The 57,671-nt window shown below is 71.1% G+C and carries 45 protein-coding genes and 3 pseudogenes (1 of these 48 running past the window's edge); 28 read left to right on the top strand and 20 right to left on the bottom strand.

The genetic code is table 11. From position 1 onward, the window contains the following. The 3 genes from FREUN1FDRAFT_RS02345 to FREUN1FDRAFT_RS02335 all read left to right on the top strand — a co-directional run. Window positions 1-91 carry the 3' end of a nickel/cobalt transporter gene (locus FREUN1FDRAFT_RS02345; RefSeq protein ID WP_006538330.1) on the top strand. It extends 1,559 nt beyond the left edge of the window, so 91 of the gene's 1,650 nt are visible here — the last part of the coding sequence; its start codon lies beyond the left edge, outside the window; it ends in the stop codon at window positions 89-91. A 91-nt stretch (window positions 92-182) separates the two neighbouring features. Continuing rightward, window positions 183-815, top strand: a complete 633-nt coding sequence (locus tag FREUN1FDRAFT_RS02340) for an RNA polymerase sigma factor (RefSeq protein WP_157474210.1) — start codon at window positions 183-185, stop codon at window positions 813-815. Further along, complete coding sequence (locus FREUN1FDRAFT_RS02335) at window positions 812-2,140, top strand: maleylpyruvate isomerase N-terminal domain-containing protein (protein ID WP_006538328.1); 1,329 nt, start codon at window positions 812-814, stop codon at window positions 2,138-2,140. The genes FREUN1FDRAFT_RS02340 and FREUN1FDRAFT_RS02335 overlap by 4 nt, the downstream gene beginning before the upstream one ends. A 103-nt stretch (window positions 2,141-2,243) precedes the next feature. Here FREUN1FDRAFT_RS02335 and FREUN1FDRAFT_RS02330 read toward each other — a convergent pair whose 3' ends face one another. The 4 genes from FREUN1FDRAFT_RS02330 to FREUN1FDRAFT_RS02315 form a co-directional block, all read right to left on the bottom strand. Continuing rightward, window positions 2,244-3,242: a 2-hydroxyacid dehydrogenase gene (locus FREUN1FDRAFT_RS02330; RefSeq protein WP_006538327.1), complete on the bottom strand. Its 999-nt coding sequence runs from the start codon at window positions 3,240-3,242 to the stop codon at window positions 2,244-2,246. Between the two features lie 191 nt (window positions 3,243-3,433). Further along, on the bottom strand, window positions 3,434-4,645 hold the full coding sequence (locus FREUN1FDRAFT_RS02325) for an amidohydrolase family protein (protein ID WP_006538326.1): 1,212 nt from the start codon (window positions 4,643-4,645) through the stop codon (window positions 3,434-3,436). 328 nt (window positions 4,646-4,973) lie between these two features. After that, complete coding sequence (locus FREUN1FDRAFT_RS02320) at window positions 4,974-5,378, bottom strand: nuclear transport factor 2 family protein (protein ID WP_006538325.1); 405 nt, start codon at window positions 5,376-5,378, stop codon at window positions 4,974-4,976. A gap of 206 nt (window positions 5,379-5,584) precedes the next feature. Beyond that, a complete protein-coding gene (locus FREUN1FDRAFT_RS02315; RefSeq protein WP_006538324.1) occupies window positions 5,585-5,974 on the bottom strand; it encodes an SDR family NAD(P)-dependent oxidoreductase in 390 nt (129 codons plus the stop codon). Between the two features lie 221 nt (window positions 5,975-6,195). On the opposite strand from FREUN1FDRAFT_RS02315, the gene FREUN1FDRAFT_RS02310 reads away from it, so the two are divergent. From FREUN1FDRAFT_RS02310 to FREUN1FDRAFT_RS02290, 5 genes are all read left to right on the top strand, one after another. After that, window positions 6,196-6,852, top strand: coding sequence for a response regulator transcription factor (locus tag FREUN1FDRAFT_RS02310; RefSeq protein ID WP_006538323.1), 657 nt, complete (start codon window positions 6,196-6,198; stop codon window positions 6,850-6,852). Next, window positions 6,849-8,261 carry a HAMP domain-containing sensor histidine kinase gene (locus tag FREUN1FDRAFT_RS39400; protein ID WP_006538322.1) on the top strand — a complete coding sequence of 471 codons (1,413 nt, stop codon included), beginning with the start codon at window positions 6,849-6,851 and terminating at the stop codon, window positions 8,259-8,261. Before FREUN1FDRAFT_RS02310 ends, FREUN1FDRAFT_RS39400 begins: the two co-directional genes overlap by 4 nt. A gap of 174 nt (window positions 8,262-8,435) precedes the next feature. After that, the gene (locus FREUN1FDRAFT_RS02300) at window positions 8,436-10,433 is read left to right on the top strand and encodes a hypothetical protein (protein ID WP_006538321.1); all 1,998 of its coding nucleotides are present in this window, start codon (window positions 8,436-8,438) and stop codon (window positions 10,431-10,433) included. 546 nt (window positions 10,434-10,979) lie between these two features. Then, on the top strand, window positions 10,980-11,783 hold the full coding sequence (locus tag FREUN1FDRAFT_RS02295) for an SGNH/GDSL hydrolase family protein (RefSeq protein ID WP_006538320.1): 804 nt from the start codon (window positions 10,980-10,982) through the stop codon (window positions 11,781-11,783). A 286-nt stretch (window positions 11,784-12,069) separates the two neighbouring features. Next, window positions 12,070-13,869 (top strand): cholesterol oxidase substrate-binding domain-containing protein, encoded by a 1,800-nt coding sequence (locus tag FREUN1FDRAFT_RS02290; protein WP_006538319.1) that lies wholly within the window; start codon window positions 12,070-12,072, stop codon window positions 13,867-13,869. Window positions 13,870-13,944: 75 nt separating this feature from the next. Here FREUN1FDRAFT_RS02290 and FREUN1FDRAFT_RS02285 read toward each other — a convergent pair whose 3' ends face one another. Then, a complete protein-coding gene (locus FREUN1FDRAFT_RS02285) occupies window positions 13,945-14,778 on the bottom strand; it encodes a thioesterase family protein (protein ID WP_006538318.1) in 834 nt (277 codons plus the stop codon). 198 nt (window positions 14,779-14,976) lie between these two features. On the opposite strand from FREUN1FDRAFT_RS02285, the gene FREUN1FDRAFT_RS02280 reads away from it, so the two are divergent. The 5 genes from FREUN1FDRAFT_RS02280 (at window position 14,977) to FREUN1FDRAFT_RS02260 (ending at window position 22,919) form a co-directional block, all read left to right on the top strand. Then, window positions 14,977-15,621: a TetR/AcrR family transcriptional regulator gene (locus FREUN1FDRAFT_RS02280; protein WP_006538317.1), complete on the top strand. Its 645-nt coding sequence runs from the start codon at window positions 14,977-14,979 to the stop codon at window positions 15,619-15,621. A 126-nt stretch (window positions 15,622-15,747) separates the two neighbouring features. Continuing rightward, window positions 15,748-16,770, top strand: a complete 1,023-nt coding sequence (locus FREUN1FDRAFT_RS02275) for an aldo/keto reductase (protein ID WP_006538316.1) — start codon at window positions 15,748-15,750, stop codon at window positions 16,768-16,770. A gap of 843 nt (window positions 16,771-17,613) precedes the next feature. Further along, a complete protein-coding gene (locus FREUN1FDRAFT_RS02270) occupies window positions 17,614-18,897 on the top strand; it encodes an ABC transporter substrate-binding protein (RefSeq protein WP_006538314.1) in 1,284 nt (427 codons plus the stop codon). A 189-nt stretch (window positions 18,898-19,086) separates the two neighbouring features. Further along, on the top strand, window positions 19,087-22,188 hold the full coding sequence (locus FREUN1FDRAFT_RS02265) for a branched-chain amino acid ABC transporter permease/ATP-binding protein (RefSeq protein ID WP_006538313.1): 3,102 nt from the start codon (window positions 19,087-19,089) through the stop codon (window positions 22,186-22,188). Further along, entirely contained in the window at window positions 22,185-22,919 is a 735-nt protein-coding gene (locus FREUN1FDRAFT_RS02260) for an ABC transporter ATP-binding protein (protein ID WP_006538312.1), read from the top strand. Before FREUN1FDRAFT_RS02265 ends, FREUN1FDRAFT_RS02260 begins: the two co-directional genes overlap by 4 nt. A 52-nt stretch (window positions 22,920-22,971) precedes the next feature. Here the strand turns inward: FREUN1FDRAFT_RS02260 and FREUN1FDRAFT_RS02255 are convergent, their stop codons facing one another. The 8 genes and pseudogenes from FREUN1FDRAFT_RS02255 to FREUN1FDRAFT_RS02215 all read right to left on the bottom strand — a co-directional run bounded on the left by FREUN1FDRAFT_RS02255 (window position 22,972) and on the right by FREUN1FDRAFT_RS02215 (window position 30,525). Next, a complete protein-coding gene (locus tag FREUN1FDRAFT_RS02255) occupies window positions 22,972-23,916 on the bottom strand; it encodes a PaaI family thioesterase (protein WP_198144223.1) in 945 nt (314 codons plus the stop codon). 11 nt (window positions 23,917-23,927) lie between these two features. Next, the gene (locus FREUN1FDRAFT_RS02250) at window positions 23,928-24,839 is read right to left on the bottom strand and encodes a MaoC/PaaZ C-terminal domain-containing protein (RefSeq protein ID WP_006538310.1); all 912 of its coding nucleotides are present in this window, start codon (window positions 24,837-24,839) and stop codon (window positions 23,928-23,930) included. Between the two features lie 6 nt (window positions 24,840-24,845). Further along, window positions 24,846-25,712, bottom strand: coding sequence for an LLM class flavin-dependent oxidoreductase (locus FREUN1FDRAFT_RS02245; protein WP_006538309.1), 867 nt, complete (start codon window positions 25,710-25,712; stop codon window positions 24,846-24,848). 115 nt (window positions 25,713-25,827) lie between these two features. Further along, on the bottom strand, window positions 25,828-26,229 hold the full coding sequence (locus FREUN1FDRAFT_RS02240; RefSeq protein WP_006538308.1) for a nuclear transport factor 2 family protein: 402 nt from the start codon (window positions 26,227-26,229) through the stop codon (window positions 25,828-25,830). Beyond that, window positions 26,229-26,645, bottom strand: coding sequence for a nuclear transport factor 2 family protein (locus FREUN1FDRAFT_RS02235; RefSeq protein WP_006538307.1), 417 nt, complete (start codon window positions 26,643-26,645; stop codon window positions 26,229-26,231). Before FREUN1FDRAFT_RS02235 ends, FREUN1FDRAFT_RS02240 begins: the two co-directional genes overlap by 1 nt. 10 nt (window positions 26,646-26,655) lie before the next feature. Then, window positions 26,656-27,881: pseudogene (locus FREUN1FDRAFT_RS02230) on the bottom strand (cytochrome P450). Window positions 27,882-28,033: 152 nt separating this feature from the next. After that, on the bottom strand, window positions 28,034-29,317 hold the full coding sequence (locus FREUN1FDRAFT_RS02220; RefSeq protein ID WP_006538304.1) for an acyl-CoA dehydrogenase family protein: 1,284 nt from the start codon (window positions 29,315-29,317) through the stop codon (window positions 28,034-28,036). Beyond that, the gene (locus tag FREUN1FDRAFT_RS02215; protein WP_006538303.1) at window positions 29,314-30,525 is read right to left on the bottom strand and encodes an acyl-CoA dehydrogenase family protein; all 1,212 of its coding nucleotides are present in this window, start codon (window positions 30,523-30,525) and stop codon (window positions 29,314-29,316) included. Before FREUN1FDRAFT_RS02215 ends, FREUN1FDRAFT_RS02220 begins: the two co-directional genes overlap by 4 nt. A gap of 243 nt (window positions 30,526-30,768) precedes the next feature. Between FREUN1FDRAFT_RS02215 and FREUN1FDRAFT_RS02210 the strand changes: the two genes are divergently transcribed. Further along, a complete protein-coding gene (locus tag FREUN1FDRAFT_RS02210) occupies window positions 30,769-31,983 on the top strand; it encodes a CaiB/BaiF CoA-transferase family protein (protein WP_006538302.1) in 1,215 nt (404 codons plus the stop codon). A gap of 509 nt (window positions 31,984-32,492) precedes the next feature. Here the strand turns inward: FREUN1FDRAFT_RS02210 and FREUN1FDRAFT_RS02205 are convergent. The 3 genes from FREUN1FDRAFT_RS02205 to FREUN1FDRAFT_RS02195 all read right to left on the bottom strand — a co-directional run bounded on the left by FREUN1FDRAFT_RS02205 (window position 32,493) and on the right by FREUN1FDRAFT_RS02195 (window position 35,968). Beyond that, on the bottom strand, window positions 32,493-33,074 hold the full coding sequence (locus tag FREUN1FDRAFT_RS02205; protein WP_006538301.1) for a TetR/AcrR family transcriptional regulator: 582 nt from the start codon (window positions 33,072-33,074) through the stop codon (window positions 32,493-32,495). Between the two features lie 288 nt (window positions 33,075-33,362). Continuing rightward, window positions 33,363-34,778 (bottom strand): aldehyde dehydrogenase family protein, encoded by a 1,416-nt coding sequence (locus FREUN1FDRAFT_RS02200; RefSeq protein ID WP_006538300.1) that lies wholly within the window; start codon window positions 34,776-34,778, stop codon window positions 33,363-33,365. Continuing rightward, window positions 34,778-35,968 carry a hypothetical protein gene (locus FREUN1FDRAFT_RS02195; RefSeq protein WP_006538299.1) on the bottom strand — a complete coding sequence of 397 codons (1,191 nt, stop codon included), beginning with the start codon at window positions 35,966-35,968 and terminating at the stop codon, window positions 34,778-34,780. The genes FREUN1FDRAFT_RS02200 and FREUN1FDRAFT_RS02195 overlap by 1 nt, the downstream gene beginning before the upstream one ends. A gap of 617 nt (window positions 35,969-36,585) precedes the next feature. Here FREUN1FDRAFT_RS02195 and FREUN1FDRAFT_RS02190 point away from each other — a divergent pair. The 6 genes and pseudogenes from FREUN1FDRAFT_RS02190 (at window position 36,586) to FREUN1FDRAFT_RS44885 (ending at window position 41,687) form a co-directional block, all read left to right on the top strand. Beyond that, entirely contained in the window at window positions 36,586-37,839 is a 1,254-nt protein-coding gene (locus FREUN1FDRAFT_RS02190; protein WP_006538298.1) for an acyl-CoA dehydrogenase family protein, read from the top strand. Beyond that, entirely contained in the window at window positions 37,836-38,867 is a 1,032-nt protein-coding gene (locus FREUN1FDRAFT_RS02185) for a phosphotransferase family protein (RefSeq protein WP_006538297.1), read from the top strand. The genes FREUN1FDRAFT_RS02190 and FREUN1FDRAFT_RS02185 overlap by 4 nt, the downstream gene beginning before the upstream one ends. 6 nt (window positions 38,868-38,873) lie before the next feature. Beyond that, window positions 38,874-39,641 carry an SDR family NAD(P)-dependent oxidoreductase gene (locus FREUN1FDRAFT_RS02180; RefSeq protein WP_006538296.1) on the top strand — a complete coding sequence of 256 codons (768 nt, stop codon included), beginning with the start codon at window positions 38,874-38,876 and terminating at the stop codon, window positions 39,639-39,641. A gap of 234 nt (window positions 39,642-39,875) precedes the next feature. Next, on the top strand, window positions 39,876-40,877 hold the full coding sequence (locus FREUN1FDRAFT_RS02175; protein ID WP_006538295.1) for an ATP-binding cassette domain-containing protein: 1,002 nt from the start codon (window positions 39,876-39,878) through the stop codon (window positions 40,875-40,877). A gap of 175 nt (window positions 40,878-41,052) precedes the next feature. Beyond that, window positions 41,053-41,382 (top strand): annotated as a pseudogene (locus FREUN1FDRAFT_RS47870) (hypothetical protein); the annotation flags it as partial. 152 nt (window positions 41,383-41,534) lie between these two features. Then, a complete protein-coding gene (locus tag FREUN1FDRAFT_RS44885) occupies window positions 41,535-41,687 on the top strand; it encodes a hypothetical protein (RefSeq protein ID WP_198144225.1) in 153 nt (50 codons plus the stop codon). Window positions 41,688-41,696: 9 nt separating this feature from the next. On the opposite strand, the gene FREUN1FDRAFT_RS02165 is transcribed toward FREUN1FDRAFT_RS44885, so the two are convergent. Beyond that, the gene (locus tag FREUN1FDRAFT_RS02165; protein ID WP_006538293.1) at window positions 41,697-42,989 is read right to left on the bottom strand and encodes a beta-ketoacyl synthase; all 1,293 of its coding nucleotides are present in this window, start codon (window positions 42,987-42,989) and stop codon (window positions 41,697-41,699) included. A gap of 672 nt (window positions 42,990-43,661) precedes the next feature. Continuing rightward, window positions 43,662-45,011 (bottom strand): ABC transporter substrate-binding protein, encoded by a 1,350-nt coding sequence (locus FREUN1FDRAFT_RS02160; RefSeq protein ID WP_006538292.1) that lies wholly within the window; start codon window positions 45,009-45,011, stop codon window positions 43,662-43,664. A gap of 724 nt (window positions 45,012-45,735) precedes the next feature. Between FREUN1FDRAFT_RS02160 and FREUN1FDRAFT_RS02155 the strand changes: the two genes are divergently transcribed. Beyond that, entirely contained in the window at window positions 45,736-47,382 is a 1,647-nt protein-coding gene (locus FREUN1FDRAFT_RS02155) for an esterase-like activity of phytase family protein (protein WP_006538291.1), read from the top strand. Between the two features lie 161 nt (window positions 47,383-47,543). Here the strand turns inward: FREUN1FDRAFT_RS02155 and FREUN1FDRAFT_RS02150 are convergent, their stop codons facing one another. Then, complete coding sequence (locus FREUN1FDRAFT_RS02150; protein ID WP_006538290.1) at window positions 47,544-49,118, bottom strand: long-chain fatty acid--CoA ligase; 1,575 nt, start codon at window positions 49,116-49,118, stop codon at window positions 47,544-47,546. Window positions 49,119-49,378: 260 nt separating this feature from the next. Between FREUN1FDRAFT_RS02150 and FREUN1FDRAFT_RS02145 the strand changes: the two genes are divergently transcribed. From FREUN1FDRAFT_RS02145 to FREUN1FDRAFT_RS02135, 3 genes are all read left to right on the top strand, one after another. Continuing rightward, the gene (locus FREUN1FDRAFT_RS02145; protein WP_006538289.1) at window positions 49,379-50,191 is read left to right on the top strand and encodes a ferritin-like domain-containing protein; all 813 of its coding nucleotides are present in this window, start codon (window positions 49,379-49,381) and stop codon (window positions 50,189-50,191) included. A gap of 14 nt (window positions 50,192-50,205) precedes the next feature. Beyond that, complete coding sequence (locus FREUN1FDRAFT_RS02140) at window positions 50,206-50,463, top strand: acyl carrier protein (protein WP_006538288.1); 258 nt, start codon at window positions 50,206-50,208, stop codon at window positions 50,461-50,463. A gap of 132 nt (window positions 50,464-50,595) precedes the next feature. Continuing rightward, window positions 50,596-51,594, top strand: coding sequence for a D-isomer specific 2-hydroxyacid dehydrogenase family protein (locus FREUN1FDRAFT_RS02135; protein WP_232295004.1), 999 nt, complete (start codon window positions 50,596-50,598; stop codon window positions 51,592-51,594). A 21-nt stretch (window positions 51,595-51,615) separates the two neighbouring features. On the opposite strand, the gene FREUN1FDRAFT_RS39395 is transcribed toward FREUN1FDRAFT_RS02135, so the two are convergent. Beyond that, on the bottom strand, window positions 51,616-53,526 hold the full coding sequence (locus FREUN1FDRAFT_RS39395) for a serine/threonine-protein kinase (protein ID WP_006538286.1): 1,911 nt from the start codon (window positions 53,524-53,526) through the stop codon (window positions 51,616-51,618). A gap of 228 nt (window positions 53,527-53,754) precedes the next feature. Between FREUN1FDRAFT_RS39395 and FREUN1FDRAFT_RS02125 the strand changes: the two genes are divergently transcribed. The 4 genes and pseudogenes from FREUN1FDRAFT_RS02125 to FREUN1FDRAFT_RS02110 all read left to right on the top strand — a co-directional run. Beyond that, entirely contained in the window at window positions 53,755-54,462 is a 708-nt protein-coding gene (locus FREUN1FDRAFT_RS02125; protein ID WP_006538285.1) for a hypothetical protein, read from the top strand. Between the two features lie 240 nt (window positions 54,463-54,702). Then, complete coding sequence (locus tag FREUN1FDRAFT_RS02120) at window positions 54,703-55,764, top strand: serine/threonine-protein kinase (protein WP_006538284.1); 1,062 nt, start codon at window positions 54,703-54,705, stop codon at window positions 55,762-55,764. Between the two features lie 4 nt (window positions 55,765-55,768). Then, window positions 55,769-57,388, top strand: a complete 1,620-nt coding sequence (locus tag FREUN1FDRAFT_RS02115) for a hypothetical protein (protein ID WP_006538283.1) — start codon at window positions 55,769-55,771, stop codon at window positions 57,386-57,388. Beyond that, window positions 57,381-57,671 (top strand): annotated as a pseudogene (locus tag FREUN1FDRAFT_RS02110) (hypothetical protein); the annotation flags it as partial. The gene FREUN1FDRAFT_RS02115 and the pseudogene FREUN1FDRAFT_RS02110, both read left to right, overlap by 8 nt.

Genomic DNA, 57,671 nt, shown 5'->3' with positions numbered 1-57,671 from the left:
CCTGTACTGGGCGCCGGTGGCGAGCGCGGCGCTGATCGTCGTCGTCGGCGCGACGGTGGCCCTGCGCGCCGGCGTCCAGGTCATCTCGTGAGCAGGCGTCCGGGTCATCTCGTGAGCAGAGGGTACGGCGAGCGACGAGACCGGGCGAGCGGGACCGGATGATGCGGAGTGTGTGCGCTACCATGCCCATCGTGCACAGCCCGGACAGGGCGGCCGACCGGCCGCACAGGGGTTCGGCGCCCACGCCCACTCCCCATCCCGACCGCGACATCGTCGACCTGCACGGTCGGGTCGTCTCCGGTGATCCGGCCGCGCTCGCCGAAGTGCATCAGCGGTATGCCCACTACCTGCTGGCGGTCGCCGTGCGGGTGACCGGTGACGCCGACGCCGCCCGAGACGTCCTGCAGGAGGTGCTGGTCACCTTCTGGCAGCATCCGCTCCGGTTCGATCCAAACCGGGGTGAGCTGCGCACCTGGCTCGCTGTGCTGGCACACCGGCGGGCCGTCGACTGGGTGCGCCGGGAGTCCTCTCGGCGCACCACCGAACGGGTCGCCCGTGGCCTCGTCCAGCACGTCGACGAGGCCGCGCCCGGCGACGACCTGCTCGCTCGCGAGGACTCGGACGCGGTGCGGGCCGCCGTGGCCGCGCTGCCACCGAAACAGCGCGAGGTCGTGGAGCTGGCGTACTACACAGAGCTGACCTACCGTGACATCGCGACCAAACTCGCGATCCCCGAGGGGACCGCGAAGTCGCGGATGCGCGCCGCTCTCGCCACCCTCGCCCGTACCCTCGCCCACCAGGGAGTCGCGCCGTGACGATCGAACCGCCGGTCGCGCGGACGTCCGGCACCTGTGTGGGCGACCTGTTGGGCGCCTACCTGCTGGGCAGCTGCACCCCGGCCGAGGCCGACGCCGTCGAGAAGCACCTCGGCAGCTGCGCGGCCTGCTCCACCGACGCCGCGGCCCTCCTCCCGGGAGCCCCACAGGCCCCGGTACGGCAGGCCCCGGTACGGCAGGCCCCGGTACGGCAGGCCCCGGTGCGACAGACCCCGGCACCGCGGGCCCCGGTGCTACCCGGCACGTCGGAGGGCAACCTCACCCCGCCGGCCGACGGCCCCGGCTCGCTCGCCGCCATCCTCACCGCGGCGCTCGCGGTCCGCCCGGCCGCGCCCGGGGCCCGCCAGGCGGCGCCGGGTGCGCGTATGCCGGGAGCGGCCTCGACAGAGCCAGGGCACCGGCCGGCCCTGGCAGGCGCCGCGGGCGTCCCCTGCTATGGCAACCGGGTCGGCGCGCTGGACCGGCTGCTGATCGAGCTCGAGGCGAAGCACTGGCACCTGCCCGCCGCGTCCGGCTGGTCGGTCCGTGAGCTCGTCCTGCACCTCCACGCCGTCGACGGCCTGCTGCTCGCCGCCCTCATCCCCCCTGGCGCCCGACCCGCCCCCACCGGGGCACCCGACGGCGCCGGTGGCAGGGACGAACACGCGGAGGACGGAAACACGGAGGACGTGGAGGGAGACGCCCTGACCCGGACCGGCGTCGTCCTGGACGCCGCCCGGGACTGGCCGGTCGAGGCAGTGCGGCAACGCTGGTACGAGCAGGCGGAACAGCTCTGCGCAGCCACCGAACGGGCCGAACGGAGCCAGGCACCCCTCACCGTGACGGTGGATGGCTGGACGGCCGCGCCCGGCGATCATCTGACGTCCCGCGCGTTCGAGACGTGGATCCACACGCGGGACATCGCCACGGCTGCGGGAATCACGGTGCCGAACCCCGGCGCGGACGACCTGCACGCGATGGCCGATCTCGCCCTGCGTCTGCTGTCCGTGCCCTGGGCAGCCTCGGCAGCCGCAGCGACCGCGGCCCCGCCGGAAGGGACGCTCACGGTGACGTTGACGGGGCCGGGCGGCGGCACCTGGTCACTCGGGCCGGACGGCGCGCAGGTACACCAGGCCCGGTCCGATCCGCGCGCGGTACCAGCCGATCCGCGCCCGGCCTCGGGCACCCTGACCGTCGAGATCGTCGAGTTCTGCCTGCTCGTCGGCGACCGCAGGCCCGCGAGCGCGATCACCGCCCGGGTCGGGGGCGACGAGCGACTCGCCGCCGGCCTGCTCGCGCTGGCTCCCAGCCTCGCCCGCCCCTGATCCGGGCCGGCTCCCCATCTGGGGCCGCCACCCCGATCTGGGACGCCACCCTGATCCGGGAGGCCTCCGATCCGAGGACCGTTCCCGAACGGGACGGCTCGGGTCAGCCGGCGGCGGTCACCGGGTGTACAGGGCCGGTGCCGCCGGCGAAACCGCTGAGGTTGGCCATCGTCACCTCGGCGATGCGGGTGAGCGCGTCCACGGTGAAGAAGCCCTGATGGCCGGTCACCAGAACGTTCGGAAAGGTGAGCAGCCGTGCGAACACGTCGTCGTCGAACGCTCCGTGCTCGGAGCGATCCTCGAAGAAAAGCGCGCTCTCTTCTTCGTAGACATCGATGCCGAGTGCACCGATCCGGCCCTTCTTGAGGGCGGCGATGACCGCGGCGGTGTCGAGCAGCGCGCCGCGACTGGTGTTGATCACCATGACGCCCTGTTTCGTCCGCGCGAGCGCCGCGGAGTCCAGGAGGTGGTGGGTGTCCTGGGTGAGCGGGCAGTGCAGCGAGATGATGTCCGCGTCGGCCAGCAGCCGGTCGAGGTCGACGTACTCGGCTCCCAGCTCGGCGCAGACCGGGTTCACGCGGATGTCGTGCGCGAGCACGCGGCACCCGAAGCCGGTCATGATGCGGGTGAAGACCGTGCCGATCTCGCCGGTGCCGACCACGCCGACGGTGCGTCCGTGCAGGTCGAAGCCGAGCAGGCCGGTCAGCGCGAAGTTGTATTCCCGGACCCGGTTGTAGGCCCGGCACAGGTGCCGGTTCAGGGCCAGGATGAGCGCGACCGCGTGTTCCGCCACCGCGTGCGGGCTGTAGGCGGGAACCCGCGCGACGGCGACACCGACCTCCCCGGCGTGGGCGAGGTCCACGTTGTCGTAGCCGGCCGACCGCAGCACGACCAGCCGGACCCCGCCCGCGGCCAGCGCGTCGAGCACCGGTGCCGAGACGTCGTCCTCGACGAACACGCAGACCGCGTCGAACCCCCGGGCGAGGCCGGCCGTCCGCGCGGTGAGGCGGTGTTCGAGGAAGTCCAGATCGACGCCCACCGGCCGGGCCGCGCCGAGGAAACGACGGTCGTAGTCCTTGGCCGAGAAAACCGCCACCCGCACCTGGCATCCCGCCTTCGTCCACCCGCCGCCACGGCTTCCTCCGTCCGCAGCGAACCCTAGTCCAGGCGGGTTCGGGACGACTCGACGGCGGTGGCTGCGCGGCGGGTGGCGACCCGGTGACGGGTCGGCGAACGGTCCGTGAGCAGGTCAGTGGGCGGTTGGTGCCGGGTCGGCGGGCGATCCGTGGCGGGTCAGTAGATGAACTGCTTGCCGCCCTTCATCACGAACGGCACCCGGCGCAGCACGTTGATGTCCTCCAGCGGGTTGCCCGCCACGCCGATGATGTCCGCGAGCAGGCCCTCGGCCAGGCGCCCGCGGTCGGTGACGTCGATCAGGTCCGCGCCCACGATCGTCGCCGCCTGGATCGCCTGCAGCGGGGTCATCCCGCGGTCGACCAGGGCGACCAGCTCCAGGGCGTTCTTCCCGTGCGGGATCGCCGGCGCGTCACTGCCGACCGCGATCTTCACCCCGGCCTCGATCGCGTTGCGGATCGAGATCTTGGCCTTCGGGAAGATCAGCGCCGCCTTGGCCTGGATCTCCGGCTCCGAGCTGCGCAGCACCGGCATGTCGTCGATCAGGGCCTGCGTCGCGACGACCCAGGTGCCCTCCTTGACCAGGAGGTTGATCGTGTCGTCGTCGATCATGAAGGCGTGCTCGATGCAGTCGACGCCGCATTCGACCATCTGGCGGACGGCCACCGAGCCGTGGGTGTGCGCCGCGACCCGCAGCCCGCGCCGGTGCGCCTCGTCGGTGATCGCCCGCACCTCCTCGTCGGAGTAGTGCCGGGCGCCGGACGGGCCCGTGTGGGACATCGCCCCGCCGGAACCGCACATCTTGATGACCTCGGCGCCGTGCTTGATCTGGTGGCGGACGGCCTTGCGGACCTCCTCCACCCCGTTCGCCAGGCCCTCCTCGACACTCAGCTGCAGCACGTGCGGGGCGAACTTGCCGAACATCGTCGGGTCGAGGTGGCCGCCGGTCGGCGTAATGGCGTGGCCGGCGGGGACGATGCGCGGGCCGTCGATCCAGCCGACGTCGATCGCGTTCTTCAGCGCGACGTCGAGCAGATAGCCGCCGGTCTTGCAGAACAGGCCCAGGTTGCGAACGGTGGTGAAACCGGCCCGCAGGGTGCGCCGGGCATTCTGGGTGGCCCGCATCATCCGGGTCGGCGGGTCGTCCCGGGTCTGGCTGGTGAGGTGGTGCTCACCGGGCCCGCCCATCAGCAGGTTGAGCTCCATGTCCATCAGACCGGGCAGCAGGGTCAGGTCACCGAGGTCCAGGACCTCGCCCTCCGGCTTGCCGCCGAGGCCGACGATCCGCTCGCCCTCGATCTTCACGATCCCGGGCCGGATGATCTCCCCGGTGTCGACATCGAGCAGGCCAGCGGCCTTGAGCGTCAACATCGCGTCCTCCTCGTCGCAGTGCCTCGTCGTCGCGGTGCTGCCTCGTCGCAGCGCCGTCGCGCCTCGTCGCCGGCCGACCCCGCGGCCGCACCACAGCGCCACCGCCAGCAGAAACCAGGTTCTCAGCTTGAGAGCATCAGATTTTCACACCTTGGCACCGGACGAAAGTCCTACCTCGGCGGGGCGCCCGGCTACCCGGGCAGAAGCGCCGCCCGAGCGCCCCGCCGCCAGCGGTCATCGGGTCACCCGGGCCCGGGCCCGGCCCCGGCCCCGTCACCGGGTCACCGGACCTCCGGGCCTCCGGCGGTACTGCCCGGTCCGCGGCGAGTCAGGGCTTGGTGAAGTCCATCCGCAGGCGGGTCAGCTTCTGCGACCTGATCCGCCAGGCTCCGTCGGCCTTCTCGTACGTCTCGTGGTAGTGCCCGAAGCCGATCAGCTCGGAGCCGTCCGGGAAGCGGATGCGGTCCTCCATCGCCCAGATGCCGGTCGCCGTGGACGGCGCGGTCACCGCGATCTCCGGGGTGTGGCAGTGGTGCACGGTCACGCTCTCCGACAGCGCCGGCCGCAGGAACTCCAGGAACGCGTCGGCACCGGTGATGACTTCACCGCCGGAGTCGGTCGAGTCCAGCACCGCGTCGTCGGTGAACAGCGCGCGGAACTCGTCCCAGCTCTTCGTGTCGAGTAAGCGGCAGTACCGGGCCTTGAGCTGCCTGATCTCCTCGATGTCACTCATGCGGAGCCTCCTTGATCGTCTGACCGGACTGTCTGACCGCCGCGACCCGGCCGGAGCACCCGAGACCGGCCGCGGCCCAGCGCCCGAGCAGAATCCCGCATCGCCGGAACAGGCGCACGGAATCACTCACCCGCGGCCGCGGTGGGAGAGACCACCGCGGCCGCGATCTCCTCGGCATGCGGTTTGGTCTCGTCGCCTGCCTGCGGTCAGACCGCGCTGCGACCACCGTCCGCGTTGAGGATGACGCCGTGCAGAAAACTGGCCTCGTCGCTGGCGATGTAGGCGACGGCGCGCGCGATTTCCGTGGCGTCGGCAACGCGACGCGCCGGAGCCTGAGATGCAAGGCTTTCCAGCGCTCGCACGCCGTACTGTTCCTGCGTTCCTTCGGTGTACGTCGGACCCGGAGCGACAGAGTTGACGCGTACACCGCGGGGTCCGTACTCGGCCGCCCAGCACCTGGTCAGCGCGTTGAGTGCAGCCTTACTGGAGGCATAAACGGACGAGCCAGCGGTGCCGAATCCGGCGACCATCGTCGAGATGTTCACAACCACACCGCTCCCACGCTCCACCATTGCCGGCACCAGAGCGCCAACCATGAACAGGTCCAGCGGTGCCAGGCTGGATCATGTCCTTGACCGGTGGATCCGCTCGCTCCCCGGCCAGCTCCGGCGAGGGGGACTGGCTTGCGCAGGGAACCCGATGGACGACAGCCACGGTCGAGGACTGTAATCCCAACGAGCATCCGTAATCCCAACGAGCATCCGCAGGTCGTGCCATGGATGCTCGTTGGCTGTGGTGAGCGGGTCCGGGAGGGGTTGTGCGGGTACTGCTGGTGGAGGACGACGCGCCGCTCGCCGACGCTGTCGCCCGTGGTCTGCGGCGGGAGCGGTTCGCGGTCGACGTGGTCCATGACGGCGAGGGCGCGCTCGATCGGCTCGGGGTCGTCGACTACGAGATCGTGGTCCTCGACCGCAACCTCCCCGGTCTGCCGGGCGACGCCGTGTGCGAACGGATCGTCGGTGAGCGGCGGCCGGCGCGCATCCTCATGCTGACAGCGTCGGACGACGTCTCCGAGCGGGTCGAAGGCCTCATGCTCGGGGCGGATGACTATCTCCCGAAGCCGTTCGACATGCGGGAGCTGGTGGCACGGATCCGGGCACTCGGCCGACGCGCCCACCGTGCCGCACCACCGGTGCTGCGATGGCGGGACATCACCCTGGACTCCGCCCGGCGAACAGCTCTGCGCGCGGACCGCGACCTGCGGCTGACAAACCGCGAGTTCGCACTTCTCGAGACGCTGATGCTCGCCGACGGCGCCGTGCTCAGCGCGGAACAGCTGATGGAGAGCGTGTGGGACGACCGGCTCGACGCGTTCAGCAACGCGGTTCGCGTCACCGTCCTGACCCTGCGCCGCAAACTCGGGGATCCGCCCGTCATCATGACCATTCCGGCGGCGGGGTACCGCCTCTCATGACGTTCAGAATCCGTATCACCGTCATGATCTCGATCGCGCTGGTCGTCGCCGGCTCCTTCACGCTGGTGGTCAACACGATCGTGCTGAGAAACGTCAGGTATCCGTCGGTGTACTCGTTCAACGGTTCCCTGCTGGAAGAGCTGAACATATCGCGGCCCACAGTGGTCGAGTACATTCGCCAGCATCCGGAGGACCTTTTCGCCTCGCGGTTCGACGAACAGCCCCTCCCGGATGGCCGGACCGTCGGTGAGGTGGGCCGCGCGATCCAGCAGCGCCCGCTCGACGAGGCACTCGCGAGCGCGCGGCGCTGGTCGTTCGTGGGCCTGCTGGTGGTGCTCGTGGGCGCGGTGGGGGCGGCCTGGGCGCTGGCCGGCGGCATCCTTCGGCCGATACGGAAGATGACCGCCCGCGCCCGGTCGGCATCCGCATCCGACCTCGGGGACAGGGTGGCCGCCATCGGTCCGAACGACGAGATCAAGGAGCTGGCCGACACCTTCGACGCCATGCTCGACCGACTCGCGGTCGCGTTCGACGCGCAACGCCGGTTCGCCGCCCAGGTCGCCCATGAGCTGCGCACACCGCTGTCCACCACCCGGACCGAGATCGCGATGCTGCTCGACGGCACGGCCGATCGCGACGTCACCGCCCGGCTGCGGGCCGTCTCCGACGCCGTCGACCGCGGCGAACGGCTCGTGTCACGGCTGCTCGTGCTCTCCCGCACCGACCCGCAGGCGCTGGAGACGTCACGGTTCGCGCTCGACGAGCTGGTCGGCAACGTCCTGGGGCGGGTCGTGGAGGGGCCGGCCTTCTCCCGGCTGCGCCTGGACGTCGACCTGCACAGCGCGGACGTCGAATGCGACCGTGCGCTGCTGGAAAGCCTCGTGCGCAACCTGCTCGACAACAGCGCGCGACACAACCGGCCCGACGGCTGGGTCCGGGTCAGCGTCGGCACAGCGCGTGGCGAACAGTCCACGGACCCTGGCATCGGCGCCGCCGCCCCCGACACTGCCACTGCCACCGGCACCGCCACTGCCACCGGCACCGGCACCGGCACCGGCGGCACCGACTCCGCCGTCGCGTGCCTTCGCATCGCCAACTCGGTCGCCGAACCCGCCCAAGACGCCGAACCCGCCCAAGACGCCGAGCTCACCCAGGCCGCCGAACCCACCCTGGACGGCGGAAGCACCCCGGCTGCCCTACCCGCCGTGGAGCCGGCTGCCCTGCCCGGGCCGGCGGGTACGGGGCTGTCCATCGTCAACGCGGTCCTGCAGGCACACGGCGGAACCATCACCTGGAGCCGCGGCCCCGGCGAGGTGACGGCCCTCGTCCGGCTCCCGTCCGCCACCAGCGCCCGGCCGGCCGCCCTCGCGATGGCCGGCCACGGGGCGAGCGGCGAGCTGGCGAGCTAATGCCCAGCTAACGCGGCGCTCGGTAGGTTTCCGCCGATTCCGTCCAGTAGTCCTGCCCGATCGGCTGGAGGACGGCGGGGGCCGTACCACTCGCGTTGGCGACATCGGAGTCCGTGGGCCGTCCCCGCCGTGATTCCCCGGGTGCGCAGGGCGTTTTCTCCAAGGAGCGCGCCGATGCAGAAAACGATGTCCTTATCACCGGGACCACGAAGGCGATGGTCGCGGTGGTTACCGCTGGGGCTGGCCGCGGTCCTGCTCGCCGTTCCGGCCTGTTCGGACTCGAAGCCGCACGAGCCGGAAAAGCCGGCCGGCACCGAGAACGCGACCGGCGGGATTCCCGCGCCGCCCAGGGCCGAACCGATTTCCGTGCGCGAGCTGCCGCTGCCACCGGTCGCGCCCAGCGATGATCCGGGCGCCTGCACCGCAGCCGTGAACCCGCATCACACGGGCTGCCTCGCCGAACGCGGCGGCTTCCAGTCCGGTGGCTATCTACCGGACGGGAAGAACGTCACCGCCCGGGTCACCTTCGCCGGCGCGCCCGCCGCGCCCGATCCAGCGAGCGTCTACAGCGGCAGCCAGCTGATCATCGTGCGGACGGACGGGAAGACCTTCGCGGGCGGTGACGCCTGGAAATGCCTCACCTGCGGGGTGCCGGCGGCGAACACGGTGAGCACCAACCAGGCGATGGACTACCCGCAGCCGTTCCGCGACGGAAAGCGCGTGCTGTTCGGCACCAACATCCTCGACTGCGGGGACCATCCGCTCGCCGACGAGGGGTGCACCCCGGCCGAGACCCACGTCTACCCGATCCGGTGGGAGAACACCGCGGACGGCTCCGGCAAGGGCGGCAGCCTGCGCGAGCTGCGCATCCACCCGGACGACGTCCACCTCGGGTTCAGCAGCTTCACGATCGGCAACGGCCGGTTCGGCCAGTTCGCCTACCTGGGGCGGCTGGAGTTCGACCCGGCCCCGACGACCGGCACACCGCTGGCACCGCGCTACGACGTCGTCAACGTGACCCGGCTTTTCGACCCGACCGACACGCAGCCGATGTCCGTCGACGCGTCGGACCCCGCCACGCTGGTCTACGACCGCGACGCGCTGTCCGTCGGCGAGCTGCGCGGTTTCAGCGCCGACGGGAAGGAGGTCACCTACATCGGGTATCCCGAGGAGTCGTCCAACATCGACGTGTTCGCCGCCGACCTGACCACGGGCAAGGTCCGCCGGCTGACCTCGAACCCGGAGTACGTCGACCCGATCGACCTCTCCCCCGACGGCAACTGGACTGTCGCGATGGACACCCGCGGCTCCGACCGCCAGATGTTCCTGGCGGCCATGCGGGACGTCCCACCGATCACCGACATGGTCACCACCAGCGCGACCTCGTCGACCCGCAACAACGGGATGCGACGGTTCTTCCAGCCGATCCTCATCGACCGCTACGGCGACCGCGGCGACTACCAGGGCCAGCGGGTCAACGCCGCGGGTGACGGCAGCCCGGGCAGCGTCAACGACCCGAACTGGAACGGCATGGCCGACCCGAGGTGGTCACCTGACGGCACGGCCATCGTCTACTGGCAGGCGTTGGCCACCTCCCCCGCCTGTGGGGGTGCGAACCCGCTGCCGTGCGAGACGTCCACCGCTCAGGGCGGCCGCACGTACCGGATGATGATCGCCGAGCTGACCAGCCGCAAGCCCGCGCCGGCACCGAAGGTGGCGCTGATCTCGGACGACGTCCCGTGGGGCGTGAAGTACGTCCCGGGCAGCGCGATCCCGAGCCGGCCGCACGTTCCGGCGGGCACCTACACCGTCACCGGGGCCAGGGGCGGCTCGGCGAAGGTCGAGGTCACCGAGAGCTCCGACAAGGTCGCGGTCGAGACCGTCGCCGTGACCTACACCGACTTCACCGACGACGGTGTCAGCACCCTCAACGGCACCGAGAAGGTGACGGTGACCGTGCCGGCGCTGACGACGTCGAAGGTCGACTGGTTCTCCGACCTGACCCAGACCGTCCGGGCGAAGGACGGGACCGCGACGACGAACACGAAGAAGAGCAGCCCGGACGGGTTCCACCTGACGATCGACGTCCTGACCAACATCTTCGAGGCGACCGGCACCCTGACCAGCACCATCGACGGCAAGGCCTACCGGCAGCCGATGAACCACACGTAGCGGCGGCCCCACCACGAGGCGCGGCGGGCCTCTCCCCCACACCGTCGCGCCGGTGGGCGGCCGGTACACCACGGCACCGGCGCGCCGCCGGCCGGGTCACCGCCCGCGGCGCGGGCGCGCGCTGGCCCGCGAACGGTGGCCGGCCGGGTGGTGGCCGGGTCCTCCGGCGCCATCGAGGCCTGATTCCCCGGCCACGGGCAGGCCGCGCCCCGTGCCCTGACCGCGGGGTCGATCGAGACGAGGCACGTTCTGGGCCCGACGCCTCGAGATCGAGCCGCCATACTGAACCTGACCGACGGCGACGGCACCGGCCCGGCAGGCGTCGCGCTCGCATACGATCTACCGGGCGAGCCGTCGGTCGGAGCGGGCTGGTCGCGTGCTCCGGAACAGACGGCCGACGGCTCCTCGACGCCGCCACCGCGGGGGCTGACGACAGCCGGTCCGGGGCCATCGGTCTCGCGCTGAGGACCCCTCCCCGCACCCGCACCCGCACGCTGGATTTTCCTTTCGCCAGGCATCAGGCATCACCAGGACGAAGGGAAAGACGTGGAGAACTTCTTTCGTCGTCGTGTGCTCGCGCCCGCCGTCACCACCCTCGTCGCGGCGTTCTCGGGGTCCGTGAGCACCGCTCCCGCGCAGGCCGCGACGCCTGACCGGTACGTGGCCCTCGGGGACTCCTACTCCTCGGGAAGTGGAGCGGGAAGCAGCGATCTCGACGCCGACTGCGCCCGCAGCACCTATTCCTACCCCTATCTCGTCGCCAGTCAGCGGCCCGACACCGAGCTCACCCTCGCCGCGTGCGGCGGGGCGGTCACCTCGGACGTGACTGACTCACAGGTGAACGCCCTCACCCCGGAGACGAAGTACGTCACCATCACCATCGGCGGAAACGACATCGGGTTCGGCGACCTGGTGCGCAGCTGCACGCTTTCCGACTGCACGTCCACGGTCGACACCTCGAACGCACGGATCACCGACGAGCTTCCGGCGAAGCTCGACACCACGTTCGCGGCCATCAGGTCGAAGGCGCCGTCCGCCACCGTCGCCGTGCTCGGATATCCACGGCCGTTCGCGGACCGTACGTGCTCCGCGGCGCCCGGGGTGACCGTTGCGAAGCAGACCGCTCTCAACAACCTGGTGGACAACCTCGACGCAGTCCTGGCGGACCGGGCCCAGGCCGCCGGGTTCGCCTACGGGAACCCGAATCCCGCCTGGGCCGGGCACGATGTATGCGCCAGCACGCCTTTCACCAACGGCCTGATGATTTCGGCCCTCGGCGAGTCCTACCACCCCACCCGTGCGGGCTACGCCAGCGGCTACACCCCGCTGGTCCGTTCCCTCATCGGCTGAGCACAGCCGCAGCGGACCCGTTCCCCAGCCCGGGGCCGGGCATATCCGACAATTGACACCACTCCACATCAAGTCAAGAATTCGGCCGGATCGATCACCGCCGGAACACCGCTGCGGGCAGCCGCCGACTTACCCTCACCCACTACTTCACTCTGGTTTTCTTTGACCACATTCCTTACACTCGGAACACTGGCAACGCGACCATTTCCCAGGGCCAGCAGATATTCGGACGGCGTGTCGGCGCATCGACACGCCTCATTTCGTCCGCATGCAAAGGGAGCCTGCGATGGAATCGCGTCATGTTGCGCACGAGGACCATGAGGACCACGTGGCCGAATTCGGGCCGGCGGCGGAGCCCGCGGCAGCCCCGCGGGCCAGGAAGACGTCTCGCCGGTCGGTGCTCGCCGCCGCGGCGGCCGGTTTCGCGGGTTGGACACCGCTGTCCCGGATCTCCGCCGCCGCCGCGGCGACCCCGACCCCGCCGAACTTCCCCGCCGCGATACCGCTTTACCGGCAGGCCTACGAGAACTGGTCCGGCGAGATCGCCGTCGATGACGTGTGGACCGCGGCACCGGCGTCCCCGGCGGACGTCGTCACGATCGCCAACTGGGCCCATGCCAACGGCTACCGCATCCGCGCCCGGGCCAGCGGCCACAACTGGTCGCCGCTGATCCTGCCCGCCGGCTCGCAGGGAGCCGGTGTCGTCCTCGTGGACACCACCGAGCATCTCACCGCCGTCACCGTCACCGCCGGTTCCCCCGCCACCGTGCGCACCCAGACCGGTGTGACCATGGAAACCCTGCTCACCCGGCTGGAGACCGCCGGCTACGGCCTGACCGCCGCCCCCGCGCCCGGAGATCTGACCGTCGGCGGCGTGCTGGCCATCGGTGGCCATGGCACAGCCATTCCGGCCACCGGCGAGACCCCGGTGCCGGGCACGACCTACGGCTCACTGAGCAATCTGATCGTCTCGTTCACCGCGGTCGTCTGGGATTCGTCGGCGAACGCGTACGCGCTGCGCACCTTCGGCCGCTCCGAGGCGGCGTCGAAGGCGTTCCTCACCCACCTTGGCCGGGCGTTCCTCACCGAGGTCGTGCTGCAGGTCGGCGCCAACCAGCGGTTACGCTGCCAGAGCTGGTTCGATATTCCGTGGACGCAGCTGTTCGCCGCTCCCGGCTCCGGGGCGACGCGGACGTTCGCCGGCTACGTGGAGAGCGCCGGCCGGGTCGAGGCCATCTGGTTCCCGTTCACCGACAATCCGTGGCTCAAGGTCTGGAGCCGCAGCCCGTCCCGGCCGCTGCTTTCCCGCACGGTGAACAGCCCTTACAACTACGGGTTCTCCGACAGTCTGCCGAAGCAGGCCACCGACCTGATCGCACAGATCATCGCCGGAAACGGGTCACTCACGCCGACGTTCGGGCAGACCCAGATCGCGCTCGTCGGCACCGGCCTCATCACGACCGCGACCTATGACATCTGGGGCTGGTCGAAGAACCTGCTGTTGTACGTGCGCCCGACGACGCTGCAGGTCACCGCGAACGGCTACGCCATTCTCACCAACCGCGCGAACATCCAGCGGGTGGTCAACGAGTTCTGCACGTACTACCGGTCCCGGCTCACGGCCTACCAGGATCAGGGGCGTTATCCCATGAACGGCCCGGTCGAGATCCGGGTCACCGGGCTGGACGCCACCGGTGACGTCGGGGTCACCTCGGCCGGTTCACCACAGCTGTCCGCGGTCCGGCCACGGCCGGACCACTCCGACTGGGATGTCGCCGTCTGGCTCGACATTCTCACGGTGCCCGGCACTCCGTACTCACACCAGTTCTTCCGCGAGGTCGAGGCCTGGATCTTCGGCACCTTCAGCGGGAACTACGCCGCCGTGCGCCCCGAATGGTCGAAGGGCTGGGCCTACACCACCACGGCCGCCTGGGCCGACGGCCCGACGATCGGCACGGCCATCCCAAACGCCTACCGCGCCGGCCAGCCCGCCGCCGACAACTGGGACACCGCCCGCACCACGCTCAACTCCTTCGACCCACACCGCATCTTCACCAGCCCCCTGCTCGACGCCCTCCTCCCATAGCGGGAAGGCGCCAGCCGTGCGGTGCGGTGCGGCGCCAGCCGTGCGATCCGGCGTCGGCCGCACGGTGCGGCGTACTCAGCCATGCGGTGCGACGAACAGGGTGTGCAGCGTCTGGCCGAACGTTCCTTTCACGTCTCCGAGCACGGTCGTGGTGGTGCCGCCGCCGGCGTTGTCGACCATGGTTGTCGCGCGCATGCTGATCCACTCGCCCTCGGGCTGGCGCAGCAGGCTGGCGACGAGGTCGACGTTCGTGAACAGGTGGGTGCGGGGGTCGAGCACGGCGCTCACCCCGCTGCCCGCGTCGGCGAGGAGCATCGTCAGCTGGGTCGGGCTGATGGTCTCCCCGGCCACCAGCGGGACCTGCGGACGAGCCCAGACCGTGCACGGGCCGGGTTCGACGACGTGCCCGTCCACGGGGCGCCAGTCCACGGCGGCGATGTAGCCGCGGGCGAGGAACCGGGCGATGTCACTGTCCGGGGTGGCCGAAGGCACAGTCTCGGGTGCCGGCAGGGGCTCGAGCTGGGTGAGGCCGAGATCCGGCACGGTTCCCGGGGCGACCCGTCGCCACCAGGCCTGGGCGCTCGCCCAGGTCCGCTCACCGTCGCCCACCTCGGCCCGCAGCAGCGCCACCTTCCGGCCGGGCCGAACCACGGCCGCCTTGACCTGGACGTCCCCGACGGGGACGGGTGCCAGGAAATCGACCGCGATCCTGGCCAGGTGGCCGCCCACCAGGCCGGCCTCGTCCGCTGCCTGTTCGAGAGCCCGGGTGAGCACGGCGCTGGTCGCCCCGCCGTGCTGTTGCCGCTCCGACCAGGGGCCGTGACTCGTGGGGGTCGCGTGCAGGACCGCCGCGGCGCCGGCGGGCACCGTGCCGACGGGGAGGAAGAAGGCCTGGTCCGACGTGTTCACGGATCACCTCGATAGCCCCGTCCGTCCGGTGACGACGAAGCAGGTTCTAGGACAGTTGTCCTAGAGCTTGTCGAGGACGCTTGTCCTAGTCAAGCTGGAGCGGCGCCGATGCGCCGCGGGGCACATGTGAGAGCCGGCGGATCGTCGGCGTCGACCAGGGCCCAGCCGCACGCTCGCGTACCGGAGAGGACGGAACGGATGGCAGACCGCACGGGGCAGCCGGTCGGCAGCGGCGGCGCACCTCCCGCCGGCCGCCGGGACACCAGGGCGCGGATGGTCGTGGCGGCGGCGGAGCTGTTCCGCGAACGCGGCTACGACGGCACCGGGTGCCGGGATGTCGTGGCCCGCGCCCATGCCGCCCGTGGTGCGATCTACCACCACTTCCCCGGCGGCAAGACCCAGATCGGGGTGGACGCCGCACGCTGGGCTGGCGACCGGGTCGCGCAGCGCATCGAGGCCGCCTGCGCCGACGCCGCGCCCGTCGACGCCGTCCGCGCCGTGCTCGACCTCGCCGAGCAGATCCTGATCGGCGGTGGTGGGCCGGCCGGGTGCCCGGTGGCCGCGGTCGCCCTGAGCGCCGAGGACACCGACGGCACGCTGCGTGCTGTCGCCAACAACGCCTTCGACCGGTGGCGGACGGCGATCGCCGGCTGCCTCACCAGCGATGGTGTGGCCGCCGCACGCGCCGCCCGCTTCGCCGCGATGACCGTGGCGGCGGTCGAGGGCGCGGTCGTGCTCTGCCGGGCCGCCGGCGGCATCGAGCCCTACCGGGACGTGCGCGACGGCATCCTCGATCACCTCGACCACCTGCTCGGCACGGTTACTCCGAACGCCGCCCCCTAGCTCGACGAGATCGCCGAGCGGTGTCGGAGGGCGACCAACACCGATAACCGACATTTCCCGATCGACATGGTGAAATTTTCACCAGAGGGATTGCGCCCTGTTGATCAACGGCGAAAGCTCGTCGACATGGACTACCGAGTACTTGGCCGCACCGGCGTGCGGGTCTCCCCGCTCTGCCTGGGCGCGATGATGTTCGGCGCCTGGGGCAACCAGGACCATGACGACTCCATAAAGATCATCCACCGGGCGCTGGACGCCGGGGTCAACTTCGTCGACACCGCCGACATCTACTCGAACGGCGAGTCGGAGCAGATCGTCGGCAAGGCACTCGCCGGCCGCCGCGACGACGTGGTGCTCGCGACCAAGCTGTTCATGCCGATGGGGCCGGACACCAACCAGCGCGGGCTGTCGCGGCGCTGGATCGTCACCGAGGTGGAGAACAGCCTGCGGCGCCTCGGCACCGACTGGATCGACCTCTACCAGGTGCACCGCCCCGACCCGTCCACCGACATCGACGAGACGCTCAGCGCGCTGACCGACCTGGTCCGTGCCGGCAAGATCCGCTACTTCGGCAGCTCGACATTCCCCGCGCACGAGGTCGTCGAGGCGCAGTGGGTCGCCGAGCGCCGCAACCGCGAGCGGTTCGTCACCGAGCAGCCGCCGTACTCGCTGCTGGTGCGCGGCATCGAGGCCGACCTGCTGCCGGTGGCGCAGCGGTACGGACTCGGGGTGCTGCCGTGGAGCCCGCTCGCCGGCGGCTTCCTCTCCGGGCGCTACACCCGCGACGGCGGTGAGGTCACGAGCACGCGGATAGCGCGGGTGCCGGGCCGGTTCGATCTGTCCGTCCCGGCGAACCAGCGCAAGGTCGAGGCCGCGATCGCCTTCGGGGACCTCGCCGCCGAGGTCGGCATCAGCCTGATCGAGCTGGCGCTGGCGTTCGTGCTGCGCCATCCGGCGGTGACCTCGGCGATCATCGGCCCGCGCACGATGGATCACCTGGAAAGCCAGCTCACGGCTGCCGACATCACCCTGGACACCGCGACCCTGGACCGGATCGACGAGATCGTCCCGCCCGGCGTCAACGTCAACCCGGAGGACGCCGGCTACGTCCCGCCGGCCCTCGCCGACTCCGCGCTGCGCCGCCGCTGACCGTCACCGTCGGCCGTAGTCGCTGACCGTCGCCGTCGACCGGAGTCGCCGACCGACACCGATGTGACCGACACCGAGCGGCGTCGCGGCTGATGAGCGACGCCTGCCGGCATGCAGTGCTCCTGCCGGGGCGGACAGCGGTGGTACCCGCGTCCCCCCGGCAGGACGCGGGCCGTCACTCGCGGCCCGCGTGACACACCCGCACCCCGCATGCCGCACCCGCGTTCCCCGCCCGCACGCCGTACCCGCGCCCCGTGCCCGCACCGGGGCCGCGTGTTCGCCGGACCTCCTCGTGGCACGCGCATCCGCGGATCCGCGCGAACCGCGGCGGCGGCGGATACGGCGGGCAGACCTTGTGCCGGAGCACAAAGGTGCCTCCCTTACGCACCCGAACGCGACCGTGCGTACGCCAAAGATCTGTGCATCCGCCAAAAACAGGAAAGCACTCTCGGGCCGGGAGGTCCGGGCCGCCGGAAGGCCTGAAACCTGTTCCACACCAGGGGCGGGTTCATGGCGCAAAGTCTCGATGTCCGCCCGGCCGGCCATGTCGACACCGCCGGTGCAGATACCATCTCGACCCCCCTGGGCGGGATGTTGCGGGCCGGTGGAGGCGACCGGGACCTCCTGCCGGAGGCACCCTCGGCGAGTTCCAACACCTGGGTATTCGTCGAGAGCGACCGACACGTTGACGCCCACGTCAAAAGTTGGGAGCATGTGCCCACCTTCGCCCCGGACAATGTTCAGTCAATCTGAATGCGGGCTTGTGAGACCGGCCGGTCCCCACAGGTATGTATTTTTCATGCTCCATGGTGCGGCGGTTCCGACGACTTTGAGGAGAGGTATATGCAGCACACGGTGGCCCCCGGCGGCCGGCCGACACAGAGACGGGCGCGGCGGCGGTTGGTGCGGGCGGGCTTAGCCGCCCCCCTGGCCGCGCTCCTGTTCGTCGCCGCCTGCGGCTCGGACGAGGAGACCACGCCCAGCCCGGCGGACGCGAGCGCGGCCGCGGGCGCGCTCGGCCCGGTCGACAAGGCCGCGGGCGAGCCCGTCAAGATCGGCATCGTCTCGGACGGCAAGTCCGCCGGCATCGACAACTCGGTGCAGTTCGCCGTCGCGGACGCCACCGTCAAGTACCTGAACGAGCACCGCGGGGGCATCGGCGGCCGGCCCGTCGAAGTGGTCACCTGTGAGACACAGGCGGACCCGGCGAAGGGCACCGACTGCGGCAACCAGCTGGTCGAGAAGAACGTCGTCGCGGTCGCGGTCGGCGAGTCCGCCGTCGCCGAGGCTGTCTGGAAGCCGTTGTCCGACGCGCACATCCCGACGATGTTCTTCGGTGCCGGCAGCCCGTCGATCCTGTCCGATCCCACGAGCTTCACCGTGGGCGACCCGAACTTCGCAGTGCTGAACCTGCCCATCAGCCTGGCGAAGGACGAGGGCGTCAAGAAGGTCACGACGGTGGTCATCGACGTGCCGGCCGCGCTGCACAGCGCGGAGGAGGTCGCACCCGGCCTGATGAAGAAGGCGGGTCTCGAGTACCAGCTGATCCGCATCGCTCCGGGCACCGCCGACATGACGCCGCAGATGCAGAGCGTCGTGAGCAACAAGTCCGGGCTGGTGTTCATCATCGGCAACGACTCGTTCTGCATCAGCGCGATCAACGGTCTGCGGTCCGTCGGGTACGACGGCAAGGTCAGCGCCATCTCGCAGTGCATCACCGACGCCACCCGCAAGGCGGTGCCGGGAGACGCGCTTGAGGGGATGACCATCGGTGCCTCCGTCCCGGTCGGCGGAGACGATGCGTCCAGCCTTCTCTACAACTCGGTGGTCGAGACCTACGGGAAGGACATCGAGCCCGACTCGTCCGCGGGCCGGGGCATGTTCGTGACGTTCGCCGGCCTTGCGGCGTCCCTCGAGGACATCACCGGTGAGATCACCCCGGCGACGGTCACCGCGGCCATCAAGGCGATGCCGGAGAAGGAGCTGCCGGGCGCCGGCGGACTGAAGTTCCGCTGCGACGGCAAGGCCTACCCGGAGTCCCCGGCCGCCTGTGTGCAGGGTGGGCTGACGACCGAGCTCGACAGCAAGGGTGAGCCGACGGCGTACACGGTGCGAGGGAACTCCTAGATCTCGAACCGATGAGATGATCCAGCAAACGAACCGGCCGTCGAGGAGCCTCCTCGACGGCCGGTTCGGCCGCTCCGTCCGGCGTCGACACGTCGGCGGGGACCGATAACGAGCAAGAAACTCCTCCGCCGAGGGCCTTACCAGCCTGATGGCTCGCAGAACTGATCCGGAAGATGCCGGGAGATCGTGATGGAACATATAGGTTCGCTGCTTCTCGGCCTGGGAAACGGCGGGGTGTACGCGGCGTTGGGCCTGGCCCTCGTGCTCACCTATCGGAGCTCGGGAGTCATCAACTTCGCGACCGGAGCCGTGGCGCTCTACGTCGCCTACTCCTACGCCTACTTACGTGACGGGCAGTTCCTCGTCCTGTTACCGGGCCTGCCCGAGTCGGTCGACATCGGCGGATCCTGGCCACTTGCCCCGGCGGCCGCGCTCTCCCTGCTTCTCGGCGCCCTGCTGGGAGCGATCCTGTATCTGGCGGTCTTCCGGCCGTTGCGTGAGGCACCCCCACTCGCACGGGCGGTGGCCTCCCTCGGCGTCCTGGTCGTCATCCAGTCGACGATGGCGATCCGGCTCGGCACCTCTCCCGTCAGCGTCAGCGCGATCTTCCCCTCGGAGCGATGGGAGTTCGGCGACGCGAAGCTCCTGTCCGACCGCTTCTACCTGGTCGTCGCCGTGGTGGCGCTGACCCTGGTGCTGACCGCGGTCTACCGCTTCACCCGGTTCGGCCTGCTCACCAGGGCGGTGGCGGAGTCCCAGACCGGCGCCTACGTCAGCGGCGTCTCACCGGACCGGATCGCCCTGTTCAACTGGATGATCAGCGGGGTGACCGCCGGTGCCGCCGGCATCCTCATCGCGCCGCTGAGCCCACTGTCCCCGACCACGTACACGCTGTTCGTCGTGCCGGCGCTGGCCGCCGCCGTGGTCGGCGGGTTCAAGAACCTCATCCCGACGGTCGCGGCCGGCATCGTGATCGGCATGCTCCAGGCCGAAGCCCAGTCCCTGGTCTCCAGGGACGTCTCCTGGCTGCCGAAGACCGGCTCGTCCGAGCTCATTCCCCTGATCGTCATCCTGGTCGCCCTGCTGATCACCGGACGGGGCCTGACGGTCCGCGGCGGCCTGCTCCGCCAGCCGCTGGGCCGGGCACCCCGGCCGCGTTCCCTGACGCTGCCGACAGTGTCCGGCACCGCCCTCGGTGTGCTCGGCCTGCTGGTCACCACCGGAACCTGGCGCAGCGCCGTCATCGGCACCTTCATCGCCGCGATCATCGGCCTGTCGCTCGTCGTCGTGACGGGCTACGCCGGCCAGGTCTCTCTCGCCCAGCTGGCGCTCGCCGGCAGCGCCGCGTTCACGCTGAGCGGCCTGACCCAGAGCTGGCACGTCCCGTTCCCGTTCGCGCCGCTGCTCGCCGCCCTCGTGGCCACCGTCCTCGGCGTGGTGATCGGGCTGCCCGCACTGCGGCTCAAAGGCCTGACGCTCGGCATCGTCACCCTCGCACTGGCCTACACGATCGAGGCCGTGTGGTTCCGCAACACCGACATCGTCGACAGCGATGGCGCCCAGGTCACCCAGCCGAAGCTGTTCGGCCTCGACCTCAGCATCGGCACCGGCCACGCCTTCCCACGCCTCCCCTTCGGCCTGCTGTGCCTGGCCGTGCTGGTCGCGGTGGCCTTCGGCGTCGCCAAGCTCCGGACCAGCGCGCTCGGCTCGGCCATGCTCGCCGTCCGCGCCAACGAGCAGTCCGCCGCCGGCATCGGGATCAACGTCGTCGCGGTCAAGGTCGCCAGCTTCGCGATCGCGTCGTTCATCGCCGGCCTCGGCGGCAGCCTGCTGGCCTACCGGCTCAACACCGTCACCTTCGCCTCGTTCACCGCGCTCGGTGGGCTCGCCCTGCTCTCCACCGCCTACCTCGCCGGCGTCACCTCCGTCTACGGCGGCATCCTCGCCGGTGTGATGGCCTCGACCGGCATCACCTTCATCGCGATGGACCGCTGGGTCCACCTCGGTGACTGGTTCCCCGTCATCACCGGTGTCCTCCTGCTCGTCGCCCTCATCGGCCACCCCGAAGGATTCGCCAGCGGCGGGCACGACCTCGCCGACCGGCTGGATCGACTACGCCGCCGCCGCGCCGGCCAGAGCCCCGCGGAGCAGGTCGAGGCGCCGGCAGCGGGCGGAGTGACCGAACCAGCAGAGCCGGCCGAACCGGCGGGGCTGGCCAAGCCCGACGCGGCCGCGGAGGCCGACGGGGCGGAGCCGGCGGCGCAGCCGCTGCCGGCAGGCACGGTGCTCGAGATCGACGGGCTGACCGTCCGCTACGGCGGTGTGACCGCGGTGTCCGAGGTCTCGATGCGGGTGGACGCCGGCCAGATCGTCGGCCTCATCGGGCCGAACGGCGCGGGCAAGACCAGCGTGATCGACGCGACGACCGGTTTCACCCGGGCCGACGGCACCGTCAGGCTCGCCGGCGCCCACGTCGAGGGACTGCCCACGCACAGCCGCGTGCGCCGCGGCCTGGCCCGCACGTTCCAGTCCCTGGAGCTCTACGACGACCTCACCGTCGAGGAGAACGTCAGCGCGGCCCTGTTCGGCGCCAGCGGCGACGAACGCCACCGTGCCCTGGCGTCCGCGCTCGGCCTGGTCGGGCTGGCCGACCGGGCCGGCCGGCACGCCGGCGAGCTGAGCCAGGGCGAACGACAGCTGGTGTCGATCGCGCGGGCGTGTGCCACCGGGCCGAAGGCCCTGCTCCTGGACGAACCCGCCGCCGGGCTGGACACCACCGAGTCGGTCTGGCTCGGTGAACGCATCCGCTCCATCAGCGCCACCGGCGTCGGCGTGATTCTCGTGGACCACGACGTCTCGCTCGTGCTGTCCGTGTGCGACTACATCTACGTCCTCGACTTCGGCAAGGTCATCGCCGAGGGGGACCCGGCGGCGATCCGCGCGAACCGCGCCGTCGCCGACGCCTACCTCGGCTCCGTGCACGACGCTCTGGCGGACGAGCCACCGGCGACGGACGCGGCACCGACCGACCCGGCACCCGCAGCCGACCCGGAACCCGCAGCCGACCTGGCGGCACCGACCGACCCGCCGCCACCGGCGGACCCGGCAACACCAGCCGACCCAGCGACACCGGTGGACGCGGCAACACCAGTGGACGTGACGGCACCCGCCGACCTCGCAACGCCCCAGGACCCGGCGGCACCGGAGATCGCCGAGCCGCTGACGGCGTCCGCGACCGCGGCCACGACCACCTCTGCGACCGTGACGACCTCCTCGGCGGTGACGAAGTGAGCACCCGGCTGGAATGCACCGACCTCAGCGGCGGCCGCGGCAGCGCCACCGCGTTCCGCAACGTCGATCTCACCGTCGAGGCCGGCAACGTGCTGGCTCTGCTCGGACCGAACGGCGCCGGCAAGACCACGCTGTTGCTGACTCTGGCCGGTCTGCTGCCGGCCCAGGGCGGCACCATCAGCGTGGACGGCACCCGGCTGCGCAGCGGCCGGCCTGCCGCCGCGAACGCGGCCGGGGTGGTTCTCGTCCCCGACAACCGCGCCCTGTTCACCACCCTGACCGTCGAGGAGAACATCCGGGTCGCGGCCCGGCGCAACGGCCCGAAGCCGAAGAGCCTTCTCGAGACCTTCCCGGCACTCGAGAAGCGGTGGACCCTGCCCGCGGGTGCGCTCTCCGGCGGTGAGCAGCAGATGCTGGTGATGGCGCGAGCCCTGGTCCAGCAGCCCCGGGTGCTGCTGATCGACGAGCTCAGCATGGGTCTCGCACCCCTGATCGTCGAGGATCTGTTCAAGACCGTCAGCGCTATCGCCGCCGACCACAAGTGCGCGGTGATCCTGGTCGAGCAGCACGTCAACCTGGCCCTCGAGGTCGCCGACAACGCGGCCGTGCTCAACCGCGGCCGCATCGTGCTGCGGGGGGCGGCCGACGAACTGGCTGCCTCCCCCGAGCTCCTGGAAGGCGCCTACCTCGGCATTCTCCAGGAGGAGGTCGCGGGAGCCTCCGCGTCCTGACGCATAGTCGCGGTGTCCGCCGGTGTCCCGGTCCTGCTGACCGGGACACCGGCTACCCGCGAGGTCGTTCTTCGGGCGCCCAGGAAGAGGCGCCGCCGGCCGCGTCCGCGGAGGTCAGCGGGAGGGTGTGGGCGGGCGACGTCCGGGCCGTCGCGACGACCGCGAGCGCGTCGGTGCCGGCGTCACGCACCTCGACGGTGCCGACGTCGCCGCGGACCTCGGCCCGCGCCACCGCCGGGCCGCGGCGCACCGGGCGAAGGTACTGCAGGCTCAGCGAGGTCAGGTACGACCCGGGTGCCGCTGACAGCACCGCCTCCTCGACGGCGAGCGGCAGGATGCCGCCGTTGAGCGTCCCCGAGGCGTTCACGACGTCGTCGGTGAACGGCAGGGACGCCACCCCCACCCCGACCCGCCGGCAGCCAAGCCGCTGTGCGTACGGCTGTGCCAGCTCCCCACTCGTCGTGGCGAACAGGTCGAGGGGGCGCATGCCCGGCGGCATCAGCAGCATCGGGTCCGGCGCGGCCATGAACAGCGCCGTCCCGACGCCCAGTGGGCGGCCGGTGTCGTCGGCGAACTCGATGGCGGTCACGAGCACGGCCCGCCCCGCCTTCACCACCCGGCCGATCGCGTGCACCTTGCTCACCGGCCCGGCTGTGCCCGCCGGCCCCGCTGTGCCCGCCGGCCCCGCTGTGCCCGCCGCGCCCGCCGACCCCTCGGCACGCGCCGGCGGCGGTGAGACCGGCACCGGCTGGAACAGGTGGACGTCAAGCGCGAGCGTCACCGGGACGCGGGGCCCGAGCTCCCGCACCGCCAGCAGGCCCAGCTGGGTGTCGGCCAGCGCGCAGAGCGCACAGATCCGCATCGCGGTGGTGCCGGGCACCGCCAGGTTCGCCACCGCGGGCATGGTCGCCTTCAGAACCGCGCCCTGCTCCTCGATCAGAATCCCGAGGTCCGCCAGTGCCGACGAGCGCGGCGCCGTCGCCTCGGCTCCGGTCACCCCGGGCGCCGTCATGCGCTGGCCGCGGTGAACGTGCACCGGCCGCGCTCGAGGACCGCCGTTCCGTCGGCGGTGGTCCGGAAGGTGGCCGCTCCGCCGTCGGCATCGGGGTCGGGGTCGTCGACCCAGATGTCGATCGTAAGCGCCTGGCCGGGCAGGACCGGCCGGCTGAACCGGCCGTACATGGAACGCAACCGGCTCGGGTCGGAGCCGCAGAGCGTGTGCAGCAGAGCCCGGCAGGTATATCCGTAGGTGCACAGGCCGTGCAGGATGGGCCGATCGTAGCCGCCGTTGGCCGCGAACACCGGATCGGAGTGCAGCGGGTTGCGGTCACCCGAGAGTCGGTAGAGCAGGGCCTGGTTCGGCAGGGTCTGGTAGGTCACCGAGTGATCCGGCGCCCGTCCAGCCGGTACAGGCGGCGCGGGCAGCACAGCCGGTGCGGGCGGTACAGCCGGCGCGGCGGCGGGCGGCCGGGTGTCGAAGCCGCCGGCGCCGCGGATGAAGACCCCGGTGCGGGTGCGCAGGACGGCGGCGCCCGACTCGGGATCACTGGCCGTCGTCTCAGTCACCACGAGGGCGCCGGAGCGCTTGTCGAGGATGTCGACGATCCGGCCGGTGAGCAGCACCCGCCCGTCCGGTCGCAACGGCTGGAACCACTCGATGCGCTGTTCGCCGTGCACGACCATCGCCGGGTCGTGTGGCCCGACCACGCCCAGGTCGAGCGGGCCCTCCGCGGTGAACAGCAGCGCGAAGGTCGGCAGCACCCGCGGCTCGACGCCGGCGGAGTTCTCGGTGGTGAAGGCGAGCTCCTCGCCGGGGTCGGGGTACCCGGCGCCCACCCCGACCGCGTAGAGCATGGTGTCCCTGGCGGACCAGCTCCGTTCCACCGGGCCGGCGACTGTTCCGATCGCGTCCAGGTTCACCGGCGTTCAGCGCAGCTTCGCGATGACGGACTCGCCGAACGCGGCGAGCGTCGCCGGCTGCGCGAAGTCGCAGAACCAGGTGTAGGAGCGGTCGATGCCGCGTTCCGCAAGCGTCCCGAAGTGCTCGACGAGCTGTTCGGCGTCGCCCACGACCACACCGGTCGTGCCGAACCGCCGCCGCGCCAGTTCCGCCACCGCCGCGCGCTGGTCCTCCGACGGGACGAAGGCGATCCGCTCCTGGATCGACACCCGGGCCCGCCCGGCGCGCGGGCGCATCTCGTCGAGCCTGTCGAGGATGCCGATGTGGATGTTCCACCAGTCGGCGTACGCGGCGACGAGCTCCATCGTCTTCGGGCCGGCGCCCCCGATCTGGATCGGGATGCTCCCCAGCGGCGTCGGCGCCTGCCGGGCGCCGCGCAGCTGGAAGAACTCCCCGGTGTAGTCGACAGGTTCACCGGTCCACAGCGCCCGCAGGATCTCCAGCGTCTCGCGCAGCCGCCGCACCCGCAGCCGGCCCTCGGGCAGCGCCAGGCCGTAGGAGACGATCTCGCGGGGAACCGAGCCCGTCCCGAGGCCGAGCTCGTAGCGCCCGCCCGAGAGGTGGTCGAGCGACACGGACTCCTGGGCGAGCAGCGCCGGGTTGCGGAAGACGTCGCACAGCACCAGCGATCCGACGGTCATCCGGGTCGTGTGTGCCGCCAGCCAGGTGTTCGTGACGGAAGCGGAGAACATCGGCTGGTTCTCCGCGAGCGGTGGCGCCATGTGGTCCATCCCGGCGATGCCGTCGAAGCCGGCGGCTTCGGCCGCCTGGGCGCGTTCGACCAGCTGCGCGGGACTTAACCGCATCTGCGGCAGGTACAGGTGGAACTGCACAGGAAACCCCTCTCCGTTGCCCGCCGCCATCCGGTGCCGGGCTGCGGCCACGGACTCGGCGCGGACATCTCACCGCTGCACACTGTGCTCCATGGCCGGTCGCCCGGGCCCGGATTCAGCGCGCCGGCCGGTCGGCGAGGCCTTCCGCGGTGATGAATCGGCATCTGGTGTTCCTGATCCGCCAGCCGTCGGCCGTGCGGACGAGTTCGTCGGTGTACACCGCGCTGCGGGAGACGCCGTCGGTGCGGTCGACGAACAGCAGGTTGCGCCGGGTGCGCGCGGTGTCGGCGCCGTCCATCTCGATGACGGGCGGGCCGCCGAGGTGCAGCCCGCCCGGTGCCGCGCCCATCATCTTGCGCAGCCCCGCGTGGCCGTCGAAGGAACGCCCGTACACCTGGTAGCTGGCGTCCTCGGTGAACAGCGCGACCCAGCCCTCGACGTCGTCGAGGTCGAGGGTCAGGCAGTACCGGGCCAGCAGGTCGCCGATGGCCACCTGGTCCGCCGGGGAGGGAAGCATCAGGGCACCTCCAGGTTGATCACGTCTCGCCGGGCGATGCGCCACTGGCCGTCGAGCCGGCGCAGCTCGTCGTGGTAGCGCCCGGCGAGCCTGAGGACCGGGCCGTCCGCGCCGGTGCGCAGGAAGACGTAGTCCGAGACGCTGCGGGCGGTGTCTCCGTCCGGGCGGACGTCGAGGTTGAACGTCAGGTGTTTGCCGCGCTGGCCGGGTCGCCCCTGGGTGCCCTGGAAGAACGCGAGCAGCTCGGAGCGGCCGTGCGCCGTGCGGTCGCCGTAGGTGAAGACGCCGTCCGGGGTGAACAGGTCGACGAGCCCGGCGAAGTCGCCGTCGTCGCAGCGGTGGCAGTAGCGGGCCAGCACCGACTGGACCGCGAGCACGTCGATACCGGCGGCCATGTTCTCCGCGAATTCGCTCATGTCAGTCCAGTCAGGCCATCTCGTAGCGGATGGGAACACGCTTCGGGCCACCGACGAACAACGCCTCCATGTATTCCGGCGTCCCGGCGAGCTCGATCGAGCGCACCCGCGATCTCAGCTCGGCGTAGAGCGCCTGGCCCTCCAGCCGGGCCAGGTGGGTGCCCAGGCAGTAGTGCGCGCCGAAACCGAAGGCGACGTGCCGGTTCGGGGACCGGCCGACATCGAAGGTGTTCGGGTTGTCGAAGACGTCCTCGTCACGGTTGGCCGAGGGGTAGGAAAGCAGCACCGATTCGCCGGCGGCGATGGGCACACCACGAACCACCGTGTCCTCGGTGGTGGTGCGCATGAACTGCTTGACCGGCGAGACCCAGCGGATGGCCTCGTCGACCGCGGTCGGCACCAGGGACGGGTCCGCGGCCAGGCGCCGCCACTGCTCGGGGCTCTCCAGCATGGCGTGCAGCCCGCCGGCGAGCGCCGCGCTGGTGGTGTCGTGCCCCGCCGTCGCGATCAGGGTGTAGTAGCCGGCGGCTTCCAGCTCGCCGATCTGCACGTCACGGATCATCGCGTTCGCGATGACCGAGCCGAGGTCGTCGGTCGGGTTCTTGCGGCGTTCGGCGATCAGTGCCTGGAAGTAGTTGAAGAAGTCGATCAGCGCGCCCATCTGGGCGTGCTTGTCGCCGTCGCGGGCGAGTTCCTCGTCGTCGGCGCCGAAGAGCTCCTGGGTGAGCTTCAGCATCCGCGGGAAGTCCTCCTCGGGCAGGCCGAGCAGCGACAGGATCACATAAAGCGGATAGTGCGAGGTGACGTCGACGAAGAAGTCGCATTCACCGCCCAGGTCGGCCATGTGGTCGACATAGCGCTTCGCCAGCGCCGCGATGCGGTCGCGCAGCCGGCGGACACCGGCCGGCTTGAACCAGTCCGCGCTCACGTGGCGGTAGACCGTGTGGTCCGGGTCGTCCATCTGGACCAGGGAGCGGATCGGGATGTTCTCCCGATCCGCGTCCTTCGACTTGGGGCCGAGCGCCGGGCGGGGGCGTTCAGCCAGATGTCGGACGCCCGCGAGATGGACATGACGTCCTCGTGCTTGGTGATCGCGTAGAACGGGTGGAACTTCTCGTGCTCGACGAGATGCACCGGCGACTCCCGCCGCAGCAGCGCGGCCGCCGCGTGGAACCGCGCGTCATCCGCGTACGCCCGTGGATCGGTGAAGACACTGGCCGCGGCCGCGATGTCCATGCTGGTCCCTTCGCAATCCTCTACCGGGCCAGCCGACCACGGCAGCACCCCTCGACTCCCGGCCCGCCCGCTCCCGGCTGCGCCTCATCTCGGACATTAACATCGATGTCGAGTTCAACAACAGGGGTGCGGGCGGGTGCGGCCAGCGGCAGTCAGGAGCGGGACGCCGCCCCGCCTCCGGAGGAGGGCGCCGTGCGCACCTCCCGGTACGGCACGTTGCGGTCCAGGGCCAGCTCCCGCGGCATCCCCAGCACCCGCTCGCTGATCACGTTGCGGGCGATCTCCGTGGTCCCGCCGCCGATCGAGCCGATCTGGCGCAGCAGATAGCTCGTCCCCAGCGCGCCGGCCTGCTCGTCGTCGTCGCCGGCCGCCGCCGCGCTCGCGCCGGCCAGCTCGAACCCGATCGTCGCCAGCCGGCTCATCGTGACGCCGTGCATGAGCCGGCCGACCGCGGCGATCTGGTCCGAGGACCTGCCCGTCGCGATGAGGGCGTGCAGGCGTCCGTCGAGCTCGCGCATCGCCGTCCGCAGCATGTGCGCCTCCCCCACCAGCTCGCGCGCCGCCGGGTCGTGCAGGCGCCCGGCCCGCTCGGCGATCTGCAGCAGGCCGGTGCCCGGGTCTCCGAAGGTCTCCACGTCACCGGCGGGCCGAAGCGCGAACGGGGACGAGCTGAACGACCGCTCGTAGAACAGCCAGCGGGTCGCCACCGTCCACCCGTCGTCGACGGCACCGATCCGGGCGCTGTCAGGCACCCGGACGTCGGTCAGGAACTCCTGGCAGAACTCCTTGTTGCCGTCGAGCATCTCGATCCGGGAGACCTCGACGCCCTCCTGGTGGATCGGCAGCATGAACACGGTGAGCCCACGGTGTTTGGGCACATCCCAGTTCGTGCGCGCCAGGCACAGCCCCCAGTCGGACCACCAGGCGCCCGTCGTCCAGATCTTGGAGCCGTTGAGCACCCACTCGTCGCCCTCGCGCACGGCACTCGTCTTCGCCCCGGCGACGTCCGACCCCGCCCCGGGCTCGGACAGGAACTGCATCCACAGCTCCTCGCCGCGCAGGATCGCGGGGAGGTGCCGGCGCTTCTGCTCTTCGGTCCCGAACTCCGCGATCACCGCCGCGCACGGCGTCATGGTCGGGACCTGCAGCCGCGACGGATAGCGGTAGCCGACGAGCTCGGTGTTGAACGCCTCGGCATGCGCGGGGGTGAGCCCCTGGCCGCCGTACTCCTTCGGGAAGCACAGCCCGGCGAAACCGCCGTCGAAGAGCAGCCGCTGCAGGCGACGGTCCTCGGCGACCTCGGCGAGCTCCTCCTCGTCGGGCCGCACGGCGAGCCGCCGGCCGCCGCCCGGCTCGAGGCGCGGCATGTTCTCCCGCAGCCAGGTGCGTGCCCGCAGGCGGAATTCCTCGACCGACTCGATCTCGTCGCTGCTCACGCCGCCGCCTCCCGCGCGCCGTCGCCGGCCTCACCCGTGCCTGACTCGCCCGCGCCGGCATCGCCGCCACGTGCTTCGAGGATGCTGGCGATCCGTAGCCGATGTTCGCGCGGCGTGCCCAGCAGCGCGCTGCCGACGACCGTCCGCCGCAGGTAGAGGTGCAGGTCGTGCTCGAACGTCACACCGATACCACCGTGCAGCTGGACGCAGTCCTGGCAGAGCTCGGGGCCGTAGTGCCCGATGTACGCCTTCGCCACGCTGGCCAGCTCCGCCGCCCGCTCGTCCTCGTCCTGCACGGCGACGGCCGCGGCGTCGGCGAGGGCGTGGCTGGCCTCCAGCCACATCTTCAGGTCGGCGAAGCGGTGCTTCAGCGCCTGGTAGGAGGCCAGTGGCCGGCCGAACGAGTAGCGGTCCGCCGCCCAGGCGACCGTCAGCTCGAACGCCCGGTCCATCGCGCCGACCATCTCGGCGGTCTGGATGACCAGTGCGATCGACAGCTGGCGTTCGACGGCCGCGGCCGCCCCGCCCAGGTCACCGACGAGTGCCGCCGCGGGCAGCCGGACGTCGGAGAACTCCACCCGCGCGAACCGGCGGGTCAGGTCGAGCGTGCGCAGCGGTGTCACCGTCACGCCGGGCGCGTCGGCGGGCACGAGCAGCTGCGCCAGGCCGCCGTCGGCCCCGCGTGCCGTGACCAGGAAGTAGTCCGCCTGGGCGCCGTGCTCCACCGGCGCCTTCACCCCGGAGAGCACCAGGTCGGAGCCGGCGGCCAGCGCCGTCGCGGTGATCTCGCCCAGCCCGTCGTGCGGCACCGGCTCGCCGAAGCACCACGCCGCGACCGCCTCCCCCGCGCAGATCCGCTCGAGCACATCGTCGCCCGCCTCGCCGCCGGTCGCCGACAACGCGCCCGACAGGGCCGAGGCGACGACGTTGGATGTCAGCAGCGGGCCGGGGGCGGCGTGGCGGCCGAACTCGTAGGCGACCAGGGCGAGATCACGCAGCCCCGCGTCACTGACGCTGCCGCCACCGTGCTCCTCGGCGACGAGCAGCGACGTCCAGCCCAGCTCGGCTCCGGTCCGCCAGAAGTCCGGCTCGTAGCCGACGGGGCTGTCGCGCAGCTCGCGCAGCACCTCGGGGGGCACGCTGGCCCGCAGGTACTTCCGGGTCGTGCTGACCAGGAGCTCCTGGTCAGCACTGAGTCCCACTTCCATCCATGCCCTCCGGTGGGTCATCTCTGCGACGGCGAGCCTGCCGGGACCGCGGCCGCGGGGTCGCCCCCTGGCGGCAGCGGCGAACATCGTCCAGAATCGTCGGATCTTGCCAGCCGCGCCACCGTCCGGCTAGGGTCTAAAAATCGATGTCGACGTCAACTTGGACATCGTGAGCATAGACCACATCGTCGGCACAGGACACTTCGCCGGCGCAGGGCGTCCACCGTCGGAGGAAGCACCGCTATGACCGCAGTGATGAAAGGTGTTCGTGTCCTCGAGGTGGCGGAGCACACCTTCGTCCCCGCGGCGTCGGCGCTGCTGGCCGACTGGGGCGCCGAGGTCATCAAGATCGAGCACGTCGAGCGCGGCGACGCGATGCGCGGCCTGGCCTCGACCGGCACCAGCCCCGTCTCCGGCTCGGTCCACGTGCTGCTCGAGCACTCCAACCGGCACAAGAAGAGCCTCGCGCTGGACCTCACCAGCGACGAGGGGCTCGACATCGTCTACCGCCTCGCCGCGACGTGCGACATCTTCCTGACCAACAAGCTGCCCAGGGTGCGGGCGAAGCTGAAGATCGACGTGGAGCACATCCGCGCCCACAACCCGAAAATCATCTACGCCCGCGGGACGGGCCAGGGCGAGCGCGGCGCGGACGCCGACCGCGGCTCGTACGACTTCCTCGCCTTCTGGGCCCGTGCCGGCATCGCCGCCGCCCTGATGAACGCGGGCGACGAACAGATCCGCTTCCCGCCCGCCCCCGGCTTCGGTGACTCGATCGGTGCGATGACCATCGCCGGAGGCCTCATGGGCGCCCTGTTCCACCGGGAGCGCACCGGGGAGGCGACGATCGTCGACGTCTCCCTGCTGGGGGCGGGCATGTGGTCGATGGGCCAGGGCATCGCGCTCGCCGACCAGCTCCAGCGCCCCCTCGGGCAGCCGCCGACCGGCCGCTCCGGCAACCCGCTGGTCGGGACGTACCGGACCGGCGACGACCGGTTCCTGGTCTTCTCCTGCCTGCAGGCCGCCCGCTACTGGCCGGAACTCTGCACGCTGGTGGGCCGCCCCGACCTGGTCACCGACCCCCGTTTCGTCGACCACGCGGCGATCAGCGCGAACACCGACGCGGCCTTCGACATCCTCGGCGAGGTGTTCGCCCAGCGGACGTTGGAGCAGTGGCGCGAGACGCTGCGCGACTTCAGCGGCCAGTGGGCGGTCTCCCAGACCACGCTGGAGATCACGACAGACCCGCAGGCGACCGACAACGGCTACCTGCAGGACGTCCAGACCTCTGCCGGCACGCCGTTCCGGCTGGTGGCGGCCCCGGTGCAGTACGACGAGCAGCCCGCGCCCGCCGGCCGCGCCCCCGACCTGAACGAGCACGGCGACGAGATCCTGCAGAGCCTCGGCCTCGACTGGGACGCGATCCTCAACCTGAAGATCAAGGGCGTCGTGGCGTAGCCATCGGCAGCAACCGCGGTGGCGGCTCGAGGCGACCGTTCGAAGAGTTGAGGATTTCGGTCGTTCCAGAGCCCGTCGCGGAAGCCCGAGCTTCGGGCTTCCGCTACCGCCGCTGCTCCTGAGCAAGAAGTGAGGATTTTGGCTGCTGCAGCAACCGAAATCCTCACTTCTTGCGGATCGCCAAGCGGCTTGCTGCGCGGTTTGCACCTATTGGCGTGAATTGCTGGCGCTGCGCGGTGACGCCGGATCCCCGGCGGGTCGCCGTGCGACGGGTGGCGGGTGGCGGGTGGCGGGTGGCGCGGAGTGGACACGGACCGCCCGGTCAATATCGGGGGCCGGATCCGCCACTTCTCAGGATTTCACTACGCGCTCTCCGGCAGCCATCATCCTCGACTCTTACTCACCAGCAACAAGCAGCCCGAAGCCCGAATCAGCGGCGGCGGCGGTCACAGTGGCGGCTCGAGACGACGGCCAAGGCGACCCGGCCCGCGGAGACAGGCCGCTCGCGGCTACCGCAGGCCGACGATGCGCAGGGCGAACTGGCTGTACTGCCAGACGACGGCGTCCTCCGTCAGCTCACCGTCCTCGCGGTACCACGCGGCGAGGCCCATCCCGAGGTCGAGGATGGCGAACGAGGCCAGCGACGCGGAGCCGACCGTGAAGTGCCCCGCCTGCGCCCCCGCCTCGATCAGCTCCCGGAAGCACCGCTCGTACTCGGCGCGCAGGCCCAGCACACGGTCGCGGTGCGGCTGGACGAGGCTGCGCAGCTCGCGGTTGCCGACGAACGCCTCCTGGCGGTGCCGGGCGTGGTAGCGCACGTGGGCCTCGGTCGCCCGCCGCAGCCGCTCCACCGGGTCGTCGGTGCTGGCGACCGCGGACCGGTGCGCCGCGAGCAGCGCCTCCATGGTTCCCGTCATGATCTCCACCAGCACGTCCTGCTTGGAGGCCACGTGCTTGTAGAGGCTGGGGCCGCGCATGCCCACGGCAGCGCCGAGGTCGGCCATCGTGGTCGCCTCGTAGCCGAGGCGGGTGAACAGGTCGAGGGCGGCGGCGCGGATCTCCGCGGAACGCGGCGAACTGGCCCGGACCACATCTCCCCCGCTAGCTAACAACTGATAGCCGATCTCGGCAGCGACTCAGCCGGATGATACGCGAGTTCCCTGCGGCCAGGATGGAAGTGTCCACTGGCGGGACTAACAGCCGTTAGCGGAACGGCCGATGCGGTGGCCCGGCGACGGATGCGTCCCGGCGAGGCGGGCCGGTTGAGGTGCGCCGGCCGAGGCGGGCCGAAGAGCGGGCCCGGTGGGTACGGCGGAGCGGGCCGGTGGGGGCGACGTCGCGGAGTCCCGCGGCCGCCGGAAACCACCGGCCCGCCTCGCTCACGGACTGCCGACCGCCGGCACGGAGCGGATCATCGCCTTGGTGCGCATGAGGAACTCCCCGAGGTAGCCGTCGTGCGGGATTCCCGGGCGCAGCCACGTCGTGGGATTGTCGCCGAGGTAGAGGTTCGTGATCGAGGGCTCGTTCAGCAGCGCTTCGATGAGCTTCTCCCGCGTCGTCATCGCGGTGAGTACGAGGGAGTCGCGCAGCGGGGCGATGCCGTCCCACTCGTGCCAGGGCCCGACCCAGACGCACGGGAACGGCAGCTCGACGCCCAGCTGCGGGGCCGTGCTCGAGGCGACGAGGTGCACCGCCGGCCGCAGGACCGAGCCACCGGACGGAAGCTCGTCCACGATCGTGGCGCCGCCGAGCAGCGCCCGGGCGTCCCCGGCGACAGTGTGCAGGTAGCGGTCGATCCCGGCGGACACGTCGGTCGGCTGCACGGTCAGGGTCGCGTCGGGGTGCTCCGGTGGCAGGCTGGGGATCAGGCTCAGCCGGTCGGCGAGCGCCCGTGCGAGCGGCTCCGGGTCGCCCTCGACGAGGACGGCGGTGGCGCAGGTGCACGCGGTGCCGCCGAGATGGCTGACGGAACCGGCGATGATGTCGATCTTCTCACGCCAGTCGACGTCGGCGGTGACGAGGATCTTCGAGCGCCCCGGGCCCTGGGTGAGAACGCGCGGGTTCGCCTCGTACTTCGCGACGACGTCCTGCCCGCCGTACACGATCGCCTGGTCGGCCTCCGCGATGATGACGTCCGCGACGGTGTGGTCGGTGGGCAGCAGGGTCAGCGTCGCCGGCGGGATCCCGGCGTCGCGCAGCGCGCTCACCAGCCGGAACGCGGTGAACGGCTCGCGGGTCGACGGCCGCAGCGCGACCTTGTAGCCAAGCGCGAGCGCCTCGGGCCACAGCCCGTGCACCGCCGGGGTGTTACCGGCGGCGTGGACCGCGAAGACCTCGCCGCGGCGCGTCCAGACCGCCGCGCCCGCCGTGGTGGCCGGGTCACGCCAGTCGGCGACCACTCCCCGTGGCATCGCCAGCTCGACCGTGCGGCGCTGGGTCCGCAGGACGTCCGCGACCCAGGCGATGGACGCGCGGACCACACCGAGCGGCACGCCCGACGCCCGCGACACGAGGTGGGCGTAGTCGTCGGGATGGAGCCCCGCCACCGCGGCGCCCTCGAACAGGTCGGCGGCCTTCTCCAGCGCGGCGAACCGCTGGGCGGCCGGTGTGGTCGGGGCGGCGCGCATGGCGCTGATCGCCCGGCGCACGTACAGCGCCGGTACCTGGCTGATCTCGCCGACGGGCTCGCCGGCCAGGGTTGTCAGGGGCCGGCGTTCCCGGGAGCGGAAGGGCTCCGTGCCGGTGGGGCCGAGCGCGTCGATGTACACCGGCTGGCCGGCGGGTACGGCTCCCATCAGTAGACCCCCTCGATGACGGTCCGGCTGCCGAAGGTCGACACAGGGGCCACATCGGACACGGCGCTGCCGAGTGCACCCGGCAGCGGCGCGACGCGGCGCGCCAGGTCGCGTTCGAGGTTGTTGGGGATGAGCGCGTACTTGGTGAGGTGGTTCATCACGACCTGGCCCCGTTCGCCGACCGCGACCTCGGCGCGGGTCTCGGGATCCACGACCTGGAAGGTGATGTAGGGGCTCGGCGGGTCGAACACGGCCGGGGAGTCCAGCTCCGCCGCGCCGTCCCGGACAACCGTGCCGTCCGGGACAACCGCGCCGTCCCGGACAACCGTGCCGTCCGGGCCATTCGTGCCGTCCAGGCCATCCGCGTCCTGCCACGGGCGCTCACGCGACATCCCGAGGACGGTGGTGCTCCCGTACAGGCCCTTGAGCGGGATTCCGGGGAAGATCTCCCGGCGGAAGATGTCCCGCGAGTCGGCGTCCATGTGCGCGCCGCTCCAGCAGATGAACCGGACGTCCTTGCGAATCCGCTCGACCAGCTCCTCGCGGCGGGCGATGCGTTCGAGCAGCGGCGGGGTCGTGACGAGAATGCCGACGGACTGGGTCGTCATGATGTGCGCCGCCTGGTCGACGAGATGCTCGGTGTAGCGCTCGACCTCGTCCATGGCGCCCCGGCCGATGAGCTGCTTGATCCAGCGGGGGTCGAGGTCGACGGTGAACTTCAGGCCGCCCTGGCGGCGGGCCCGCCGCTGCGCGAAGTCGCCGAACATGTGCGGCCCGCTCGGCGCGACCGCCAGCAGGTTCGCCGTTCCGAGGCCGGAGTAGTGGAACTCGTCCCAGCCCAACGCGAACTCGGCCCAGCGCTCGAACATCACGAACCTCTTCGGCGGCCCGGTCGTCCCGCCGCTCTCGAAGACGCCGGCGACGGCCCGGTCCTCGCCGCGCAGGCCGCGCGGGATCAGGTCCTCCACCGCGACCTCGCGGAACTCGTCGACGACGTTCGGGAAGAGGGACAGGTCCGCGTAGGTGCGGACATCGGAGATCGGGTCGAAGTCCAGCGCCCGGGCCCGGCGCAGCCAGAAGGGGCTGCCGGTCTCCTCCCCGAAATGCCAGCGCATCAGGGCCCGGATGTATTCGTCGGGTTCGGCGGCCGCTAATTGTGTCGAGGTGAGGTCGAGAATGGCGGGAAACATTGTTGGCCTCCGCTGCATGCGGTCGTGAACCTCGGCACGACCAATCCTCGCCAGGTTCGAAATCCCCGCCACCCCGGCACCGGAAATCCAATAGCCCGATCACATGAAGCCGTTCACACCCCGGGATCCTTGACAACGGCCGCGGCCCACACCCCCGCCACCGGCCGCGACATCACCGCGATCCGGGCGAATCACCGGGCCGCATTAACGGAAGAAATCCGCCGGGGCGACAACGCGAGATTCCCCAGCGTAACAAGCCGCGACCGGATCCGCGCGCCTCCTGGCGTGACGGCCGGGTCGGCAGGCACGCGAGGGCGCTCGGCGGCGCCAGGCCGGGCTGGGCTGAGCTGGCCAGGCCGGGCGGAGCCGCTCGGCCTCTCGCTAACAGCCAGTAGCCTGATCCGTCTGGCCCACAGTGGTCATCCCACCTCGCAGTTCACATGTCTTGCGACAGGAACAAGATCGCCGCTACGATCCAGCTAATAGCTGTTAGCCAACGCTTCCCGCCGACCAGAACGCGGTGGCGATGGCGACGGCCTGTCTGGCGACCGGCCGACCGGCGGCCGGCCGCCAGACAGGCCTGCCGGGTTACCCACCGACCAGACCCTGGAGGTCCGATGGCTGTCGATCTCGCCCATCCGCCCCACGTCGCCGACCTGGCCCGGCGCACCGCCCAGTTCGTCCGCGAGGTGGTGCTCCCGGCCGAGGAGCGCAACCGTGCCGCGGTGCCGTCGGAGGCCCTGCGGCGGGAGCTGCAGGACGCCGCCCGCGCCGCGGGCGTGTTCGCCCCGCACGTCAGCGCCGAGTACGGCGGCCACGGCCTGGACATGCGCGGCCGGGCCGCGGTGTTCGAGGAGGCCGGCTACTCCCTGCTCGGCCCGCTGGCGCTGAACATCGCCGCCCCCGACGAGGGCAACATGCACCTGCTGGAGGCGGTCGCCACCGAGGCGCAGAAGGAGCGCTACCTGCGGCCGCTGGCCACCGGCGAGATCCGCTCCTGCTTCGCGATGACCGAGCCCGCCCCCGGCGCCGGGTCGGACCCCCGGGCCCTGACCACCCGCGCGGAGCGGATCGACGGCGGCTGGCGCATCCAGGGGCACAAGTGGTTCATCACCGGCGCCGACGGCGCCGGCTTCGCGATCTGCATGGCCCGCACCTCCGGCACGCCCGGGGACGCCGGCGGCGCGACCATGTTCCTCGTCGACGCCGACAACCCGGGCATGAAGATCGTGCGCCACATCGAGACGCTGGACGAGAGCCTGTTCGGCGGGCACGTCGAGATGGTCTTCGAGAACTGCGAGGTGCCCGACGAGGCCGTCCTCGGCGCGGTGGACCAGGGCTTCCAGTACGCCCAGGTCCGGCTCGGCCCGGCCCGGATGACGCACTGCATGCGCTGGCTCGGCATCGCCCGCCACGCCCAGGACCTCGCCGTGCGCCGCTCCGCCGAGCGCGAGCTGTTCGGCTCCCGCCTCGGCGACCTCGGCATGACCCAGCAGGCGATCGCCGACAGCGAGATCGACATCGCCGCGTCCCGCGGCCTCATCCTGCAGGCCTGCTGGGAGCTCGACCAGGGCCGCTCGGCCGGGCAGTCCACCGCGATCGCCAAGACCTTCTGCGCCGAGGCGGTGTGGCGGGTCGTCGACCGCTCCCTGCAGATCTGCGGGGCGCTCGGTGTCTCCGGCGACATCGCGCTGAGCCGGTTCCTGCGGGAGGTACGCCCCTTCCGCATCTACGACGGCCCTTCGGAGACGCACCGCTGGGCGATCGCGCGGCGGACGCTGCGGCGGCACACGGCCGCGCAGGCCGAGGCAGGCGCGCAGGCCACGGCAGCCACCCAGGCCGAGGCGCAGGCTGGGGCGCCGGCCCAGTGAGCACCCCGATCGAAGGCCTGGACCTGCCTGCGCTCGAGCGGTTCTTCGCCGAGCGGGTACCCGGATTCGCAGGCGGGCTCACCGCCACCCTGCTCGCGGGCGGCCGGTCGAACCTGACCTATCTGCTGACGGACGGACAGGGCCGGTGGGTGCTGCGCCGTCCGCCGCTGGGCGGACTCACCCCGTCGGCGCACGACGTGCTGCGCGAGCATCGGGTGGTCGAGGCCCTCTCCGGCAGTGAGGTGCCGGTGGCGCGGGCGATCGCCCACGACTCCGGCGCGGTGATCGGTGCTCCGTTCTCGCTGGTCGAGCATGTGGCCGGCCCGGTCATCCGCACCGAGGAGCAGTTGCACGCGCTGGCGCAGGACGACATCGACCGCTGCGCGCACGCGCTGGTGGACGTCCTGGCCCGGCTGCACGCCCTCGCACCGGAGAAGGTCGGGCTCGGCGACTTCGGCCGCCCGCAGGGCTATGTGGGCCGCCAGATCCGGCGGTGGTACGACCAGTGGCAGCGGGTGCACACCCGGGACCTGCCCGACATCGACGCCCTGCACGCCGGGCTCGCCGCGGCCCAGCCGGCCGAGGGCGACGCGTCGATCGTGCACGGCGACTTCCGCATCGACAACGTGATCCTGGCACCGGAGGACCCCGGGACCATCCGGGCGGTCGTCGACTGGGAGATGTCCACGCTCGGCGACCCGCTCGCCGACCTGGGCGTGCACATCGTCTATTCGGATCCGGCCTTCGCCCACGTGCTGGCCGGGTCGGCGGCGTCGACGAGCCCGCGGCTGCCCGGCACCGAGGCGACCGCGCGCCGGTACGCCGAGACGACCGGCCGTGATCTGAGCGACTTCCCGTTCTATCTTGCGCTGGGCTACTTCAAGGTGGCCGTGATCGCCGAGGGTATCTACGCGCGGTTCCTGGCCGGGGTGACCCGGGGTGACGGCTTCGAGGGCGCCGGTGCGGCCACGGCCCCGCTGGCCGCCGCCGGGCTGCGGGCCCTGAGCGGAAATCTGGAGAGGCGATAGAGAGCGATGAGCGAGATTCTTGATCTGTTCCGGCTGGATGGCCGGGTGGCCGTGGTCACCGGCGCGAGCTCCGGTCTGGGGGCCGGGTTCGCCCGGGCGCTGGCCGAGGCCGGCGCCGACATCGTGCTCGCCGCCCGCCGCGCCGACCGGCTGGAGGTGGTGGCGAAGTCGGTGCGGGAGACCGGCCGGCGGGCGCTCACCGTCGCCACCGACGTGTCCAGCCCCGAGCAGTGCACCGCGCTGGCCGACGCCGCGATGGCCGAGTTCGGCCGGATCGACATCCTGATCAACAACGCCGGCCTCGGTACCGCGGTGCCGGCCCTGCGCGAGCAGCCCGACGAGTTCCGCCGGGTGCTCGACATCAACCTCAACGGCGCCTACTGGGCGGCACAGGCCTGCGCCCGGGTCATGCAGCCGGGGTCGAGCATCGTCAACATCGCGAGTGTTCTCGGCCTGGTCAAGTCGTACGCACCGCAGGCGGCCTACTCGGCGAGCAAGGCCGGGCTGATCGGGCTGACCCGCGACCTGTCCCAGCAGTGGTCGGGCCGCCGCGGCATCCGGGTCAACGCCATCGCCCCCGGCTACTTCGCCAGCGACATGACGGACGAGATCCCCCGGGACCAGCTGATGAGGTTCATCACGAACACGACCCCGCTGGGCCGTCTCGGTGAGCAGCGCGAGCTGGACGCGGCCGTGGTCTTCCTGGCCGGGCCGGGCGCCTCCTACATCACCGGAACGACCCTCGCGGTCGACGGAGGCATGTCCGGCCACTGAGCACGACGCCCCTGGGGAGGGGCACCCGACGATCGCCGCGGCTGCACCCAGCCGCGGCGATCGTCGTTTCTGGACGGGCTTGACCCTCGACGACCGGTACTCTACTTTTTCCCGGACGGGAAAAAGTAGGCATCATCCCGGCGAAGCCTCCGGGCACCACTGTGGCACCGGCCACCAGCATGCCCGACAGACCACCACGACAGTCGCGGACCCACGTCCTTGAAAGGCCGAAGGATGAGCGCACTGCTCGAGATCGAAGACCTCGTCGTCGAGTACCCGGCCGAAGACCATCGCGACGGCCCGGCAGCAGCGGTGCTGCGGGGCGTCTCGATCACGGTCCAGCCAGGCGAATGCCTCGGGATCGTCGGCGGCCACGGAGCTGGCAAGACCACACTCGGCCGCGCCGTGCTCGGGCAGGCCCCGGTCGCCTCCGGCTCCATCCGCTTCAAGGGCCGGGACATCGTGGCGCTCTCGCACCCCCAGCGGCGCCGCCTCGACGAGAAGATCCAGGCGGTGTTCCGGGATGCGCACGGCTCGCTCGACCCCGCCTCCACGGTCGAGGCGGCGCTCACCGAACCGCTTCGTGCCGAGCATGTGCCGGCCGGCGCGGCGGCCCGGCGGGTCCGGGAGCTGCTCAACCAGGTCGGCGTCCCGGCCGGGGCCGGCCAGCGGTTACCCGGCGAGCTCAGCGGCGACCAACGCCAGCGCATCGCGATCGCCCGCGCCCTCACGCTCTCGCCGGAGCTGATCATCTGCGATGACCCGCTCTCGGCCCTCGACCCGCGGGCCGGGCACGCCGTGCTCGAACTGCTCATGGAGGTCCAGGAATCCACCGGGACCGCCTACGTCTTCTTCTCCCCCGATCTCGCCGCGGTGCGCCGCATCTCGCATCGCATCGCCTTCCTGGAGCAGGGGCGGATCACCGACCGCGGCGAGGGCGGCCGTGACATCCCGGCCCCCCGGTTCGGATGCGAGTGGCGGTGGCCCGAGCCCGGGCCCGATCCGGTCCCGATCGCGCCGGCCTCACATCAGGCGGCGCGCTGGCAGCAGTTCCAACAGGCCACGGGACGGCGGCGGCGGCGCGCCGACAGCGGCAGTGCCGGTGGCAGTGCCAGCGACGGCGGCGGCGGCGGAGCCAGTGGCGGCGGCGCCGGTGGGAGCCGGCCAGGCGCGCGGCGGACGAGGCCTCCCCAGAGTCGCCGGCCCGACGGCCGCAGCCGTCGCCGGAGGCCCTAGAGGCCCCCGGCCGCCATACCCACCGAGCACACGGCACCTCGCACCCTCGAACGAACAGCCTGGGAGAATCGTGTCAGCGGACAGCACCAGCTCCGGGCCGCGGAACGTCATCCCGGCCGCCGTGGAGGGGAGCTCCCGGCGCCGTGCCGGTCGACCGGCACGGATCAGCCGGCAGATGGTCGTCGACGCGGCCGCCGCCCTCACCCCCGCGAACGTGACCATCCAGGCCGTCGCCGACCGGCTCGGCGTGGACCGCAAGGCCGTCAGCTACTACGTGTCCGGTCGCGAGGAGCTCCTCGAGCTCATCACCGCCCAGACACTGGCGAACGAGCTCGAGCACCTGGCCCTGCCCACCGAGGACTGGCGTGACGCCGTCCGCGTCTACGCGCGCGGCGTCCGGCGCGTGCTGCTGCGTGAGGCCTCGCTGTCGCTGCTGATCACCCGGCTGCCGGGAGCCGGCGTCCTGATGCCGGCCGAGGCGTTGGTCGACAGTCTCGTCGACGGCGGCTTCGACGAGGCCGATGCCATGGTCGCCCTCAACCTGGTGACCCGGATGGTCTTCTCCAACGCCAAGGACATCCTGGTCACCAGGCACTTCGGGGAACATCCCACGGTCACCGAGGTCCGCCGGGCCCTCGCGGAGCTCCCCCCGAGCAGGTGCCGCGCCTGCGCCGGATCCTGCGCGACGGCGTCCCACAGCCCTTCGAGCTGGAACTGGACTTCATCGTGGCCGGCCTGCAACATCTGCGGGACCGCCACGACCGCCACGACCCGCCGGACCGGCCAGGTCACCGGTCGGGCGGGCGGTGACGCACCCGGTCAGCGGACGAACACCAGGCACACGTCGTGGCCACCGAAGCCGAAGGACGTCGAGAGCACCGCGCCGGGGCGCAGCGGCCTGTTGTCGACGGCGACGACGTCGAGGTGGATCTCGTCGTCCAGCGAGGTGAGGTTGCGGGTGGCCGGGGCGAGGCCGTCCCGCAGTGACAGGACCGCGAACACCGCCTCGACGGCACCGGACGCGCCGAGCAGGTGGCCGGTCATCGACTTCGTCGAGGTCACCGCGACGCCGTCGAGCGCCGGGCCGAGGGCGGCGCGCAGCCCACGGCTCTCGGCCACGTCGCCGGCCGGTGTCGCCGACGCGTGGGCGTTCACGTGGACCACGTCGGCCGGGCCTATCCCGGCGGAGTTCAGGGCATGCCGGATGGCGCGGGCGGCACCGGCTCCGGTCGGGTCGGGGGCGGCGACGTGATGCGCGTCGGAGCTGATACCGGCGCCACCGAGGGTCGCGAGGACCCTGGCTCCCCGCGCGGCGGCGTGTTCGGCGGCCTCGAGCACGAGCACACCCGCGCCCTCGCCGAGCACGAAGCCGTCCCGGGACTTGTCGAACGGCCGTGACGCCGACCCAGGATCGTCGTTACGCCGCGACAGCGCCTGCATCTGGGCGAACCCGGTCAGCGGCAGCGGGTGGACCGCCGCCTCGGTGCCACCGGCGACGACGACGTCCGCCCGGCCGAGCTGGATGAGGTCCAGCGCGTAGGCGATCGCCTCGGCACCGGACGCGCAGGCGCTGACCGGGGCGTGCACACCCGCCCGGGCACCGAGCGCCAGGCCGACCGCGGACGCCGGCCCGTTCGGCATGATCATCGGAACCAGGAACGGGGAGACCCGCCGGTGCCCACGGTCGCGGAAGATGTCGCTCTGGGAGAGCAGGGTGGTGACGCCCCCGACCCCGGAACCGATCACGACCGCGAGCCGCTCCGGCTCGAGCGCCGGATCACCCGCGTCCGCCCAGGCCTCACGGGCCGCGACGACGGCCAGCTGCTGGCCGCGGTCCAGGCTGCGCGCCTCGACCCGGGCAAGGGGAGGCTCGACGGCGACCGGCGCGGCGATCCGGACCGGCAGCTCGCTCGCCCAGGGCGCGGTCAGCGCCCGCACGCCGCTGCGCCCGGCGAGCACCCCCGCCCACGAGTCGGCCACGTCACCGCCGAGCGGCGTCGTCAGCCCGACCCCGGTGACGACCACCTGTCGGCCCCCGCTGCCACGGCGGCGGTTCCCGGTGCCGTCGGATTCGTCGGAGCTCGTCTTTTCCTGCGGGCTGTAGGACGTCATCTCCGGGTTTCCTCCCCGCGTTCCGACCGTTTCGCATCCGGGCATTCCCGCGCGGCGAAAGTCGCGGCGGAACGCCAGCCGATCCGAGCTGTCCGCGTTCGGTCAGGAAATGCCATCCACCGGAAACCAGGCCCGGCCCGGCGGAGACCATCCCACGAATGCGCTGACCGGCCAGAGCCCAGAATAGGATCCGGGCGCCGGTTCCAACCCTCGGCCGGCCTTCTCCCCGCCATCGATTCGATGTTTCGAACGGGCGATCCGACAACAGCGGGTCCACCGGTCAGGCGATCGACCGGTGGACCCGCGCGGTGCTGCGGTGTGACAGGTCAGGAACCGATCTTCCTGCCGTCCTTGCGGCGGACGACGACGGTCGCCGCGCGGGGGCGGCCGGCCGGGTCGAAGTCCGGCCAGTTGCTGACCGCACGCGGGTCCACAGATCATTCTGATCGAAAAACGGTCGGATCGCGCACGTTCGGCTTCCCGGGCGCGGCATGATCCGCGAGGAGAGCCGACCGGGCGCGTACCTGGAGGGCTAACCGCCGCCGGCGACATCGGGAAGTGCTCGACGGCCCAGACGCGGACGGGCTGGCCGGCAACGCTGCCGACCAGCCCGTGGTGCAGGGGAGGAACCGTCTGCGGGAACTACTCCGCGTGGGAACTACTCCGCGGATCTCAGAAGGAGGTCTTCGTCGGGTCGGCCCAGTCGCGGTTCGCGTTGGACCAGCAGACCCAGGGCTTCTCCTTCGTCGCACCGACCATCTGGAACTTCCCGCCCTTGATCTGGACGAAACTCGCGCATTCCTGCTTTGCGCCGTGGGTCGTCGGATCCTTCTGGGTCGCACTCTCGTGCATCCGTGTCCAGTCGATGGGCGCGATCAGGCCGTCGGCGGTGTAATCGGTGATCTTGTTCGTCGCGTCGATCACGCTCTGGCGCGTGAAGGACGGGCCGGCCTTGAGGATTCCCTGGTAGGCGATGTCGGCGTCGATCCAGCCGATCATCGCAACCTCGGAGATCTCCGCGCCGGTCTTCTCCATCCACTTCTTGAAGTCGCCGAGGCCGCTGTCACCGGCGTCCGCCTCGAAGGGGCGGAACTGCACCTGCACGATGTCGCCCTCGAACAGGTCACCGGCCTCCTCCACGAACTTCTGGTCGTAGGAGTTCGGGTGCAGGAGCTTGACGTCCGCGAGGCCCTGGCGCTGCAGTTCCTGCGCGAGAGTCTTCTGACCGTTCAGGTCGAAGCAGGTAATGACCATATCGGCCCCGGCGCGCTTTATCGCCGACACCTCGGGGCCGACTCCGTTCGGCAGGCCGAACGCCAGGCCTTCGTTGTAGTAGACGACTTCCTGCCCGGTGTCCGCCTTGTAGAGCTCGATCGAGTCGCGCACCGACTGGGTGCACCGCTTCGAGCTGTCCGAGACTCCGTAGCCCAGCGCCGCGATCTTCTTCGCGCCGACCAGCGTGGCGGCGTACGGGTAGTAGCGTGCCGTGCAGTCCAGGCAGATGATGCCCGCGTTGCCCCAGATGTCGTCGTGGCCGGCCATGGCCGCCGGCTGGATGGCCCACACATACTGCGGAACACCCGCCTCCGCCAGGTCACCCCATCCCAGGGGAAGCTGGGCGGCGCTGAAGGTGCCGAAGGTGTTGTTGTCGTTGATGATCTTAAGTGCGCCCTGCTTGTTCTGGCCGAGCTGGTCATCGATCTTCTCGGTCAGCGCGAGCTTGCGGTCGTGAACCCCGCCCTCGCTGTTCCGGAAGGCGAAATAGGCCTCGATGCCCTGGGCGTAGCAGTCGTATATGCAGGCGCCGGTCGGGTTGTTGCTCTTGGTGGCAAGCATGGAGAAGTTGATCGCGTCCGCGGTCACCCCGGGCGCGCTGTTCGCGACCACCGCACCGCCGCTACCGCCCTTGTTCTCCGTCGAGTCCGATCCCGACGAATTGGAGCATGCGACGAGCAGGACACCCAGCGCGGCGACCAGTGCCACCAGCCGCCCTAAGTGGAGTTCAAGCCTCTTCACAGGCACGTGGTCAGTCCTTCGGTTCCAGGCGCTCGAAAGCAGTGCGGCCGAGCGCTACCAGCCCATGGATTTGTCACGACGTATACTGCACGACCGGCCCGCGTTTCTGGTTGAGAGGCGACCCGCGCGGCGTTGGGTCGATGCCGCTCAGGCGCATCGACCGGAACCGGACTTCACTCGCCGCAGGCTCCACACCCGAATCCCGACGTTCACGGCGGACAGGCGAGGGACAGCTCCCCTGGTCACGCGTCGGAATCATGCGGGAAATGGATCACAACCTGACCCCGCACGCACCCCCACCAGTCATACAAGTCGACTGCTTTAGGCTATAGACGAATTAGATGAGACGCAAGTAACAACTTAATCATCTAGAGGTACCACGGACTCCCTGCGGCCGCTGGGAAGACCACGAAGATCCTCACCGCGGCACCGGCGCACCGCCACACCGGCCGGCACGGCCGCGCAGCGCAGCGCACCTCCGGGCCGAGGTCACGCCCACACCTCCCCAAGGCCCCACCGAACCGCGCCGGGAACGTATCGGAGCGCCACTGGACCATCACCGCAGACGCACCCGAGCAGATGAATCATCGCAGGTCAGACCCATTGCCGATCATCGACATGTCAGGCGCGGTTTACGGATGGTCCATTTGCGGGATGCCCGGCGTCCATCACGGCGGCAGAAGCTCTACGGCGCGTGCCATCGGGCGCGCGGCCAAAAGGGGGGGAACATATGAATCGACCGAGCCGAACCAGCGTGACCGCTGGCGCACTGGCTGTCGCGCTGCTCGGCGCCGGTGTCGCCGCCGGCGCCGCCCAGGCCAGCGGGGGCGGATCGCGTCCCGACGAAAGGCTGCAGGCTCGTGACGACACCTACAGCGTGTCCGCCGGAAAGACGCTCTCGGTACGTGCCGGGGGCATCCTTCGTAACGACAACGGCGAGCCCGTCACCCTGGTTTCGAACACCACGCCCACGAACGGAACGCTGAGTCTCACCGCGGACGGCTTCTTCAGCTACACGCCGAAGGCCGGCTTCACCGGTACCGACAGCTTCAGCTACACCGTCAGTGACGCGGTCAGCGTCTACCAGACACAGGTCGCCCCGCTCGCCACCATCGGCGGCGTCACCATCTCAGGCGGTGCCTACGGGTCGTCCGTGTACCCCGTGCCCGGCTCCAGGAACGAGTTCTACGGTCTGACCGACCGTGGCCCGAATGTCGACGGCCCGGGCGGTGTGAAGATCGAGCCGATCCCGTCCTTCGCCCCGAAGATCGGGAAGTTCAAGCTCGTCGACGGCAGGGCGGTGCTGGAGAAGACCATCCCTCTGCGCGCCGCCGACGGCACGCCCTACAACGGGCGGGTCAGCACCGAGGCGAGCACCGGCGAGACGATCCTCGACCTGAACGGGAACACGCTCACCGCCGATCCGAACGGCTACGACCCCGAGGGCCTGGTCGCGCTGCGCGACGGCACGTTCTGGATCTCCGACGAGTACGGACCGTACATCACGCACTTCGACCGTGACGGCAAGGCGATCGAGCGTCTCTCCCCCTTCAACGGCGCGCTGCCCGCGGAGCTCGCCAACCGGATGCCGAACCGGGGCATGGAGGGCCTGACCATCACGCCGGACGGCACGACGCTCGTCGGGATGATGCAGTCCGCGCTGGCGCAGAAGGACCTGACGCCGAAGCCGGCGACCGTGACCACCCTGCGGATCGTCACCTACGATCTGCGCACGAAGGCCACCCACGAGTACCTCTACCTGCTGGACGACCCGGTGCGCAACGTCGGCGCGGTCAGTGAGATCACCGCGATCGGCAACTCGAGGTTCCTGGTCACCGAGCGGGACGGAAACTTCGAGCCCGGTGCCGTCAAGAAGATCTTCGCGATCGACCTGTTCGGCGCGACCGACGTCGGCCCGCAGGCGTCGGTGCCGGGCGCGGTGTACACCGCGGCCAAGGGCGGCCTGCTGCTGGGCAGCGCCCAGAAGACCATCGAGGCCACGGTCGGCAGCTCCGACACCGCGACCGCGACGGCGACGCTGGCCGCGGCCGGCATCCGCCCGGTCAGCAAGAAGGTGGACGTGGACGTCGTGGGCCTGGTCAGCACCCTCGACCCGACCGGTGGCTTCTTCGGCCACGACAAGGTCGAGGGCGTCGCGACGACCGACGGCGGACGGACGCTCGTCATCACCAACGACAACGACTTCGGCATCAACGGCGTGACGAACACGGCGGCGCCGTTCCAGCTGAAGGCCAAGATCCTGCCGAACGGCCAGCAGGACGACGGGGCGTTCCTGGTGGTCGACACGACCAGGCTCCCCGCCGGCACCAGCACCGCGACCGTCACCATCACCGTCAGGAACGGCGGCCGGCACTGATCCAGCGGAGGTCAGGCGCCCTGCACCCCGCGCCTGGCCTCCGCTCCCCCTGCTTCCGCTCTCACCCGGTTCCGCTCTCACGCGTCTCACGCGCCTGCGCGCAGGCGTGCGGCGTGCGGCGTGCGGCGTGCGGCGTGCGGCGTGCGTCCCATGCTGATCGTTCAGGAAAGCTCGCGCTTGAGGATCTTGCCGGTGGCGGTCATGGGCAGCGCGTCCACGAACTCCACGACACGCGGGTACTTGTAGGCGGCCATCTGCTCCTTCGCCCACGCGATCAGTTCCTCGGCGGTGACGGTGGCGCTCTTCTCCCGGATGACGACGGCCTTGATCTCCTCGCCGTGACTCGGATGCGGAATGCCGATGACCGCCGCGAGCGAGACGCCGGGATGGGTCAGCAGGACCTCCTCGACCTCACGCGGATAGACGTTGAACCCGTTGCGCAGGATCATGTCCTTCGACCGGTCGACGATGTAGTACCAGCCGTCGGCGTCCCTGCGGCCGAGGTCACCGGTGCGGAACCAGTCGTCCCGCAGCGCCTGCTCGGTCGCCTCGGCCCGCTTGTAGTACCCCTTCATCACGTTGTGCCCGCGGATGGCGACCTCGCCGATGCCCCCGGGCTCGGTGATCTCGTCCCAGCTCGCCGGGTCGAGCAGCTTCATCTCGATCCCGCGGACCGGAACACCTATGGAGCCCACCCGCGGCGGCTGGCCGTACAGCGAGAACGAGGCGACCGGGGATGTCTCGGACAGCCCGTAGCCCTCCATGATCGTGACGCCGAACTGCTTCTCGAACTGCCGGTGCACCTCGACCGGCAGCGCCGCACCGCCGGAGATGGCGATGCGCAGGTTGCCGGCCAGTGTTTCGACGTCGATCGACGGGTCCCGCGCAAGCGCGTCGAGCAGGCTCCAGTACATCGTGGGAACCCCGGCGAAGACGGTGACCTGCTCGTCCAGCATGGTCTGGATCGCCGCGCCCGCCTCGAACCGCGGCAGCAGCACGCAGCGTCCCCCGAACGCGATCGCGCTGTTCTGGGTGACCGTCTGGCCGAACGAGTGGAACAGCGGCAGCACGCACAGGTAGGTGTCGGGGCGAGTGGGATCACACTGGAACACATCACGGGCGACCAGCGCGTTGTCGCGCATGTTGCGGTGGCGCAGCTCCGCTCCCTTGGGCTGGCCGGTGGTGCCCGAGGTGTAGAGGATGACGGCGGTGTCGTCGTCCGCGGTCTCGACGCCGCGGAAGGTCGCCGGCTGGTCGGCGACGGCCTGCCCGAGGGTCCGCACCGGGCGCTGCGGCGTTCCCTGCACCGGCGAGGCGGCGGCCGGGTCGACCGTGATGACGAAGAAGTGCTCACAGCCGGGCGTCTCGACGAACCCGGCGTACCCCTCGGCCGCGATGGGCAGATCGGGAGTGCCCTGGAAGCAGAAGTACGCGCGGGCGTCGGAATCGTCGAGGTGGTAGGCGATCTCCCGGCTTCGCAGCAGCACGTTGAGGGGCACGACCACCGCACCCGCCTTGAGGATGCCGAAGTAGACGATCGTGAAGTGCGGCACGTTCACGCAGCTGAGCGCGACCTTGTCGCCGGGCTGGATGCCGCTGGCCACCAGCAGGTTCGCGACCTGGCTGGCGGCGCCGTCGAGCTGGGCATAGGTGACGCGGGCGGGGCCGAGGACGAGCGCCTCCCGGCCCGGGTAGGTCGCGGCCGTGTCCTCCAGCAGCTGTGCCAGGTTCGCCATGTCCTCGTCCTCGCCCTCTCGCCGGTCTCGATCAGCCACGGCCCGCGCCAGCGGACGGATCAGTGGTCGGTGTTGTCGGGGCCGGTCCTACGCCCGGTCCTACGATGCCACCGCGGCGGCTGTCCGTGGCACCGCGCGCGTATCGCCCCGCGGGCGGATCAGCCGATTGGGAGATCGAATCCAGGGTTGTGATGATCGGGCGCGCATTCCATGGTGAACCCGCGCGGGGCTCGCGCGGAAGCTCGCCGAAGGGTTCATCCATGCCGACCGCCACGTTTGAGAAGTCACACAGCTTCGAGGTCTTCGAACACTACGAACGGCTCCAGTGGAAGGTTTGCGAGCTGGGGCTTGAGAACATCAACCAGGAGCTCGTCCAGCCGGCTTACCTGGCCCTCGTCAAGGGCGTCGTCGTCGGTGAGGCGACGTCCCTTCCCGGGCTGCACGGCTTCCTCAGCGAGTTCCACGACGACTACGACTGCTCGGCCTTCGTGGCCATCTGGGCCTACCAGGAGCTGCAGCACCACTACGCGTTCCGTGCCTGGCTCAAGGCCGTCGGTGTCCACATCGACCAGGACAAGATCGAGGCTCTGCGCGAGCCGTACGAGGCCGGAATCACGCCGAGCGCGACGCTGACCACCAACGTCATCTCGGAGATCATCGTCAACACGGCCTACCGGGCGCTGGCGGAATGGGTGCAGGAGCCCGTTCTCGCCGGCCTCTTCCTGAACGCCAGCCGCGACGAGGCGGGCCACGCCCGCGAGTTCCTCTTCTATCTGAAGCGCCGCCTCGCCCAGCACCCGGAGGAGCTGAAGTCGGTCCTGGAGAGGATCCACTTCTACGTGACCAGTCCGCGGCTGAACCACCCGGTCGGCGTCTACAAGCACCAGCGCGTCGAGGAGATGCGTGACCACGAGACCGTCGACGACGTGATCGACGTGTTCCTGCGGATCTCCCCGCCCGACGCGCAGGAGAAGCTGCAGGCGAAGCTGCGGCGCATGCTCGGCACGGCGGTGGGCCGGGACCTCACCCGGAACTCGACCATCCGCCATGCCATGGCCGAGCTCTCGGTCTGAACGGAGCGACGATCATGCCGTCCGAATCCGAGGTTCTGAGCACCGTCACGGACATCGTCGCCCGCGAGCTCGGGATGCAGGCCGACACGCTCACCCCAGACCTTGATCTTCGCAGTGCCGAGGGCGCGGACTCGATGAAGGTCCTCGTCATGATCTCCCGCATCGAACGCGCCTACGACATCGAGATCGAGGACGAGGACGTCTTCACCCTCGCCTCCATCAGCGACGTCGTCCGCATCGTGCTCGCGACGCTCGAAACGGCGACCGTCTGACGTCCGACCGCGTAGTGCCGTGCCGTGCGGCGCCGTACGGCACGGCCTTCTTCATCTTACCGATAGAAAAGTGAAGAAGATCACGCGGAATCGGCGTTGGCTCCCGCACAGCCAGCGTGTTTGGGTGTTTTCGTGCCCCAGACGTCCCCCGCCCTGCCCCTCGATGACCGGCCGCCGGCCGCGGCCGCCGTGGTCGCGGCGCTGCTGCCGCAACCGTTCGTCGACCCGCTGCGCACCGCGCTCGGCACCGACGTCGAGGTTCTCGACGTCCTGGGCGGCGACCCCCTGCCCGCCACACCGGCCGGGCCGCTGGTGTCGCTGGCCATGCCCTGGTCGCTGAACAACTCGCCGTCGCCAGCCGCGCTGGACGCGATCGAACGGGCGGAATGGGTGCATTTCGTGTCGACGGGCGTCGACGGGTTCCCCCTCGACCGGCTGGCCGGCCGCACGGTGACCTGCGGCCGAGGCGCGAACAGCGTCGCGATCGCGGAGATGACGGTCGGCCTGCTCCTCGCCGCCGAGAAGCGCTTCCCGGAGATCTGGGAGGCCGAGACGAACGAGCCGTACATCGCCGAGCCGCTGGGCACGCTGGATGGCCGCACCGTCGGGCTGCTCGGCTTCGGGTCGATCGCCCAGGCCCTGGCACCCCGCCTGGCCGGCTTCGGGACCCGCCTGCTGGCACTGCGGCGCAGCGGCCGCCCTTCCGACGTCCCGGGTGTGACGGTCGTGCAGACGCTCGCCGAGCTGCTCGGGCAGGCCGACCATCTGGTGGTCGCCGCCGCCCTGACCCCGCAGACGAACCGGCTGCTCGATGACGCCGCGTTCGCACTCGCGAAGCCCGGCCTGCATCTGGTGAACATCGCCCGGGGGCGGATCGTCGACACCGACGCGCTGGTCCGTGCGCTGGCGACCGGGATCGTCTCCCGCGCCAGCCTGGACGTCACCGACCCGGAGCCACTGCCGGCCGACCACCCGCTGCGCCACGACCCGCGGGTGCGGATCATGCCGCACCTGTCCTGGTCGGCTCCCGGTGGCTTCAGCCGTGGCCTTGATGTGTTCTCGGACAACCTCCGGCGCTGGCGCGCGGGCGAGCCGTTGCACGGCCTCGTCGACATCACCGCCGGCTACTGAGCCACCGGGCAGTCGTCCGCGTCACCCGCCGGCGGCCTCCTGATCGGCCCACCACTGCAGCGCCTCCTCGACCTCGCGGGTCTCGGGATGCTCTGGGCCGAGCGCGCGCAGCCGGCTGGTCAGGACGTCCGCGCCGATCTCCCGCGCCCGCGGGAAGCGGCCGAGCCTGCCCAGGTAGACAGCCAGGTTGTAGGCCGACTTCACCGTGTCCGGGTGGCCTGGGCCCAGCACCGCGCCGCGCCGGGTGAAGGTGTCCTCCCCCAGCTCGCAGGCCGCTTCGTGATCCCCGAGGGCGCTGAGCCGGACAGCGAGGTTGTACGCCGAGGTCAGGCTGTCGGGATGGCTTTCCCCCAGCACCCGGCGCCGCCGGATGAGGGTGTCCTCCCCCAGCTCGCAGGCCGCCAGGTGGTCCCCGAGGGCGCCCAGCACGATGCCGAGGTTGTTCGCCGTGCCCAGGGTCTCCGGGTGGTCGGGCCCGAGCGCCCGGCGGCGCCGGGCAAGCGTCTCGCGGTACAGGTCGCGGGCGGCGGCCTGGTCGCCGAGCTCGGCGAGGTCGACCGCGAGGTTGTGGGCCGAGGTGAGGGTGTCGGGGTGGTCGGGCCCGAGCACCCGGCCGCGCCGCGCAAGCGTGTCCTCGTCCAGCGCGCGGGCGGCCCGGTGGTCACCCCGGGCACTGAGCCGAACGGCCAGGCTGTTCGCCGCCGCCAGGGTGTCGGGATGGTCCGGGCCGAGGGTCCCCCTCAGCCGCGCGAGCCCCTGGGCGGTGGGCTCCGCACCGCCCCACAGGTCCGGCTTCCCGCCCTCCGCCAGCTTCCGCGTCGCGCCGACACCGCGGTCCTCATCACCGTCATCGCTGTCAGTGCCGTCAGTGCCGTCAGCGGCGTCAGCGGCGTCAGCGGCGTCAGCGCCGGCATCACGGCGGGCGCGGTCACCAGCGGCGACGGCGCTACCGGTGGCGGCCGGGGGCTCGTCCCCCGCAGGGATCACGGCCTCGCGGATCCGGGCCTCGGGGATCACGGCGCCAGCGGCTCGCACGCCACCGAGCGAGATCCCCTCCGCCGCGCGGCGGACGGCGTCGTCGAGGTGCAGTGGCAGGCCGGCCCGCACGGTCCAGCCCGCGCCATAGGCCTCGGTCGCGGCGTGGGCTAGCGCGGTGGCGAACGTGACGGCGTCCGGCGGCCGGGCGGCGGGATCCTTCGCCAGTGCGTGCAGGACGACCTCGGCGACCGGCCCGGCCACCCCCGGCATGGGCGGGGGTGGCGCCGACAGCTGCTGGTGCCACAGGACGTGCAGCGGCTGCCGGGGGTCGAACGGAGGGCGCCCGGTCAACAGGCGGTAGAGGACGCTGCCCAGCGCGTACAGGTCGGTCGCCGGGCCCAGGCGCCCGCGTTCGATCTGTTCGGGAGCCATGTTCATCGGTGTGCCGACAACCTTGCTTGCGGTGGTCGCCGCGCCCTCGAACACCCGCGCGATGCCGAAGTCGACGACCTTCACCGTCCCGTCCGCGGCGAACAGGATGTTGTCGCCCTTGACATCGCGGTGCAGCACGTTGTGGTCGTGGGTGTGGCTCAGCGCGGCGGCCACCGCCAGGCCCACCGCACACGCCTGCTCCGGGGTCAGCCGGCTGCGGCGCCGGCTCAGCGTGCCTCCGCCCAGCAGCTCCATCACCACGAGGCGGAGATCGTCATCCTCGACGTAGTCATACACCCGGACCACATGCGGATGATCAAGGCTGCCCAGCAGCCGGGCCTCGGCCGCGAAGTCGATCCACTCGCCGCCGGCGTCGCGGGCCCGCATCACCTTGATCGCGCTCGGGCGACGCATCCGACGGTGCTCCGCCCTCAGCACCAGCCCGAACGCGCCCGCACCGAGATCCTCGCCGAGAACGTAGTTGGGCACGGCAGCGGCCACCCGTGCCCGGTCGATCATCATCGAACGCCCCAGAGCATCACAAGCACATCATGCGGCAGTCGTCCCACCCGCGACCCACGGAGCACCTGTCTTTCCGCCTAAAGTCCGGGTGCAACACCGCCGACCACGGTACTTCTATCCCCGGGAACGCCGACGGCCGCCGTTACAATGACGGGTGGCCGAGCGGGCGACTAGAGTTGGTCCGGTTCCTTCATTAGAATCCGCCGGGCGAGGACCAGGAGCGCGCAGGTGAGCAACGCCGCCATGGGCAGTTCGCTGCCAGGGCCCGTCGTCGTACTCGAACATGGCGGGACCCGGTGGCGGGCCGGCCGCGGCGCGGAAATCACGGTCGGGCGCAGCAGCGCCTGCACCATCAAGCTGCCGGATGACATCTACCTGTCACGGCACATGGCCTCGCTGCGGGTTCTCGACGACTGCGTCCTGGTGTACAACAAGTCCCAGTCCAAGCCGTTCTCACTGCGCCCGCCCGTCGGGGCGGACAGGGTCATCGAACCCGGCGCGGCGGTCACATCGCTGCCGTTCTCCGAGTTCGACATCGTCCTGGCCCGCCAGGGTGGGGCGACCGCCACCATCCATGTCGACGCCTCCGCCGTCACCTATGACCGCCGGTTCTTCGGCGCCAGCACGCTTTCCGAAAGCCGGGCGACGATCGGCGGGCCACTGCAGCTCACCCCGGCGCAGCGGGACATCATCGTCGAGCTGTGCCGGCCGCTGCTGACCCGCTGCGGAAGCGACGCCCGCCCGGCCACCTACCAGGAGATCGGCGCACGGCTGAACCTCAGCCCAAGGTACGTGCGCAACGTCATCACCGACATCCGGCAGGAGCTGAGCCGACGCGGCGTCCCCGAACTGACGGACTGGGAGTCTCTGGCGCACTGGATGATCCTCAACCGGGTGGTCACCGAGCACGACCTCGGCCCGCCTGGCCAGAAGTAGCCAGGCACGCCGGCCGCACGCCGGCCTCACGCCGGCCTCACGCCGGGCGATCCTGTCCACGCGGCCGCCCGCAGGGCACGGACAGGTCCACGGACCCACACCCGGGCCCGGTGCGGCCGTGGGGTGTAGCGCTCCACTACCCGGCCGAAGGCCCGTCCTCTAGGTTCTCCGGAGTCGGCGGTCGACGCCGACCTGCCGGGGAAGAACACCCGTGGTAGTGCCCTCGGAGGTCACAGCGGTATGGCCCTGTTAAGCGTCGGGCAAGTGATACGCGATACCTACACCGTCGAACGGCTGCTGGGCCGCGGTGCCTTCGCCGAGGTCTACCGGGTCGAGCACCGGTATCTGGGCCGGCAGGCGATGAAGGTGTTCCGGCAGGAGGGAATGTCCGCGGAGCAGGTGCGGGACGCGCTCGGTGAGGCAATGCTGCTCTCCAGGCTGGGCCACCCGAACATCGTTCGCGTCTTTGAGGCAAACACCGTCGAGGCGGACAGCGGCGTCCATGCGTACTTCACCATGGAATATGTCAACGGCGGCACACTGACCGGTTTCCGGCTGTCGTTCGGTGAAGCGTTCGTGCCCATTCCCGTCGCGGTCGACGTCATGCGCCAGGTCGCCCGTGGGCTGGCTGTCGCCCATCGGGAATCACCACCGATCGTCCACCGCGACATCACCCCGCAGAACATTCTGGTCGGCTACGACCGGGACGGGCCCCGGGCCCGGATCAGCGATTTCGGGCTCGCCCGGAAGGTCAGCGCGCTGACGCTGCTGGCCAGCTCGCAGGGAACCATCGCGTTCATGGCGCCGGAAACACTGCTGCACCCCCATCTGGCGTCGGTGCCGGGCGATGTCTGGGCCCTCGGCGCGGTGTTCTACCTGCTGCTGACCGACGAGTTCCCCTACCCGCGGCGCGCCGCCGGCGATCCGATCACGGCCGCCTGGGACACCACGGCGCTCGTGCCGCCGAACCAGGTGCGGTACGCGGTCGACGATCTGCTCAACGCGATCATCGTCCGGGCGCTGTCCTTCGACACCGCGACGCGCTACCCGTCCGCGGCCGAGATGCTCGCCGACCTGGAGGCCTGGCCAGCGCGCCCGAACCCGCCCCACCAGGACCGGCCTCGGCACGTGCCGCCCCAGGACCCGCCTCCCGCGGACACCGGATCCACGGGCACCGAACACGCGGACACCGGACGTGACAGCCGACGCGCGGACACACCACGCACAGACCGGCCGCGGCAACGCGGGCGGGAACCGGGGCCGGCCGGGGAGATCGCCGCCGGCAAGAACACAGGGGGCTGACGCCTTGACCACGCACGGCACCGACCTCGCCCCGCTGCGGCGGGTGTCCGCCCAGCTCTACCGCCAGAACGCGTTCCGCCTCACCGGCGTCCCGCTGTCGGCCACGGCCCGCGACATCAGACGGCAGTCGGACATGCTCGCCATCCTGGAGAAGACCGGGGCACCGCTGCCGGTACCGGACCTTCTGCCGCTGCGGCCCGAGCCGTCCAGTGCGGACATCCGGGCCGCTCTCGACCGGCTCGGTGATCCGCGTCAGCGGCTTGTCGACGAGTTCTTCTGGTTCTGGCCGGTCGGCGGCGGCAGCAGCAGCTCCAGCGACGGCACCGGCACCGGCACCGGCGAGGACCCGGCGCTGGCCGCGCTGGCCGCCGGTGACACGCAGGAGGCGGCCAGGTTGTGGGCCGCCACGGCCGAGAACAGTGATCGACAGGTACCCGCACCGGACGCCGCGAACGCGCTGCACAACGTAGCGGTGCTCGGTCACCTGCAGGCGCTGGACGCCGAGCTGACCCCGGGCTCGGAACCACCCGACTGGGTCCTGGTCTACCGGCGCTGGGGGGACGTCCTGCGTGACCACCAGGTATGGAGCGGCCTTGAGGAGCGCATCCGCCGCGCCGCGGACGCCCGGCTCGACCCCGGCCTGGCCGACACCATCCGCAGCGGGCTGCCCGCCGCGCTGCTGTCGATCGGTGCCGGGCTGGCGGCGGAGGCCATCGCCGCCGGTGAGCGTGACCGGGCTGAGCGGCAGCTGGCGGCCATGCGCGGCGCGCGGCTGGGAAGCGACGCCGAGGAGACCCTGGGTGCCGCCCTGCGCACGGCCGGCGCACCGTGGGCCGACGAGATCGACCGGTTGTGCGACAGCGCCGTGGGGGTGGCCAACGGCACCCGCAGGGAGGGCCTGGCACAGGCGGAGCGCATCCTCACCGAGTCCACGGGTGCACTCGAGCGACTGGACCTGCTGCTGCCCGCCGACGAGTCGACGCGGGTGCGCACCCGCGACCGGGTGGCTGTCGAGACCCTGACCTGCCTGCTCGCGTTCGACCAGGCCCGGGACCGGCCGGAGCCCCCGACGGAGGCCTCTGTCCGCGACCAGCAGCGGATGTCCGCGGCGACGGTCCGCGCCGAGGGGGTGGCGGCGTCGGAGACGGTCCGGGAACGGCTGGCCGAGAACCGCCGGATCCTGGAGGCGGCCACGCAGTCGCTCACGTGCTGGTTCTGCGAGAAGGAGCCGGGCGTCTCCGCGGCGATGGAGATCTGGATGCACGGCGACATCACCCGGACCTATCCCCGGGTGAGCTGGCGCAACACGAAGGTCACGGTGCCGCGTTGCTCGTCCTGCGAGAGCCGGACGGTGCGTCGGCAGGGAGCGGCCGTGCTGCGCTGCGCCCTCTACTTCGTGGTCGCGATCAGCATTCCCACCATGCTGTTCCCCGGCTCCGGCGGCGGGTTCATCGCCCTCGCCGTGTTCGCCGCCTTCGCCGCGCTCCTCGTCGACGTGCTCGCCGCCGTCGCGCCCGCCGGGCGCCGGGAGAAAGCGCGGCTGGACTCCTATCCCGCTCTGAAGGACCTGGCTGCCCGCGGCTGGAACCGCGGCGAGAAACCTCTGGGGATTGGCAATGTCTGACAGTCGGTGGCCCGACGGTCTGCGCCAGTGGCGCCATCCGCGTGCCTTCCGCATCGCCCCGCCGTCGATTCCGGAGAAATGGGCCGACGCGCTGTGGGCTTCCCTGCAGGACGGACCCGCGTCCGCCGAGCAGCCGGCACCGGAGCTACCCGCCGTGGCGCAGTCGGAGGGTGCGGCTGCCGCGGGCACGCTGCGACCGTCGGCGGTGGCCGAGCTCGCCACCGGGCTGTGGCGCCTGCGCCGGCGTCTCGACGCGACCGCGGCCGCGGCCGGTGCCGCGGCC

Source organism: Parafrankia sp. EUN1f (genome assembly GCF_000177675.1).
In the GTDB taxonomy this organism is placed as follows: Bacteria; Actinomycetota; Actinomycetes; order Frankiales; family Frankiaceae; genus Parafrankia.
This window is presented reverse-complemented; position numbering and strand designations above follow the sequence as displayed.

Excerpts from the sequence above, each read along its gene's own strand:
- FREUN1FDRAFT_RS02340 (WP_157474210.1), top strand. The coding sequence starts at position 183 with ATGCCCATCGTGCACAGCCCGGACAGGGCGGCCGACCGGCCGCACAGG.
- FREUN1FDRAFT_RS02325 (WP_006538326.1), bottom strand. The coding sequence starts at position 4,645 with ATGTTGACGCTCAAGGCCGCTGGCCTGCTCGATGTCGACACCGGGGAG.
- FREUN1FDRAFT_RS02320 (WP_006538325.1), bottom strand. The coding sequence starts at position 5,378 with ATGAGTGACATCGAGGAGATCAGGCAGCTCAAGGCCCGGTACTGCCGC.
- FREUN1FDRAFT_RS02315 (WP_006538324.1), bottom strand. The coding sequence starts at position 5,974 with ATGGTTGGCGCTCTGGTGCCGGCAATGGTGGAGCGTGGGAGCGGTGTG.
- FREUN1FDRAFT_RS39400 (WP_006538322.1), top strand. The coding sequence starts at position 6,849 with ATGACGTTCAGAATCCGTATCACCGTCATGATCTCGATCGCGCTGGTC.
- FREUN1FDRAFT_RS02300 (WP_006538321.1), top strand. The coding sequence starts at position 8,436 with ATGCAGAAAACGATGTCCTTATCACCGGGACCACGAAGGCGATGGTCG.
- FREUN1FDRAFT_RS02290 (WP_006538319.1), top strand. The coding sequence starts at position 12,070 with ATGGAATCGCGTCATGTTGCGCACGAGGACCATGAGGACCACGTGGCC.
- FREUN1FDRAFT_RS02280 (WP_006538317.1), top strand. The coding sequence starts at position 14,977 with ATGGCAGACCGCACGGGGCAGCCGGTCGGCAGCGGCGGCGCACCTCCC.
- FREUN1FDRAFT_RS02275 (WP_006538316.1), top strand. The coding sequence starts at position 15,748 with ATGGACTACCGAGTACTTGGCCGCACCGGCGTGCGGGTCTCCCCGCTC.
- FREUN1FDRAFT_RS02270 (WP_006538314.1), top strand. The coding sequence starts at position 17,614 with ATGCAGCACACGGTGGCCCCCGGCGGCCGGCCGACACAGAGACGGGCG.
- FREUN1FDRAFT_RS02265 (WP_006538313.1), top strand. The coding sequence starts at position 19,087 with ATGGAACATATAGGTTCGCTGCTTCTCGGCCTGGGAAACGGCGGGGTG.
- FREUN1FDRAFT_RS02240 (WP_006538308.1), bottom strand. The coding sequence starts at position 26,229 with ATGCTTCCCTCCCCGGCGGACCAGGTGGCCATCGGCGACCTGCTGGCC.
- FREUN1FDRAFT_RS02235 (WP_006538307.1), bottom strand. The coding sequence starts at position 26,645 with ATGAGCGAATTCGCGGAGAACATGGCCGCCGGTATCGACGTGCTCGCG.
- FREUN1FDRAFT_RS02215 (WP_006538303.1), bottom strand. The coding sequence starts at position 30,525 with ATGGAAGTGGGACTCAGTGCTGACCAGGAGCTCCTGGTCAGCACGACC.
- FREUN1FDRAFT_RS02210 (WP_006538302.1), top strand. The coding sequence starts at position 30,769 with ATGACCGCAGTGATGAAAGGTGTTCGTGTCCTCGAGGTGGCGGAGCAC.
- FREUN1FDRAFT_RS02200 (WP_006538300.1), bottom strand. The coding sequence starts at position 34,778 with ATGGGAGCCGTACCCGCCGGCCAGCCGGTGTACATCGACGCGCTCGGC.
- FREUN1FDRAFT_RS02195 (WP_006538299.1), bottom strand. The coding sequence starts at position 35,968 with ATGTTTCCCGCCATTCTCGACCTCACCTCGACACAATTAGCGGCCGCC.
- FREUN1FDRAFT_RS02190 (WP_006538298.1), top strand. The coding sequence starts at position 36,586 with ATGGCTGTCGATCTCGCCCATCCGCCCCACGTCGCCGACCTGGCCCGG.
- FREUN1FDRAFT_RS02180 (WP_006538296.1), top strand. The coding sequence starts at position 38,874 with ATGAGCGAGATTCTTGATCTGTTCCGGCTGGATGGCCGGGTGGCCGTG.
- FREUN1FDRAFT_RS02175 (WP_006538295.1), top strand. The coding sequence starts at position 39,876 with ATGAGCGCACTGCTCGAGATCGAAGACCTCGTCGTCGAGTACCCGGCC.
- FREUN1FDRAFT_RS02165 (WP_006538293.1), bottom strand. The coding sequence starts at position 42,989 with ATGACGTCCTACAGCCCGCAGGAAAAGACGAGCTCCGACGAATCCGAC.
- FREUN1FDRAFT_RS02155 (WP_006538291.1), top strand. The coding sequence starts at position 45,736 with ATGAATCGACCGAGCCGAACCAGCGTGACCGCTGGCGCACTGGCTGTC.
- FREUN1FDRAFT_RS02150 (WP_006538290.1), bottom strand. The coding sequence starts at position 49,118 with ATGGCGAACCTGGCACAGCTGCTGGAGGACACGGCCGCGACCTACCCG.
- FREUN1FDRAFT_RS02145 (WP_006538289.1), top strand. The coding sequence starts at position 49,379 with ATGCCGACCGCCACGTTTGAGAAGTCACACAGCTTCGAGGTCTTCGAA.
- FREUN1FDRAFT_RS02140 (WP_006538288.1), top strand. The coding sequence starts at position 50,206 with ATGCCGTCCGAATCCGAGGTTCTGAGCACCGTCACGGACATCGTCGCC.
- FREUN1FDRAFT_RS39395 (WP_006538286.1), bottom strand. The coding sequence starts at position 53,526 with ATGATGATCGACCGGGCACGGGTGGCCGCTGCCGTGCCCAACTACGTT.
- FREUN1FDRAFT_RS02120 (WP_006538284.1), top strand. The coding sequence starts at position 54,703 with ATGGCCCTGTTAAGCGTCGGGCAAGTGATACGCGATACCTACACCGTC.